The sequence below is a fragment of the Streptomyces sp. HSW2009 genome (assembly GCF_040240285.1).
In the GTDB taxonomy this organism is placed as follows: domain Bacteria; phylum Actinomycetota; class Actinomycetes; order Streptomycetales; family Streptomycetaceae; genus Streptomyces.
The window spans coordinates 1-51,390 of record NZ_JBEHZD010000004.1 but is presented as its reverse complement, the minus strand read 5'-3'; the positions used below and the strand labels follow the sequence as shown (position 1 = coordinate 51,390).

General features: G+C 70.1%; 40 protein-coding genes, 2 tRNA genes and 1 pseudogene. 26 read left to right on the top strand and 17 right to left on the bottom strand.

Annotated elements, in window-relative coordinates:
• Nucleotides 1–48: 48 nt before the first annotated feature.
• The 4 genes from sigM to trxA all read left to right on the top strand — a co-directional run bounded on the left by sigM (nucleotide 49) and on the right by trxA (nucleotide 3,394).
• On the top strand, nucleotides 49–777 hold the full coding sequence (gene sigM / locus AAHZ94_RS00835; protein ID WP_349989855.1) for an RNA polymerase sigma factor SigM: 729 nt from the start codon (nucleotides 49–51) through the stop codon (nucleotides 775–777).
• Nucleotides 774–1,799 carry an RsmA family anti-sigma factor gene (locus tag AAHZ94_RS00830; protein ID WP_349989851.1) on the top strand — a complete coding sequence of 342 codons (1,026 nt, stop codon included), beginning with the start codon at nucleotides 774–776 and terminating at the stop codon, nucleotides 1,797–1,799. The genes sigM and AAHZ94_RS00830 overlap by 4 nt, the downstream gene beginning before the upstream one ends.
• Nucleotides 1,800–2,060: 261 nt before the next feature.
• Nucleotides 2,061–3,020, top strand: coding sequence for a thioredoxin-disulfide reductase (trxB, locus tag AAHZ94_RS00825; protein ID WP_349989850.1), 960 nt, complete (start codon nucleotides 2,061–2,063; stop codon nucleotides 3,018–3,020).
• 44 nt (nucleotides 3,021–3,064) lie between these two features.
• Nucleotides 3,065–3,394, top strand: a complete 330-nt coding sequence (gene trxA, locus AAHZ94_RS00820; protein ID WP_349989849.1) for a thioredoxin — start codon at nucleotides 3,065–3,067, stop codon at nucleotides 3,392–3,394.
• A gap of 82 nt (nucleotides 3,395–3,476) precedes the next feature.
• On the opposite strand, the gene AAHZ94_RS00815 is transcribed toward trxA, so the two are convergent.
• The 9 genes from AAHZ94_RS00815 to rpmH all read right to left on the bottom strand — a co-directional run bounded on the left by AAHZ94_RS00815 (nucleotide 3,477) and on the right by rpmH (nucleotide 10,504).
• The gene (locus AAHZ94_RS00815; protein WP_349989848.1) at nucleotides 3,477–4,094 is read right to left on the bottom strand and encodes a GNAT family N-acetyltransferase; all 618 of its coding nucleotides are present in this window, start codon (nucleotides 4,092–4,094) and stop codon (nucleotides 3,477–3,479) included.
• A gap of 271 nt (nucleotides 4,095–4,365) precedes the next feature.
• A complete protein-coding gene (locus AAHZ94_RS00810) occupies nucleotides 4,366–5,529 on the bottom strand; it encodes a ParB/RepB/Spo0J family partition protein (RefSeq protein ID WP_349989847.1) in 1,164 nt (387 codons plus the stop codon).
• A complete protein-coding gene (locus tag AAHZ94_RS00805; RefSeq protein ID WP_349989846.1) occupies nucleotides 5,526–6,674 on the bottom strand; it encodes a ParA family protein in 1,149 nt (382 codons plus the stop codon). The genes AAHZ94_RS00810 and AAHZ94_RS00805 overlap by 4 nt, the downstream gene beginning before the upstream one ends.
• A gap of 341 nt (nucleotides 6,675–7,015) precedes the next feature.
• Nucleotides 7,016–7,732: a 16S rRNA (guanine(527)-N(7))-methyltransferase RsmG gene (rsmG, locus tag AAHZ94_RS00800; protein ID WP_349989845.1), complete on the bottom strand. Its 717-nt coding sequence runs from the start codon at nucleotides 7,730–7,732 to the stop codon at nucleotides 7,016–7,018.
• Nucleotides 7,733–7,858: 126 nt separating this feature from the next.
• Entirely contained in the window at nucleotides 7,859–8,365 is a 507-nt protein-coding gene (locus AAHZ94_RS00795) for a Jag family protein (protein ID WP_349989844.1), read from the bottom strand.
• Nucleotides 8,366–8,380: 15 nt separating this feature from the next.
• Entirely contained in the window at nucleotides 8,381–9,610 is a 1,230-nt protein-coding gene (yidC, locus tag AAHZ94_RS00790) for a membrane protein insertase YidC (RefSeq protein ID WP_349989843.1), read from the bottom strand.
• Between the two features lie 3 nt (nucleotides 9,611–9,613).
• Nucleotides 9,614–9,931 carry a membrane protein insertion efficiency factor YidD gene (yidD, locus tag AAHZ94_RS00785; RefSeq protein WP_349989842.1) on the bottom strand — a complete coding sequence of 106 codons (318 nt, stop codon included), beginning with the start codon at nucleotides 9,929–9,931 and terminating at the stop codon, nucleotides 9,614–9,616.
• Complete coding sequence (gene rnpA, locus AAHZ94_RS00780; RefSeq protein ID WP_349989841.1) at nucleotides 9,928–10,350, bottom strand: ribonuclease P protein component; 423 nt, start codon at nucleotides 10,348–10,350, stop codon at nucleotides 9,928–9,930. The genes yidD and rnpA overlap by 4 nt, the downstream gene beginning before the upstream one ends.
• A 16-nt stretch (nucleotides 10,351–10,366) precedes the next feature.
• Nucleotides 10,367–10,504 carry a 50S ribosomal protein L34 gene (rpmH, locus tag AAHZ94_RS00775; RefSeq protein WP_003949374.1) on the bottom strand — a complete coding sequence of 46 codons (138 nt, stop codon included), beginning with the start codon at nucleotides 10,502–10,504 and terminating at the stop codon, nucleotides 10,367–10,369.
• 421 nt (nucleotides 10,505–10,925) lie between these two features.
• On the opposite strand from rpmH, the gene dnaA reads away from it, so the two are divergent.
• The 10 genes from dnaA to AAHZ94_RS00725 all read left to right on the top strand — a co-directional run bounded on the left by dnaA (nucleotide 10,926) and on the right by AAHZ94_RS00725 (nucleotide 26,001).
• The gene (dnaA, locus tag AAHZ94_RS00770; RefSeq protein ID WP_349989840.1) at nucleotides 10,926–12,968 is read left to right on the top strand and encodes a chromosomal replication initiator protein DnaA; all 2,043 of its coding nucleotides are present in this window, start codon (nucleotides 10,926–10,928) and stop codon (nucleotides 12,966–12,968) included.
• Between the two features lie 1,387 nt (nucleotides 12,969–14,355).
• Nucleotides 14,356–15,486, top strand: a complete 1,131-nt coding sequence (dnaN, locus tag AAHZ94_RS00765) for a DNA polymerase III subunit beta (RefSeq protein WP_349989854.1) — start codon at nucleotides 14,356–14,358, stop codon at nucleotides 15,484–15,486.
• Nucleotides 15,487–15,713: 227 nt separating this feature from the next.
• Nucleotides 15,714–16,598 (top strand): phosphogluconate dehydrogenase (NAD(+)-dependent, decarboxylating), encoded by an 885-nt coding sequence (gene gnd, locus AAHZ94_RS00760; protein WP_349989839.1) that lies wholly within the window; start codon nucleotides 15,714–15,716, stop codon nucleotides 16,596–16,598.
• 130 nt (nucleotides 16,599–16,728) lie between these two features.
• Entirely contained in the window at nucleotides 16,729–17,874 is a 1,146-nt protein-coding gene (gene recF, locus AAHZ94_RS00755) for a DNA replication/repair protein RecF (protein WP_349989838.1), read from the top strand.
• The gene (locus AAHZ94_RS00750) at nucleotides 17,871–18,488 is read left to right on the top strand and encodes a DciA family protein (RefSeq protein ID WP_349989837.1); all 618 of its coding nucleotides are present in this window, start codon (nucleotides 17,871–17,873) and stop codon (nucleotides 18,486–18,488) included. The genes recF and AAHZ94_RS00750 overlap by 4 nt, the downstream gene beginning before the upstream one ends.
• Nucleotides 18,489–19,589: 1,101 nt before the next feature.
• The gene (gene gyrB, locus AAHZ94_RS00745) at nucleotides 19,590–21,647 is read left to right on the top strand and encodes a DNA topoisomerase (ATP-hydrolyzing) subunit B (protein ID WP_349989853.1); all 2,058 of its coding nucleotides are present in this window, start codon (nucleotides 19,590–19,592) and stop codon (nucleotides 21,645–21,647) included.
• 61 nt (nucleotides 21,648–21,708) lie between these two features.
• Nucleotides 21,709–24,318 carry a DNA gyrase subunit A gene (gene gyrA / locus AAHZ94_RS00740; protein WP_349989836.1) on the top strand — a complete coding sequence of 870 codons (2,610 nt, stop codon included), beginning with the start codon at nucleotides 21,709–21,711 and terminating at the stop codon, nucleotides 24,316–24,318.
• 131 nt (nucleotides 24,319–24,449) lie between these two features.
• The gene (locus tag AAHZ94_RS00735; RefSeq protein WP_349989835.1) at nucleotides 24,450–25,052 is read left to right on the top strand and encodes a DUF3566 domain-containing protein; all 603 of its coding nucleotides are present in this window, start codon (nucleotides 24,450–24,452) and stop codon (nucleotides 25,050–25,052) included.
• Nucleotides 25,053–25,635: 583 nt separating this feature from the next.
• Nucleotides 25,636–25,709 (top strand) — tRNA-Ile (locus AAHZ94_RS00730).
• Between the two features lie 157 nt (nucleotides 25,710–25,866).
• Complete coding sequence (locus tag AAHZ94_RS00725) at nucleotides 25,867–26,001, top strand: DLW-39 family protein (protein ID WP_003958712.1); 135 nt, start codon at nucleotides 25,867–25,869, stop codon at nucleotides 25,999–26,001.
• A 626-nt stretch (nucleotides 26,002–26,627) separates the two neighbouring features.
• On the opposite strand, the gene AAHZ94_RS00720 is transcribed toward AAHZ94_RS00725, so the two are convergent.
• Nucleotides 26,628–26,834, bottom strand: coding sequence for a hypothetical protein (locus AAHZ94_RS00720; RefSeq protein WP_349989834.1), 207 nt, complete (start codon nucleotides 26,832–26,834; stop codon nucleotides 26,628–26,630).
• 81 nt (nucleotides 26,835–26,915) lie between these two features.
• Here AAHZ94_RS00720 and AAHZ94_RS00715 point away from each other — a divergent pair, with 81 nt between their 5' ends.
• The gene (locus tag AAHZ94_RS00715) at nucleotides 26,916–28,244 is read left to right on the top strand and encodes a hypothetical protein (protein WP_349989833.1); all 1,329 of its coding nucleotides are present in this window, start codon (nucleotides 26,916–26,918) and stop codon (nucleotides 28,242–28,244) included.
• A gap of 3,038 nt (nucleotides 28,245–31,282) precedes the next feature.
• Here the strand turns inward: AAHZ94_RS00715 and AAHZ94_RS00710 are convergent.
• Nucleotides 31,283–32,158, bottom strand: a pseudogene (locus tag AAHZ94_RS00710) (serine/threonine-protein kinase); the annotation flags it as partial.
• 272 nt (nucleotides 32,159–32,430) lie between these two features.
• Nucleotides 32,431–32,979, bottom strand: coding sequence for a helix-turn-helix domain-containing protein (locus tag AAHZ94_RS00705; protein ID WP_349989832.1), 549 nt, complete (start codon nucleotides 32,977–32,979; stop codon nucleotides 32,431–32,433).
• Nucleotides 32,980–33,091: 112 nt separating this feature from the next.
• Between AAHZ94_RS00705 and AAHZ94_RS00700 the strand changes: the two genes are divergently transcribed.
• Nucleotides 33,092–33,164 (top strand) — tRNA-Ala (locus tag AAHZ94_RS00700).
• Between the two features lie 205 nt (nucleotides 33,165–33,369).
• Here the strand turns inward: AAHZ94_RS00700 and AAHZ94_RS00695 are convergent.
• Both AAHZ94_RS00695 and AAHZ94_RS00690 read right to left on the bottom strand, forming a co-directional pair.
• Entirely contained in the window at nucleotides 33,370–34,458 is a 1,089-nt protein-coding gene (locus AAHZ94_RS00695; RefSeq protein ID WP_349989831.1) for a sensor histidine kinase, read from the bottom strand.
• Nucleotides 34,451–35,149 (bottom strand): response regulator transcription factor, encoded by a 699-nt coding sequence (locus AAHZ94_RS00690; protein WP_349989830.1) that lies wholly within the window; start codon nucleotides 35,147–35,149, stop codon nucleotides 34,451–34,453. Before AAHZ94_RS00690 ends, AAHZ94_RS00695 begins: the two co-directional genes overlap by 8 nt.
• A 682-nt stretch (nucleotides 35,150–35,831) precedes the next feature.
• Between AAHZ94_RS00690 and AAHZ94_RS00685 the strand changes: the two genes are divergently transcribed.
• On the top strand, nucleotides 35,832–36,992 hold the full coding sequence (locus AAHZ94_RS00685) for a lipid II:glycine glycyltransferase FemX (RefSeq protein ID WP_349989852.1): 1,161 nt from the start codon (nucleotides 35,832–35,834) through the stop codon (nucleotides 36,990–36,992).
• A gap of 208 nt (nucleotides 36,993–37,200) precedes the next feature.
• Here AAHZ94_RS00685 and AAHZ94_RS00680 read toward each other — a convergent pair whose 3' ends face one another.
• Nucleotides 37,201–38,544, bottom strand: a complete 1,344-nt coding sequence (locus AAHZ94_RS00680) for a UDP-N-acetylmuramoyl-tripeptide--D-alanyl-D-alanine ligase (protein WP_349989829.1) — start codon at nucleotides 38,542–38,544, stop codon at nucleotides 37,201–37,203.
• A gap of 175 nt (nucleotides 38,545–38,719) precedes the next feature.
• Here AAHZ94_RS00680 and AAHZ94_RS00675 point away from each other — a divergent pair, with 175 nt between their 5' ends.
• From AAHZ94_RS00675 to vanX, 3 genes are read left to right on the top strand one after another with little or no spacing between them, the layout of a single operon-like run.
• Nucleotides 38,720–39,697: a D-isomer specific 2-hydroxyacid dehydrogenase family protein gene (locus AAHZ94_RS00675; RefSeq protein WP_349989828.1), complete on the top strand. Its 978-nt coding sequence runs from the start codon at nucleotides 38,720–38,722 to the stop codon at nucleotides 39,695–39,697.
• On the top strand, nucleotides 39,690–40,730 hold the full coding sequence (gene vanA / locus AAHZ94_RS00670; RefSeq protein WP_349989827.1) for a D-alanine--(R)-lactate ligase: 1,041 nt from the start codon (nucleotides 39,690–39,692) through the stop codon (nucleotides 40,728–40,730). Before AAHZ94_RS00675 ends, vanA begins: the two co-directional genes overlap by 8 nt.
• On the top strand, nucleotides 40,727–41,335 hold the full coding sequence (gene vanX, locus AAHZ94_RS00665) for a D-Ala-D-Ala dipeptidase VanX (protein WP_349989826.1): 609 nt from the start codon (nucleotides 40,727–40,729) through the stop codon (nucleotides 41,333–41,335). The genes vanA and vanX overlap by 4 nt, the downstream gene beginning before the upstream one ends.
• A gap of 989 nt (nucleotides 41,336–42,324) precedes the next feature.
• Here the strand turns inward: vanX and AAHZ94_RS00660 are convergent.
• A complete protein-coding gene (locus tag AAHZ94_RS00660; RefSeq protein ID WP_349989825.1) occupies nucleotides 42,325–43,047 on the bottom strand; it encodes a DUF5324 family protein in 723 nt (240 codons plus the stop codon).
• A gap of 258 nt (nucleotides 43,048–43,305) precedes the next feature.
• Between AAHZ94_RS00660 and AAHZ94_RS00655 the strand changes: the two genes are divergently transcribed.
• Nucleotides 43,306–43,839: a peptidylprolyl isomerase gene (locus AAHZ94_RS00655; protein ID WP_349989824.1), complete on the top strand. Its 534-nt coding sequence runs from the start codon at nucleotides 43,306–43,308 to the stop codon at nucleotides 43,837–43,839.
• A 195-nt stretch (nucleotides 43,840–44,034) separates the two neighbouring features.
• Nucleotides 44,035–44,934 carry a rhomboid family intramembrane serine protease gene (locus AAHZ94_RS00650; RefSeq protein WP_349989823.1) on the top strand — a complete coding sequence of 300 codons (900 nt, stop codon included), beginning with the start codon at nucleotides 44,035–44,037 and terminating at the stop codon, nucleotides 44,932–44,934.
• Nucleotides 44,935–46,021: 1,087 nt separating this feature from the next.
• Here the strand turns inward: AAHZ94_RS00650 and crgA are convergent.
• On the bottom strand, nucleotides 46,022–46,282 hold the full coding sequence (crgA, locus tag AAHZ94_RS00645) for a cell division protein CrgA (protein WP_349989822.1): 261 nt from the start codon (nucleotides 46,280–46,282) through the stop codon (nucleotides 46,022–46,024).
• Between the two features lie 144 nt (nucleotides 46,283–46,426).
• Between crgA and AAHZ94_RS00640 the strand changes: the two genes are divergently transcribed.
• The 4 genes from AAHZ94_RS00640 (at nucleotide 46,427) to AAHZ94_RS00625 (ending at nucleotide 50,871) form a co-directional block, all read left to right on the top strand.
• Entirely contained in the window at nucleotides 46,427–47,197 is a 771-nt protein-coding gene (locus tag AAHZ94_RS00640; RefSeq protein WP_349989821.1) for a DUF881 domain-containing protein, read from the top strand.
• A gap of 603 nt (nucleotides 47,198–47,800) precedes the next feature.
• Complete coding sequence (locus AAHZ94_RS00635; protein WP_349989820.1) at nucleotides 47,801–48,457, top strand: aminodeoxychorismate/anthranilate synthase component II; 657 nt, start codon at nucleotides 47,801–47,803, stop codon at nucleotides 48,455–48,457.
• Between the two features lie 305 nt (nucleotides 48,458–48,762).
• Nucleotides 48,763–50,046 carry a class E sortase gene (locus tag AAHZ94_RS00630; RefSeq protein WP_502964551.1) on the top strand — a complete coding sequence of 428 codons (1,284 nt, stop codon included), beginning with the start codon at nucleotides 48,763–48,765 and terminating at the stop codon, nucleotides 50,044–50,046.
• Between the two features lie 87 nt (nucleotides 50,047–50,133).
• Nucleotides 50,134–50,871 (top strand): class E sortase, encoded by a 738-nt coding sequence (locus AAHZ94_RS00625; protein ID WP_349989819.1) that lies wholly within the window; start codon nucleotides 50,134–50,136, stop codon nucleotides 50,869–50,871.
• The last annotated feature ends 519 nt before the right edge of the window (nucleotides 50,872–51,390 follow it).

The following is a 51,390-nucleotide window of genomic DNA, read 5'->3' as shown; positions in this document are numbered from 1 at the left end:
ACCCAGTGGACCGGCCGCACCGTCGGCCGCCGCGGCCCGCCCCCCCCCGTGCGCCCCGCCGCCCCGCCGGCGCCCAGCCCCCGGTCGCGCAGGGGACGCCCCCCCCCCGCCCCCCCCGCGGGGCCCCCCCCCCCCCCCCGGGGGGGGGCCGATCCCGACGCCTTCGGCGAGATCGTCCGGCGCCATCGCGACCGGCTGTGGGCGGTGGCGCTGCGCACCCTCGGCGACCGTGAAGAGGCGGCGGACGCCGTCCAGGACGCCCTGGTGTCCGCCTACCGTGCCGCCCACACCTTCCGCGGCCAGTCGGCCGTCACCACCTGGCTGCACCGCATCACCGTCAACGCCTGCCTGGATCGGGCCCGGAAGGCCGTCACCCGCAAGACCTCGCCGACCGACGACACGGAGCGGCTGGAACAACTCCTGGAGCCGCACGAGTCGGCCGCGGTCCCTGCCGAGCGGCACGACCTGCACCGTGAACTCCTCCAGGCACTCCGCACCCTCCCGGCGGAACAGCGGGCGGCGCTCGTCCTCGTCGACATGCAGGGCTACCCGGTGGCGGAGGCGGCCGACGTACTCGGCGTGGCCGTCGGCACCATCAAGAGCCGGTGCGCCCGAGGACGGGCTCGACTCCTGCCCCTCCTGTCACATCTCCACCCGAAGGAACGGGATAGCGAGGAGTCGGGCCGGGGAAGGAACCGGGCGCAGGGGACATCCGTCTCACCGCCAGCAGAACCGAATGACGCAGATCCCGTGAAGGGCGGAGGTGGGCGAGCGTGACATCGACGACCGGCACGGACGAGCACCCTGAGGTCGCGGAAATCTCCGCTCTCACCGAAGGCGTGCTCCCCCCGCATCGAGTCCGCCCCGTCCGCGACCACCTGGCGCTCTGCTCGCTCTGCGCCGATGTCCGCGCCTCGTTGGAGGAGATCCGCGGCCTGCTCGGCACGTTGCCGGGGCCCGCCCGGATGCCGGTTGACGTCGCCGGGCGGATCGACGCGGCCCTGGCCGCCGAAGCCCTGCTGAACTCCACCGTGGCCCACTCCGAGGAAGCCGACGAGGGGACTGCCGCCGCGGTGGTTTCACGTGAAACGGCGACAGGAACAGCGACCGGGCCCGTACGGGTAGCAGTGACGGAGCCAGCAGCAGAGACGACGGATGCGGCAACGGCTGAGCCGGCAGCGAAGTCGACGCGGGAAACGGGCGATGTTTCACGTGAAACGACGGCCGCCGGCTCCGACCGCCCGCCGGGCCGCGCCCGCTCGTCCACTGGCCCCGGCCGGTCGACCACCGGCCCCACCCGCCCCCGACGTCGCCGCCACTGGCAGACCGCCCTGCTCGGCACCGCATGCGCGGCGGCCGTACTCGGCGTGGGCACGTTCCTCGTGCAGCACACCGCCGATGACGACACGCCCTCCCCAGGTCCTGCTACGGCGGAGGGCACCGCGATCACCGCGTCCGACCTGGCCGGGGACGTACGGGCGCTGCTCGACACCACCACGGCCAAGCCGCTCGGCAAGTCCTCCCGCGGCGTCGAGATGGATTCCTCGCCGAACGCTCCGCTGGAAGCCGGTGCCACGACCGTCCCCTCCTGTGTCCGGCAGGGCACCCAACGTCCCGAGCCACCGCTGGCCGCCAAGGAAGACACCTACGGCGGCAAGCCCGCCTATCTCGTCCTGCTGCCGCACCCCGGCGATGACGCAACGGTCGACGCCTTCGTGATCGACGCCGCCTGTACGCGGGAGAGCCCGTCGCCGCCGGGCACGGTGTTGGCCCAGCGCAGCTTCCCGCGGCACGGCTGATCCGCGGCGTGGCAGTTCCACGGCACGACTGGCCCACGGCACCGGCTGGTCCACAGGGGGCTGCTCGACCGCGCGGGTGGGCGTCGTACGGCTGCGTCACGATGCGGACTGCGCCCCGGCAGGCGAACACAGACGGTAGCCGAGGGCTTCCGGGAATGCCCGCCCCGTAGTATCCGTTGGGTGGGATGGCAGCAGTTTTCCGGGAACGATCGCCGGTCGGTTGCCTCCAATCCGTCGTCGGCAGAGACAAGGAAGACATCCGTGAGCGACGTCCGCAACGTCATCATCATCGGTTCCGGGCCCGCGGGCTACACGGCCGCGCTCTACACCGCCCGAGCCTCGCTGAAGCCGCTGGTCTTTGAGGGCGCCGTGACCGCGGGTGGTGCCCTGATGAACACCACCGACGTGGAGAACTTCCCCGGTTTCCGGGACGGCATCATGGGCCCCGACCTCATGGACAACATGCGGGCCCAGGCCGAGCGGTTCGGTGCGGAGCTCATCCCCGACGACGTGGTCGCCGTCGACCTCACCCAGGAGATCAAGACCGTCACCGACTCGGCCGGGACGGTGCACCGCGCGAAGGCCGTGATCGTCACCACCGGCTCCCAGCACCGCAAGCTCGGACTGCCCCGCGAGGACGAGCTGTCCGGCCGCGGCGTCTCCTGGTGCGCCACCTGCGACGGGTTCTTCTTCAAGGACCACAACATCGCCGTGATCGGCGGTGGCGACACCGCGATGGAAGAGGCCACCTTCCTCTCCCGCTTCGCCTCCTCCGTGACGATCGTCCACCGCCGGGACACCCTGCGCGCCTCCAAGGCCATGCAGGACCGCGCGTTCGCCGACCCCAAGATCTCCTTCGTCTGGGACAGCGAGGTCGCGGAGATCCACGGTGACGGCAAGCTCTCGGGCCTGGCTCTGCGGAACCTGAAGACGGGGGAGTCCTCCGAGCTTCCGGTGACCGGCCTGTTCATCGCGATCGGCCACGACCCCCGCACCGAGCTCTTCAAGGGCCAGCTCGACCTGGACGACGAGGGCTATCTGAAGGTCGAGGCACCCAGCACCCGCACCAACCTGCCGGGCGTCTTCGCCGCGGGCGACGTCGTGGACCACACCTACCGCCAGGCCATCACCGCCGCCGGTACGGGGTGCTCCGCCGCGCTGGACGCCGAGCGCTTCCTGGCCGGGCTTGCGGACGACGAGCCGCCGGCCGCTGCCGTCTGACCTTCTCTCCCTTCACCCCCGCATCACCGAAACGAGGAAACGCTGTGGCTGGCACGCTGAAGAACGTAACGGACGCCTCCTTCGACGAGGACGTCCTCAAGAACGACAAGCCCGTTCTGGTCGACTTCTGGGCCGAGTGGTGCGGTCCGTGCCGCATGATCGCCCCGTCGCTTGAGGCCATCGCGGCCGAGCACGGCGACAAGATCGAGATCGTCAAGGTCAACATCGACGAGAACCCGGCCGTGGCCGCCAAGTACGGCGTCATGTCCATCCCCACCATGAACGTCTACAAGGCCGGCGAGGTCGTGCAGACCATCGTGGGTGCGAAGCCGAAGGCCGCCCTTGAGCGCGAGCTGTCCGACTTCCTCGGCTGAGGACGTCCCGGACCTACGACGTGTGGGCCCGCTCCCCCTCGGGGGTGCGGGCCCACACGTCTTCGCCGTCCTTGTCGCGCCCCTACAGCGGGCGGAGCACCGGTTCCTTCTGCACGGCACCCAGCAGCCGGTCCAGGGCGAGTTCCACGTCTTCCTTCCAGGAGATCGTGGCCCGCAGCTCCAGCCGTAGCCGGGGAAAGCGAGGATGGGCCCGTACGGTCTTGAAGCCGACCGCCAGCAGATGGTCGGCCGGCAGCACACACGCCGGCTCTTCCCACCGCGCGTCCGCGAACGCCTCGATGGCCTTCACCCCGCGCCGCATCAAGTCCTTGGCCACGGCCTGCACCATCACCCGGCCGAGCCCCTGCCCCCGGTAGCCGGGCATCAGCCAGGCCGTCATCAACTGCACGGCGTCGGCCCCCACCGGGCTGGTGGGGAAGGCCAGCGACCGCGGCACGTACGCCGGCGGCGCATAGAGCACGAAGCCCACCGGCACCTCGTCCACATAGGCGATCCGGCCGCAGGAGCCCCATTCCAGGAGCACCGCCGAGATCCACGCTTCCTTCTCGACCTCGGGCCGCCCGGCGCGCACCGCTGCTTCACCGCTGACGGGGTCGAGTTCCCAGAAGACACAGGCGCGGCAGCGCTTGGGGAGGTCGGTGAGGTTGTCCAGGGTGAGTGGTACGAGCCGACGCCCCATCTAGCCAGTTCCTCGCTTCCCTCACCGGCCGCCGTCGAGCGGCCGACAGTGCGCTGCGTTCCGCAAGGCCGTCCACGAGGTCTCCAGCGACCCGCGCCCGGGGGTCGGCCGTCGCCCCAACCGGCGCGGCTCACCTTGCCGGGAGCCGCCCTCCGCGCGGACGTGCCACTCGTACGCATCGTATCCACGAGCAGAATCCCCCGGTACCGGCTCCCACACGGCGAGCGGGCCGCACCCCGCCACCGGAGCACGGCCCGCTCGTCAGGACGGCCTATTCGGCGGCCGTGTCGTCCTCGGCCGGCTGCTCGGCCGGCTCTTCCGCGGTGAGCCGGTTCTGCAACACCCGGCCCTCGCCCGGCGCCAAGGTGCCCAGGATTCGGTCCAGGTCGTCCATCGAGGCGAACTCGACGACGATCTTTCCCTTCTTCTGGCCCAGGTCGACCTTCACCCGCGTTTCGAAGCGGTCGGAGAGCCGGGAGGCCAGGTCCGTGAGCGCCGGCGAGACCCGGCCGCCGGCCCGCGGGCCCGTCGCCTTCTGTGTGCTGTTCGGCCGCGACCCCATCAGAGTCACGATCTCCTCCACCGCCCGGACCGAGAGCCCCTCCGCGACGATGCGGTGGGCGAGCCGGTCCTGCTCCTCCGAGTCGTCGACCGCGAGCAGCGCCCGGGCATGCCCGGCCGAGAGCACCCCGGCCGCCACCCGGCGCTGCACGGACGGCGACAGCCGCAGCAGCCGCAGCGTGTTGGAGACCTGCGGGCGGGAGCGCCCGATGCGGTCGGCCAACTCGTCGTGCGTGCAGTTGAAGTCCTTCAGCAACTGGTCGTACGCCGCGGCCTCTTCCAACGGATTGAGCTGGGCGCGGTGCAGGTTCTCCAGCAGCGCGTCCAACAGCATCTTCTCGTCGTCGGTGGCCCGAACGATCGCGGGAATCTGCTCCAGGCCCGCCTCGCGACAGGCCCGCCAACGCCGCTCGCCCATGATGAGCTCATAGCGCTCGGGGCCCAACTGACGGACGACGATCGGCTGGAGGAGCCCGACCTCCTGGATGGAGGTCACCAACTCGGCGAGGGCGTCCTCATCGAAGACACCGCGCGGCTGGCGGGGGTTGGGGGTGATGAAGTCCAGCGGCAGTTCGGCGAAGTGGGCTCCCAGGCCGCCATCGATCGACGCGGCCGACACGACGTCCTCGGGGAACGCGCCCTCTGTTTCACGTGAAACGCTCGCTGGAGGAACCGTCTCATCGCGCGCCGGACCACCGGGAGGCAAGGTCGTGACCTTGGCCGCCGCAACGCCCCGCTCGGGCGAGAGCACGGGAACCGCCGTCGGCGAGGCCGCACCGGCGCCCACCGTCGGCGAAGCGCCGTCGGTGCCCTTCGGGGCAGCGGGAATCAGCGCGCCAAGTCCGCGGCCCAGCCCCCTCCGTCGCTCAGTCACTGCATCCCCTTCGACATATCGTGCTGCTCAAGCTGTGGATTCCCGTTGGACGTCGCGTGCGCATGGTGCCCGTCGTAGTAGACGCCGGCCCCGCGCAACGCGATCTCGCGGGCCGCCTCAAGGTAGGAGAGCGACCCACTGGACCCCGGGTCGTAGGTGAGTACCGTCTGCCCGTAGCTCGGGGCCTCGGAGATCCGTACGGAGCGGGGGATGCTCGTACGCAGCACCTCGCTGCCGAAATGGCTGCGCACCTCGTCCGCCACCTGCGAAGCCAGCCGGGTACGGCCGTCGTACATGGTCAGCAGGATGGTCGAGACGTGGAGCTTGGGGTTCAGATGGCCGCGCACCAGCTCGACGTTCCGCAGCAACTGGCCCAGCCCCTCCAGCGCGTAGTACTCGCACTGGATCGGGATGAGCACCTCTGCTCCGGCGACCAGCGCATTGACCGTCAGCAGGCCGAGCGAAGGCGGGCAGTCGATGAGGATGTAGTCCAGCGGCTGGTCGTACGCCTGAATGGCGCGCTCAAGTCGGCTCTCCCGGGCCACCAGGGAGACCAGCTCAATCTCCGCACCAGCCAGGTCGATGGTGGCCGGCGCACAGAACAGCCCCTCCACGTCGGGCACCGGCTGCACGACGTCGGACAGCGGCTTGCTGTCGACCAGGACGTCGTAGATGGACGGCACCTCGGCGTGGTGGTCGATGCCCAGGGCGGTGGAGGCGTTCCCCTGCGGGTCCAGGTCGATCACCAGTACCCGGGCGCCGTGCAGGGCCAGCGAAGCCGCCAGATTGACGGTCGTCGTGGTCTTGCCCACGCCGCCCTTCTGGTTGGCCACCACCATGACCCGGGTCTGTTGGGGGCGGGGGAGGCCCTCGCCCGAGCGCCCCAGGGCCGCTACGGCAAGCTGCGCCGCTCGGCCGATGGGCGCCGGGGCTTCCCCCTCGTATCCAGGGGAGCCGTCCATCGGAGGCGGCGTTTCACGTGAAACATCCTCCCCCGAGGCTGGGTGCCCCGGGTGTACGCCCGGGGAGGGCTCAGCGGTACGGGGGCCGGGGACCGGTTCGGTCATCGGCCCCGCGATGTTGGCGTCGGACCGCAAGGATTCACTCTCCTCGACATCAGGCTCGCGATGGATAGAGCCTGTCATGCTTTCGGGGTTGTGAACCAGCGAGGCCCGTCCTCCTGTGGATAAATCAGCCCCCAGTCGGGCCCGGAGGTCGCGCGGTGTGGCAGCCGCACGACCGCGGCTGATGATTCCATGCAGCAGAGAGCGACGTTTCACGTGAAACACGATGCACGGGGTCGCCCCGCGCACCGCCCCGACACTCCGATATGCATAGTTTTGGCAGCTTGTATGGAGCACTGCCCGCTCTGCACGGTGTGCTCCGTACGAGCTACCCGGCACGACTCTCCACCGGGGCCGCGAACCGCCGCTCCCCTATGTCACACGCAGCCGTGGCACCCGGCCCGCCGGGGTCCGTACCCGACTCAGCGGCGGCGGCGCGGCCCCTTGCGGGCGGCCTTGGCCCGCTTCGCGGCGAACCGCACTCCGCCGGGGCTCTCGCCCACCTCGACCCGCACCACCGTGGACGGCGGATCGACGATGCCCGCACCCACCTGAAGCACCGAGGTCTCCACCACGCCCAGCTTGCTGAGAGCCGCCCGGGCGCTCTTGAGCTCCTCGGCCGCCGTATCGCCCTTGAGCGCCAGCATCTCGCCGTACGGGCGGAGCAGCGGCACGCCCCACCCCGCCAGTCGGTCCAGCGGCGCCACCGCACGTGCAGTCACCACATGCACCGGCTGGAGCTTGCCCAGCACCTCTTCCGCCCGACCCCGCACCACCGTGACGTGGTCCAGGCCCAGCAGCTCCACCATCTCCTGGAGGAAGTTGGTCCGGCGCAGCAGCGGCTCCAGCAGGGTGATCCGCAGGTCCGGGCGGGCCAGGGCGAGCGGGATGCCCGGCAGCCCGGCCCCCGAGCCCACATCGCAGACCGTGACGCCTTCGGGGACCGCCTCGGAGAGCACGGCGCAGTTCAGCAGGTGCCGCTCCCACAGCCGCGGCACCTCGCGCGGTCCGATCAGCCCACGGGTCACCCCGACGTCGGCCAACAGCTCGGCGTACCGCACGACCTCCGGAAAGCGGTCACCGAACACCTCTCGCGCCGCCTCCGGCGCTGGGGGAAGTTCCTCCGTTGCCTCCGCCACGAGGGACCGTCCTTCCTCTCGATATGCCGTTGCCCTAGCTGACAAACTCCGGCCCCGCCTGTGGACAGACGGGGCCGGACTTACGGTCTCCCTCTCAGGCGTCGGGCCCGGAGGGGGTGGAACAGATCACGCGGGAAGGACGACCACCCGGCGCTCGGGCTCCTCACCCTCAGACTCGCTCCGCAGGCCGGCCGCCGCCACCGCGTCGTGCACGACCTTGCGCTCGAAGGGCGTCATCGGGTTCAGCTTCACCGGCTGACCGCTGTCCTTGGCCTCCTCGGCGGCCTGGGTGCCCAGCTCCGAGAGCTCGGTCCGCTTGCGCGCCCGGAAGCCCGCGATGTCCAGCATCAGCCGGCTGCGGTCGCCGGTCTCGCGGTGCACCGCGAGCCGGGTGAGCTCCTGTAGCGCCTCCAGCACCTCGCCGTCGCGGCCGACCAGCTTCTGTAGATCGCGGCTGGTCGAGTCGCTGATGATCGACACCGCGGCGCGGTCCGCCTCGACATCCATGTCGATGTCGCCATCGAGGTCCGCGATGTCCAGCAGTCCCTCAAGGTAGTCGGCCGCGATCTCGCCTTCCTGCTCCAGGCGGGTCAGGGTGTCGACACCCTCGGCCGGGGTGGTGCCTTCGGTCACGGATGGACTCCTTCGTTACTTCTTGGACGGGTGCTTGGGGCCGCGCTGGCCCTTGCGCTGCCCGGACTTGGCGTTACGGGAGGAACCGGAGGCGGAACTGCCGCTGGACTTGCCGGACTGCGCCCCCTTCTTCCCCTTCTCCAGCGAGGGCTTGCCGGACTGCGCGGGGGAGCCCTTCGCACCGCCGGCCTGCGCCGTGGCCTTGGCCCGGCCCGCGCCCCGGGCGCCCGATGCCTGGCCGGGCTTGGCGTCCTGCGGCTCGTCCTTCGTGCCGTCCTGCTCCGTGCCCGCTGCCTTGGTGCCGCCCTGGGCCGCCCCGGACTGGCGCTGCGACTTGGACTGGCGCTTGGGCTGCGTGCGGTTGGCCCGGGCCGTCTCGACCGCCTGCCGCGCCTCGACGACCTCCGGGTCTTCCTTCAGCTTGCCCTGGGCCCGCAGCCGTTCCTGGCGCTTGGCGTAGGCCAGGCTGCCCGGAGTGGGGTTGCGGCGGATGATGAACATCTGCTGCCCCATGGTCCACACGTTGGTGGTCAGCCAGTAGACGAGGACACCGACGGGGAAGTTGATGCCGAAGACGGCGAACATGATCGGGAAGATGTACATCAGCATCTTCTGCTGCTGCATGAACGGCGTCTTGACCGTGAGGTCGACGTTCTTCGTCATGAGCTGACGCTGAGTGAAGAACTGCGACGCCGACATCAGGATGATCATGGTGATCGTGACGACGCGGACGTCGGTGAGCGAGGCGCCGAGCCCCTCGACCTTGGAGGCGCTGCTCATGAACTTCACGGACAGCGGAGCGCCGAAGATGTGCGCCTCACGGGCGCTGTTCACCAGGCCCTGGTCGATCGAACCGACCGGGTGGTTGTTCGCGATCTTGTTGAGCACCTGGTAGAGCGCGATGAAGAACGGCGACTGCGCCAGGATGGGCAGACAGCTGGAGAGCGGGTTGGTGCCCGTCTCCTTGTAGAGCTTCATCATCTCTTCGGACTGGCGCTGCTTGTCGCTCTTGTAGCGCTCCTGGATCGCCTTCATCCGGGGCTGGAGCGCCTGCATGTTCCGCGTCGCCTTGATCTGCTTCACGAAGAGCGGAATCAGGCAGATGCGGATGAGCACCACCAGCGAGACGATCGACAGACCCCAAGCCCAGCCGCTGTTCTTGTCGAAGACGAGGCTGTACAGCGAGTGGAACTGGACGATGATCCAGGAAACGACTTCATAGAGAGGACCGAGGATCGTGTCCACGAATCAGGCTCCTTGGGCGTTGGGCTGAGTCTCGGGCTGGGCGGCGGCCTTGGCCCTGGTTCGTCCGCCGAGGCGGTCGCGTAGCCACTGGTGCCACACCGGGCGCTTCCGGGCGGGTACGTGGTCGACGCCTCCGTGCGACCACGGGTTGCAGCGCAGGATGCGCCAGGCCGTCAGCGCCGTGCCTTTCACCGCGCCGTGCACGTTGATGGCCGTGTACCCGTAGTGCGAACACGACGGGTAGTACTTGCAGACCGGCCCCAACATCGGGCTGATGGTCCACTGGTAGAGCTTGATCAACCACAGCAGCGGGTACTTCATCGCGGCACCCTCCCCTTGGTCTCTCCCCCGGGCTTCGCCGAGGGGGTCTCAGAGGAGGCCCCGCCCAGCAGCCGCCGTATCGCGGTGTCGAGGTCGTGGGCCAATTGATCGTGACCCGCCTCGCCAGCGCCGGGCAGCGCCCGTACGACTACCAGGCTACCGGGGGGGAAGCGGTCGAGCCGATCGCGCACCAGGTGGCGCAGACGGCGCTGTACCAGGTTGCGGGTGACGGCGTTGCCGATCGCTTTGCTGACGACGAAACCCGCACGCACCGGGGGAACGATTTCCCCAGGTGGGTGCGGGTCCGAGGTGCGGCTTCGAAGGTGCACGACGAGGAGCGGGCGCCCGGCCCTGCGTCCTCGGCGTACCGCGGTCGCAAAGTCCTCGCGCCGCCTCAGCCGATGCTCGGAAGGCAGCACGTCATGACCTGTGCGGTCAGGCGGACAGGCGGGCGCGACCCTTGCCACGGCGGGACGCGAGAATCGCGCGGCCGGCACGGGTGCGCATACGCAGCCGGAAGCCGTGGGTCTTCGCGCGGCGGCGGTTGTTCGGCTGGAAGGTGCGCTTGCTCACTCGGGGGCTCCAGAAATGATTCGTGTGGTGGCGGGACATCGCCTGGCTGTCACCGTGCGCCCACGAGAAGCTCGCATACGCCCGAGTGCACCGCTTCTTCACCACGGTTCGTGGATGTATGCCCATCGGAGGCAGGCGGCAGCAGCCATCGACAACTCGACCTGGTCACGGTACGCGCGGCTACGCCATTCGGTCAAACCAGAGCGGGCGTACCACTCCGCGGCCACCGTATACCGGGTCGCCAGAACACGGGGCGACGGCGCATGGCACATTTGTACACACCCTGTGGACAACGACTTGAACCACCCGCGTCGGCCTGACTACCGTGGCGGAACTTCGAATCCTTCCCGCCCGTCCCAAGAACCACGCATTCGTGGGACCTGTCGGCGTCCCCCTCCGAGTGAGTGAGTGAGCGTGCCCTGTGGCTGACGTACCTGCTGATCTTGCCGCAGTGTGGCCACGCGTATTGGAGCAGCTACGGGGCGAGGGCAGAGGACAGGGCGTCGAGGCGAAGGACGAGCACTGGATCAACCGCTGCCAGCCGCTGGCGCTGGTCGCCGACACGGCGCTGCTGGCGGTGCCCAACGAGTTCGCCAAGGGTGTGCTTGAGGGCCGGCTCGCGCCGCTGATCAGCGATGCGCTCAGCCGCGAGTGCGGGCGCCCGATCCGGATCGCCATCACCGTCGACGACTCGAAGAACGAACCCGTCGCACCCCAGCCTCAGGGCCCCCCGCAGCAGCACACGCCACCGCCGCACCCGTCGGCGCACGCCGGCCAGCAGTCCCGGTACGGGGACGCGCCGCGCGAGAACTATGACGGGCGGGACGCCTACGACGGCCGGGACGCCAGGGAGGCGCGTTCCGCGCGGGACGCGCGCGAGGGGTACGAAAGCGCACGGGACGGCTACGAGCCCTACGACGGGCGGGACGCGTACGACCAGCGGGACGCCTACGACGGCCGCGAGACGTACGAGGCGCGCGAGGCCCCCGGCGGCTACGACGGACGCGACAGCCGGGAGTCGTACGACGGGCGGGAGGGTTACGGCCGCCCGGGTGACGAACTGCCCAGCGCCCGTCCCGCCTACCCCGACTACGCCCAGCAGCGCCCCGAGCCGGGGGCCTGGCCGCGGTCCGGCGGCGGCGCCGGACCCGACGGACGCGGCGACTACAACTGGCAGCAGCCCCGGCTCGGCGGCTTCCCGGACGCCGACCCGTACGCACAGCGCGGTCAGCACCCTCAGCACGCGCCACCGGCCCACGGCGGCGGCCCCTACGACGGCCCGCGCCGCGACCCCGCCGACCCCTCGTCCGTACTGCCCAGACCGGGTCCCGGCGGGCCGGGGCCGGGGGCAGGTGGCGGTCCGGCCGCGCCCACCGGTGCGCCGGGGCCGCTCGCTGCGCAGCCCGCGCCGGCGTCGGGCCCTGGCGAGCCGACCGCGCGACTGAATCCGAAGTACCTCTTCGACACCTTCGTCATCGGTGCCTCCAACCGCTTCGCGCACGCCGCCGCGGTGGCGGTGGCCGAGGCGCCGGCCAAGGCGTACAACCCGCTGTTCATCTACGGCGAGTCCGGGCTCGGCAAGACGCACCTGCTGCACGCCATTGGGCACTACGCGCGCAGCCTCTACCCGGGGACCCGGGTGCGGTACGTGAGCTCGGAGGAGTTCACCAACGAGTTCATCAACTCCATCCGCGACGGCAAGGCCGATGCCTTCCGCAAGCGGTACCGCGACATGGACATCCTGCTCGTGGACGACATCCAGTTCCTGGCGAGCAAGGAGTCGACGCAGGAGGAGTTCTTCCACACCTTCAACACCCTGCACAACGCCAACAAGCAGATCGTGCTCTCCTCGGACCGGCCGCCCAAGCAGTTGGTGACCCTTGAGGACCGGCTGCGCAACCGCTTCGAGTGGGGGCTGATCACCGATGTGCAGCCGCCCGAGTTGGAGACGCGGATCGCGATCCTGCGCAAGAAGGCGGTGCAGGAGCAGCTCAACGCGCCGCCCGAGGTGCTGGAGTTCATCGCCTCCCGCATCTCGCGCAACATCAGGGAGCTGGAGGGTGCGCTGATCCGGGTCACCGCGTTCGCCAGCCTCAATCGGCAGCCGGTGGACCTGGGGCTGACCGAGATCGTGCTGAAGGACCTGATCCCCGGCGGCGAGGACGCGGCGCCGGAGATCACAGCGACCGCGATCATGGCGGCGACCGCCGACTACTTCGGGCACACCGTCGACGACCTGTGCGGCGCATCGCGCAGCCGGGTGCTGGTGACGGCGCGGCAGATCGCGATGTACCTCTGTCGCGAGCTGACGGACCTGTCGCTGCCGAAGATCGGCGCCCAGTTCGGCGGCCGTGACCACACGACGGTGATGCACGCCGACCGCAAGATCCGCGCGCTGATGGCCGAGCGGCGCTCCATCTACAACCAGGTGACCGAGCTCACCAACCGCATCAAGAACGGCTGACGCCGCTCCGCCCGCGAGCGGCCCGCGGCGCCGTCGTCCGGCGATCTGCTGCCCTGGTTCCTGTCCGTTGTGGCCGTCACGCGCGCGTGACGGCCCTCCGTACGCACCCGTACGCGCCCTCGCACGGCTCGTCTTGCCCGTCCCGTACGAGCTGCCGTCCCATACGAGGCCGTACGGACGGACGCGCACCCGCGCGCACCGTGTGGCGCTCATCGTTCCCGCGCCGACGGCCCCACCCGCGACCGCGCCCGGATAGCTGTCCCGTACCCCTCCCGTAGCCGTCCGCGGCTGCGGCTGAGTGCGCGTCAGTGGCTGCTTATGTGTCGGCCGTACGCGCGCGAGCACGCGCGGCCGTACGCAGCCGTGCTCCGTCGGGCCCGGCAACCGCCGGTGTGCCGGAGCCCGTTGGGCCGGCGGGTGGTGCGGGCGGCGGGTCGGGGGGCCGTGCTGCCGGGGTGGTGGGCGCCGGACTGGCCGTCACTTTCCCCACCCTTGTGCACAGGTGTGTACGGCCGTTGCCGCCTTCGCCGGGCGCCCCTGGAGCGATCCTGGGGCGCCTTTCTGCGTTCACCGATCGGTCCGTAACGCGTCGTGGGACGGCTACGGGGTGGCTACGGCGAGGGCACTTCGGCGGTCAGCTTGTTCGATTTCGAGGGGGGACACGGGTGTTCTCCACAGATGTGGCCACTATTTTGCGTCCACAGGTTGGGGACACCTGGACTATCCCAACTGTGTCCACAGGCACCCCGGGTGCGGGAGGATCTTCCGAGGTCAGAGGGGTGTGGATTTGTGGCCAACCGATATCCACAGGCTGTGGATGATTTTTTATCCACAGCCCCTTCCCCACGGTTGTCCACCGGCTACCCACAGCTCAGCGGCGCTTGTGCACAGCTTTTGGCGTCTTCTCCACACCGTTGTCCACTGTTCGGCAACATGACACCCGCCCTCACCGTCACGAGTGAAAGGCATCACATCAACCCCCCGGGTTGGGCTGTGCAGAACCTGGGTAAAACTGGGGACGCGGCTGGGGAGAACTAGCCCTTCCCTGTGTATCGGGTGTGCAGAACTTTCGGTGGTCCACAGCTACCCCTAGTTATCCACCGGCGTCGCCCACAGGGTCAGTGGATAAAAAACGCGCTGTGACCTGCGCAAAGGAAGTTATCCACGGTTTCCACAGGCCCTACTACTACGACTACACAGTTAGAGCGAGAAGTTCGTTTCGAAGTGGGGGCTGTGCACAACTTGGCTGCGGGTCGCTCGAACGCCCTCGTACGGACTTGACCCCGAGGCGCACTCGCTGTCGGTGGCGTACGTCAGACTGGTCTCCGGCAATCAGCCGACGACGAAGGCCAGCAGGGCGAGTCAGCAACAGCAGGAGGCGGTTCCGGTGAAGATCCGGGTGGAGCGCGATGTACTCGCGGAGGCAGTGGCTTGGGCAGCCCGCAGCCTCCCGGCCCGTCCGCCCGTCCCCGTCCTCGCGGGCCTGCTGCTGAAGGCGGAGGAGGGCGCGCTGAGCCTCTCCGGCTTCGACTACGAGGTCTCCGCCCGTGTCTCCGTCGAGGCGGACGTGGAGGAGAACGGCACCGTCCTGGTCTCCGGCCGGCTGCTCGCCGACATCTGCCGGGCGCTGCCCAACCGCCCGGTGGAGATTTCCACAGACGGTGTACGGGCGACGGTCGTCTGTGGGTCATCCCGCTTCACCCTGCACACCCTGCCGGTGGAGGAGTACCCGGCGCTGCCGCAGATGCCCACCGCCACCGGCACCGTGCCCGGTGAGGTGTTCGCCGCCGCTGCCGCCCAGGTGGCCATCGCCGCCGGCCGTGACGACACGCTGCCGGTGCTCACCGGTGTGCGCATCGAGATCGAGGGCGACCACGTCACCCTCGCCTCCACCGACCGCTACCGCTTCGCGGTCCGCGAGTTCCTGTGGAAGCCGGAGGCGGCCGACGTGTCCGCGGTCGCGCTGGTGCCTGCCAAGACGCTCCTGGACACCGCCAAGTCGCTGACCAGCGGTGACACCGTGAGCATCGCGCTGGCTGGGTCGGGCGCTGGCGAGGGGCTCATCGGTTTCGAGGGCGCCGGGCGGCGGACCACCACCCGTCTGCTCGAAGGCGACCTGCCGAAGTACCGCACGCTCTTCCCGACGGAGTTCAACTCCATCGCCGTGATCGAGACCGCGCCGTTTGTCGAGGCCGTCAAGCGCGTGGCCCTGGTGGCGGAGCGGAACACCCCGGTCCGGCTGAGCTTCGAGCAGGGCGTGCTGATCCTGGAGGCCGGCTCCAGCGACGATGCACAGGCTGTGGAGCGGGTCGACGCGCAGCTCGACGGCGACGACATCTCGATCGCCTTCAACCCGACCTTCCTGCTGGACGGGCTCAGCGCCATCGACTCCCCGGTGGCCCAGCTCTCCTTCACCACCTCGACCAAGCCCGCCCTGCTGAGCGGCAAGCCCGCGGTCGACGCGGAGGCGGACGAGGCGTACAAGTACCTGATCATGCCGGTGCGGCTGTCGGGCTGAGGCGCGGAGAGGCCGGGCCGTGGCAGCGTCCACGGCCCACCGCGCGGATCGCGTCAGGGTGGCTCAGAGTGAGCACAGTGGGCGCCTTTTCCACCGGGCAAAGGGCGTGGTTCCGGAGCATTCTGGACATCCCGTATGAGCGGCGGAGCCCACAGTCGTGCACACGGCCGCCGGCGTAGGCTCGGCTGCGTTACCCAACGCACTCACTCCGGCAAGAAGGATTAGTGATGGAGCTCGGTCTCGTCGGTCTTGGCAAGATGGGCGGCAACATGCGCGAGCGCATCCGCCGTGCAGGCCACACCGTCATCGGATACGACCGCAACCCGGATCTCGCCGACGTGGCGAGCTTGGAAGAACTGGTCGGCCAGCTTCAGGGGCCGCGCGTGGTGTGGGTCATGGTCCCCGCCGGGGCCCCCACCCAGTCCACGATCGACGAGCTCGGTGCGCTCCTGTCGCCCGGCGACGTCGTGGTCGACGGCGGCAACTCGCGCTGGACGGACGACGAGAAGCACGCCGCGGAGCTCGCCGAGAAGGGCATCGGCTTCGTGGACTGCGGCGTCTCCGGCGGCGTGTGGGGCCTGGAGAACGGCTACGCGCTGATGTACGGCGGCGCCGAGGATCACGTCGCCAAGGTGCAGCCGATCTTCGACGCGCTGAAGCCGGCGGGCGAATTCGGCTCGGTGCACGCGGGCAAGGTCGGCGCCGGCCACTTCGCCAAGATGGTGCACAACGGCATCGAGTACGCCATGATGCAGGCCTTCGCCGAGGGCTGGGAGCTGCTGGAGGCAGTGGACTCGGTCACCGACGTCCGCGAGGTCTTCCGTAGCTGGCAGGAGGGCACGGTCATCCGGTCCTGGCTGCTTGACCTGGCCGTTCGCGCGCTGGACGACGATGAGCACCTGGAGAAGCTGCGCGGTTTCGCGCAGGACTCCGGCGAGGGCCGGTGGACCGTCGAGGCGGCCATCGACCATGCGGTGCCGCTGCCCGCGATCACCGCCTCGCTGTTCGCCCGCTTCAGCTCGCGGCAGGACGACTCGCCGTCGATGAAGATGATCGCCGCGCTGCGCAACCAGTTCGGTGGCCACGCGGTGACGAGCAGCACGGACAAGTGACCGCGGACCCGTCCGCACCCGCGTCACAGCACGCGTAAGCACGCGTAACAGCACGAGTCATCGCAGGTCGTGCGGTCCCCGGCGGGCCGCACCCAACGCAGGAACGACGGGGGAGGTCGGTACGGGAGCCATGCACGTCTCGCATCTGTCACTCGCCGACTTCCGCTCGTACGCCCGGGTCGAGGTGCCGCTCGATCCGGGCGTCTCCGCCTTCGTGGGGCCCAACGGGCAGGGCAAGACCAATCTGGTCGAGGCCGTCGGCTACCTCGCGACGCTCGCCAGCCACCGGGTCTCCGCGGACGCCCCGCTGGTGCGGATGGGCGCCGAGCGGGCGATCGTCCGGGCCGCCGTGGTGCAGGGTGACCGGCAGCAGCTCATCGAGCTCGAACTGAACCCGGGCAAGGCCAACCGCGCCAGGATCAACCGATCGTCGCAGGTCAGACCGCGTGACGTGATCGGCATCGTACGGACCGTGCTGTTCGCTCCGGAGGACCTGGCGCTGGTCAAGGGCGACCCCGGCGAGCGGCGGCGGCTGCTCGACGAGCTGGTCACGGCCAGGTCGCCGCGGATGGCCGGGGTGCGCTCGGACTACGACCGGGTGCTCAAGCAGCGGAACACGCTGTTGAAGACGGCGGCCATGGCCCGTCGGCACGGCGGCCGGCAGCTCGACCTGTCGACGCTGGACATCTGGGACCAGCACCTGGCCCAGGCCGGTTCGGAGTTGCTGGCCCGCAGGCTCGACCTGGTGGCCGCGCTGCATCCGCTGGCCGACAAGGCGTACGAGCAGCTCGCGCCGGGCGGCGGGCCGGTCGGTCTTGAGTACCGCAGCTCGATCGGTGAGGCGGCAGGAGCGGCGGGGCTGCACGCCGGAATGGACCGCTCCGAGCTGTCCGGGCTGCTGCTCGCGGCGCTCGGCGAGGCCCGCAAGCGGGAGATCGAGCGCGGCGTGACACTGGTCGGCCCGCACCGCGACGACCTGCTGCTCAAGCTGGGTGAGCTGCCCGCGAAGGGGTACGCGAGCCACGGCGAGTCCTGGTCGTACGCGCTGGCGCTGCGGCTCGCCTCCTACGACCTGCTGCGTGCCGAGGGCAACGAACCGGTCCTGGTGCTCGATGACGTCTTCGCCGAACTCGACGCGCGCCGCCGTGAGCGGCTCGCGGAACTGGTCGCTCCGGGGGAGCAGGTGCTGGTGACGGCCGCGGTGGACGATGACGTTCCGGGGGCGCTCGCGGGCGCGCGGTACGCGGTCTCGGAAGGTGTGGTGGAACGCGTATGACCTGGTCGGCGAGTGGTCCCGGGCGGGATGCCGAGGGTGTGCGCGGGGCGGAGGCCGGCCGGGAGGGCGGGCGCCCCGCCGCCGCGGCAGGGCCGGCTGCGGCCGGTGCGCCGGCCGAGCCCACCGGCGTCGACCTGGCCCGGGTGGCGCTGCGCGCGGCCAAGGAACGGGCCCGGGCGCACGGTGCCGCGGTGCAGCAGAAGAAGCCGGCGCGGCGGGGCGGTCTGCGCTCCGGCGCGCGGGCGGACGGCCGTGATCCGCTGCCGCTCGGCGCCGCCATCAACAGGCTGATCACCGAGCGCGGTTGGGAGGCCCCGGCCGCGGTCGGCGGCGTGATGGGGCGCTGGCCGCAACTGGTGGGGCCAGAGGTGGCCCAGCACTGCGAGCCGCAGCGGTACGACGAGGACGCCCGGGTGTTGACCGTGTGCTGCGACTCGACCGCCTGGGCCACCCAACTCCGGCTGCTGGCACCGCAGTTGGTGGCCCGACTCAATGCGGATCTGGGGCCGGGCACGGTCCGGCTGCTGAAGGTCCTCGGACCGGGTGGCCCGAGCCGGCGGTACGGGCCGTTGCGCGCACCGGGCAGCCGTGGCCCGGGCGATACGTACGGCTGAGCCGGCGCGGCTGCGGCAGGCGTACGGGCGGATGGCCGGCGCCGGCGTGCGGTGTGTGGCGTACGCCGGCGTACCGGGCTGGTGTTGGTTTCGGCATCGGTCGATGGGGGACGGCGGCCGTACGGGGCGTCGGTTGCCGGGTCGGCCGGGGTGACTGGTGTCGATGGGCGTGGGCTGCCAACTCCTGTAGCGCGGCGGGGTGTTGAGGATGCGGCAGCGGGTTGCCGTACGCCCCGAGTCTGTTGCGCTGTTCTCCGCCGCGAGCTGCTGCCCTGTGCTCTTCCTGTTCTCCCGTACGCGGTGTTTGTGCGCGGACACCGCGTGCGCGGATGCCCGTACGCAGATGTGCGTACGCGGATGGGGGCGAGGCCCGGTCCCGGAGCCAACTCCCCTCCGTGTCCGCCCTCTTGGCGTTCTCGCCGTACCTCCGGCATCTCCCTGCCCTCCCGGCCCCACGCGCTCCCCTTCTCATCCCGATCCCTCCTATCCCCCGCATTCCGCGGCGTTTCGGGGCGCTCCTCGGCCGGTGCCGGGGGAGGAGCGACGGCGGAATTCAGCCGTGTGGGGCGGGGCGGGTGGGGAGGTTCGGGCGCCCGGCGCCGGAGTGGGAGGGGTGACGGGGTGTCGGGGGCGTGTGCGCCCCCGATGTGTTGTTGGCATATTTCCGCGACCTGCGGTGATGCGTTCGCCGGCGGTGCGCGGCGCGGCGGTGGGCGTACGCGGTGGGCGCGGGGAGTGGCGCGGCGATGCGCCGGCGGGCGCGTACCCCCGTCCCGGGCGGGGCTGTGCGCTCCCCCTCGTACGGCGCTGATGCGGTGCTGGGGCGGGCGAGAGAGGTGAGACGACGGTCACATTGCCGGTCGTTGTTGGGTCGAAGCGCTGAGTGCCTGTGTGAGCCTCTTGGAGGCCCGGACCAGATATGGGGAGTAGGAAGGTGGAGGTTCAGGGCGGCAGTCGCCGACTCAGACGCCCGCAAGCCCCAATTCTGTCAGTGCTTACCGGTAGACTGAAGTACACCGTCGCCGCTTGCGCACACGGTGGTTCACGTGTGTGCGGGGCATTCGAAAGACAAGGCCGGTCCTCCGTACCAGGGGTTCGGCTCTGCTGTGCCAGAAAGGGCGCTTCGTGGCCGATTCCGGCAACCCCAACGAGAAGATCACCGCTTCCCCGAACGCGGAGGACGCCGCCGTACAGGACCCCGTCGGAGCCGAGGCGACGTCCTCGTACGACGCGAGTGCGATCACGGTCCTTGAGGGCCTGGACGCGGTCCGCAAGCGGCCCGGCATGTACATCGGGTCCACCGGTGAGCGCGGTCTGCACCACCTGGTCCAGGAGGTCGTGGACAACGCCGTTGACGAGGCGCTGGCCGGCCACGCGGACACGATCGACGTGACGATCCTGCCCGACGGCGGCGTGCGCGTCATCGACAACGGGCGCGGCATCCCCGTCGACCTGCACCCGGTGGAGAAGAAGCCGGCCGTCGAGGTCGTGCTGACCGTGCTGCACGCGGGCGGCAAGTTCGGCGGCGGTGGCTACGCCGTCTCCGGTGGTCTGCACGGCGTGGGCGTCTCCGTCGTCAACGCGCTCTCGACGAGGGTCGCCGTCGAGGTCAAGCGGGATGGTTTCCGCTGGACGCAGGATTACAAGCTGGGCGTTCCGACCGCCCCGCTGGCCAAGAACGAGGCGGTGCAGGAGACCGGCACCACGGTCACCTTCTGGGCCGACCCGGACGTCTTCGAGACGACGGAGTACTCGTTCGAGACGCTGGCCCGCCGGTTCCAGGAGATGGCGTTCCTCAACAAGGGACTGACCATCGCCCTCACCGACGAGCGCACGGCGCACGTGGACGAGGAGGGCAAGCCGCTCTCGGCGACGTACTACTACGAGGGCGGCATCGTCGACTTCGTGAAGTACCTCAACTCCCGCAAGGGCGAGCTGGTGCACCCCACGGTGATCGACATCGAGGCGGAGGACAAGGAGCGGCTGCTCTCCGTCGAGGTCGCGATGCAGTGGAACACCCAGTACACCGAGGGTGTCTACTCCTTCGCCAACACCATCCACACGCATGAGGGCGGCACCCACGAGGAGGGCTTCCGCGCGGCGCTCACGTACTTGATCAACAAGTACGCGCGGGAGAAGAAGCTGCTGCGCGAGAAGGACGACAACCTCACGGGTGAGGACATTCGCGAGGGCCTGACGGCGATCATCTCGGTGAAGCTGGGTGAGCCGCAGTTCGAGGGTCAGACGAAGACGAAGCTGGGCAACACGGAGGCCAAGACCTTCGTGCAGAAGGTCGTCAACGAGCACCTGAACGACTGGCTTGACCGCAATCCGAACGAGGCCGCGGACATCATCCGCAAGTCGATCCAAGCGGCGACGGCCCGGGTGGCGGCGCGTAAGGCGCGGGACCTGACCCGGCGCAAGGGTCTGCTGGAGACGGCGTCGCTGCCGGGCAAGCTGTCCGACTGCCAGTCGAACGACCCGACCAAGTGCGAGATCTTCATCGTCGAGGGTGACTCCGCCGGCGGCTCGGCCAAGTCCGGGCGTAACCCGCAGTACCAGGCGATCCTGCCCATCCGCGGCAAGATCCTCAACGTCGAGAAGGCGCGGATCGACAAGATCCTCCAGAACACCGAGGTCCAGGCGCTGATCTCGGCGTTCGGCACCGGCGTGCACGAGGACTTCGACATCGCAAAGCTCCGCTACCACAAGATCATCTTGATGGCGGACGCCGACGTCGACGGTCAGCACATCAACACCCTGCTGCTCACCTTCCTCTTCCGCTTCATGCGTCCGCTGGTCGAGGCCGGGCACGTCTTCCTCTCCCGCCCGCCGCTGTACAAGATCAAGTGGGGTCGGGACGACTTCGAGTACGCGTACTCCGACCGGGAGCGCGATGCGCTGATCGCGGCCGGGCGCGAGGCGGGCAAGCGCATCAAGGACGACTCCGTCCAGCGCTTCAAGGGCCTCGGCGAGATGAACGCCGAGGAACTGCGCGTGACGACCATGGACGTGGACCACCGCGTCCTCGGCCAGGTCACCCTCGATGACGCGGCCCAGGCCGATGACCTGTTCTCGGTCCTGATGGGCGAGGACGTCGAAGCACGACGCTCCTTCATCCAGCGCAACGCCAAGGACGTCCGCTTCCTCGACATCTGAGTCGGCCCCTCCCCGGCCGCGCGCCGGGGCTCCCCGCCGCCTGAAAGGATCTTGACCAGCAATGGCCGACGAGAACTCCCCCACCACCGAGAACCCCGAGCTGACCCCGGACGCCGAGGTCACCGGGATGCGCATCGAGCCCGTCGGGCTCGAAACCGAGATGCAGCGCTCGTACCTCGACTACGCGATGAGCGTGATCGTCTCGCGCGCGCTGCCCGATGTGCGCGACGGCCTCAAGCCCGTGCACCGGCGCGTGCTGTACGCGATGTACGACGGCGGGTACCGGCCCGAGAAGGGCTTCTACAAGTGCGCCCGCGTCGTCGGCGACGTCATGGGTACGTACCACCCGCACGGCGACGCCTCCATCTACGACGCGCTGGTGCGACTGGCCCAGTCGTGGTCGATGCGGCTGCCGCTGGTGGACTCCAACGGCAACTTCGGCTCGCCTGGCAACGACCCGGCCGCGGCCATGCGGTACACCGAGTGCAAGATGGCGCCGCTGGCCATGGAGATGCTCCGGGACATCGACGAGGAGACCGTCGACTTCCAGGACAACTACGACGGCCGTAACCAAGAGCCCACGGTGCTGCCGGCGCGGTTCCCGAACCTGCTGGTCAACGGCTCGGCGGGGATCGCGGTCGGCATGGCGACCAACATTCCGCCGCACAACCTGCGCGAGGTCGCCGAGGGCGCCCAGTGGTGCCTGGCCAACCCCGACGCCACCCCCGAGGAGCTGCTCGACGCGCTCATCGACCGCATCAAGGGCCCGGACTTCCCGACCGGCGCCCTGGTGGTGGGCCGCAAGGGCATCGAGGAGGCGTACCGCACCGGGCGCGGCTCGATCACCATGCGCGCGGTGGTCGAGGTCGAGGAGATCCAGAACCGGCAGTGCCTGGTCGTCACCGAGCTGCCGTACCAGGTCAACCCGGACAACCTGGCGCAGAAGATCGCCGACCTGGTGAAGGACAGCAAGATCGGCGGCATCGCCGACGTACGGGACGAGACCTCATCGCGCACTGGCCAGCGGCTGGTCATCGTGCTCAAGCGGGACGCGGTCGCCAAGGTCGTCCTCAACAACCTCTACAAGCACACCGACCTCCAGACCAACTTCGGCGCCAACATGCTGGCCCTGGTCGACGGCGTGCCGCGGACCCTCTCGCTGGACGCGTTCATCCGGCACTGGGTCGCCCACCAGGTCGAGGTCATCGTCCGGCGCACCCGCTACCGGCTGCGCAAGGCCGAGGAGCGGGCCCACATCCTGCGCGGTCTGCTCAAGGCGCTGGACGCGATCGACGAGGTCATCGCGCTGATCCGGCGCAGCGACACGGTCGAGGTGGCGCGCGAGGGCCTGATGGGGCTGCTCACCATCGACGAGATCCAGGCCAACGCGATCCTGGAGATGCAGCTCCGCCGGCTGGCCGCGCTGGAGCGGCAGAAGATCGTCGCCGAGCACGACGAGCTCCAGGCGAAGATCGACGAGTACAACGCGATCCTGGCCTCGCCCGAGCGCCAGCGGCAGATCATCAGCGAGGAACTGACCGCGCTGGTGGAGAAGTTCGGCGACGACCGGCGCAGCAAGCTGGTGCCCTTCGACGGTGACATGTCCATCGAGGACCTGATCGCCGAGGAGGACATCGTCGTCACGATCACCCGCGGCGGCTACGTCAAGCGGACCAAGACCGAGGACTACCGCTCGCAGAAGCGCGGCGGCAAGGGCGTGCGGGGCACCAAGCTCAAGCAGGACGACATCGTCTCGCACTTCTTCGTCTCCACCACCCACCACTGGCTGCTCTTCTTCACCAACAAGGGCCGGGTCTACCGGGCCAAGGCGTACGAGCTGCCGGACGCCGGGCGGGAGGCGCGCGGCCAGCACGTCGCCAACCTGCTGGCCTTCCAGCCGGACGAGCAGATCGCCCGCATCCTGGCCATCCGGGACTACGAGGCGGCGCCGTACCTGGTGCTGGCCACCAAGGCCGGCCTGGTGAAGAAGACCGCGCTCAAGGACTACGACTCCCCGCGCTCGGGCGGCGTGATCGCCATCAACCTGCGGGAGACCGACGAGGGCGGCGAGGACGAGCTGATCGGCGCCGAGCTGGTCTCGGCCGCGGACGACCTGCTGCTGGTCAGCAAGAAGGCGCAGTCGATCCGGTTCACCGCGACGGACGAGGCGCTGCGCCCGATGGGCCGGGCGACATCCGGCGTGAAGGGCATGAGCTTCCGCGAAGGGGACGAGCTCCTCTCGATGAATGTCGTCCGGGCCGGTACGTTCGTGTTCACCGCCACGGACGGCGGGTACGCCAAGCGGACGGATGTGGATGAATACCGGGTGCAGGGGCGTGGTGGCCTCGGCATCAAGGCGGCCAAGATCGTGGAGGATCGGGGTTCGCTCGTCGGCGCGCTGGTGGTCGAGGAGAGCGACGAGATCCTGGCGATCACGCTCAGTGGCGGTGTGATCCGTACGCGGGTCAACGAGGTCAGGGAGACGGGCCGTGACACCATGGGCGTTCAACTGATCAATCTGGGCAAGCGGGATGCCGTGGTGGGCATCGCGCGCAACGCCGAGGCGGGTCGCGAGGCCGAAGAGGTCGACGACCTGGCCGAGGCGGCCGACGAGGCGGGCCCGGAATCAGCCGAGGGCGAGGCGTCCCCGGCCGGGAGCGATGAGGAGTAAGTCGTGACTGGAGCCACGGGCGCCGCGGGTGCCTGGGCCAGCGGCCCACAGCACCCACCACCGTTTCGCACGGCGCCCGTGGCCCGGTTGCTGACTCCCACAGGGGATCGGCTGACTCCCAGAGGGGAACTGTGACGGACACCCGAGGTGCCAAGCAGGGCTACGAGTCGTTTTCGGCGAGCCCACTGCCCAACGAGCGGCCGGCGGGGCAGCAGCAGTCGCAGCCCTACCACCCGCCGCACGCGTACGCGCCCCCCGCGGGCGAGAGCGACTCAGCACCCGCCGGTGGCGGCGGGTCGGGGCAGCCGCCGCAGCAGGCGGTACGCCGCCCGCGCACGCCGTCCGGCGCGCGCACCGTCCCCCGCACCCGCAAGGCGCGGCTGCGGGTGGCGAAGGTCGACCCCTGGTCCGTGATGAAGGTCAGCTTCCTGCTCTCCATCGCGCTGGGGATCTGCACGATCATCGCGGCCTGCGTGCTGTGGATGACGATGGACGCGATGGGCGTCTTCTCCACCGTCGGCGGCACGATCAGCGACGCCACCGAGTCCAACGAGGGTGGCGGCTTCGACCTGGAGTCGTTCCTCTCGCTGCCGCGGGTGCTGATCTTCACCTCGGTCATCGCGGTCATCGATGTGGTGCTCGCGACGGCCCTGGCGACGCTGGGCGCGTTCATCTACAACCTGTCGGCGGGGTTCGTCGGTGGGATTGAGCTGACGCTGGCCGAGGACGAGTAGGACACGGTGCCGGGCGGCTGCCCGGCTGCCCGGCTGACTTCTGGCTGACACCGGCCGGCGCTGCGACTTCCCTGAGGGGGGCGGGGCGCCGGCCGGTGGTGTGTGTGGGTGTGGGTGTGGGTGGTACGGGGTGGGCTTGGCGTTTTGGCGTGCGGGGTGTGGGGCTATGGGTGGGTTTTGGCGGGTACGGGGTGGGTTGGTGTTCTGGCGTACGGGGCGTGCTTGGGGGTGGCGGGGTGGGAGCTTGCGTGGGTGTGGGGTGTGGGGTGTGGGGTGTGGGCGGTGGGCTTGGTGCTGGGGCGGTGGTGACCGGTGGCTGGGTGGTGGTGGGCCGGGTGGTCCCGGGGCCGGCGCGGGGTGGCATCGGGTGTCGGCCCCTCGGTGGCAGCGGGTGTCGGCCTGGGTGGCCGGGGCGTGGGGCGGGGCGTGGAGCGGGGTGGGGGCCGGGTTCGGTGGTGGGGCCGGGCTCTCGGTGGTCGGGGAATTCCGTTGCGGGCGGTGCGTACCGCAGGGGGCGCCTGCCCCGCCCTCGATACCGATTTTGGGCCAGGGCCATCGGTGCGCTAATCTTTCGGTGCAGCGCGGGGCTATAGCTCAGACGGTTAGAGCGCTTCCCTGATAAGGAAGAGGCCACAGGTTCAAGTCCTGTTAGCCCCACCGATGCGATCGGCCCGGATGGAGAATCTCCATTCGGGCCGATTCTTTTGTCCACCCACTGAGTTGGGCCCGGGCCTAGGTCACTGATCGGTATCGGTCGGTGTGTATAGTCGGGCGCCAGAAGGTCTCCTACGTCAAGGAAAGACGAGGTCGCGCGGTGAAGAAGCTTCTCCTGGTCGCACTGGCCGCAATCGGCGGGCTCCTCGTGTACCGCCAGATCCAGGCGGATCGCGCCGAGCAGGATCTGTGGACGGAGGCGACCGACTCCGTACCCGCAGGTTCGGGTGTGTGAGTCGCACTAGTCCTCATACGGGGCTTCGATCGCTAGCGGCGGTCGGAGCCCCGTATTTGTCGTATCCGGAATACGGGTTCCGGCTCCGCGCCGGGAGCGGCCCGGGCTGGTCTGGCCTAGTCCGGCCTGGCCCGGCCCAGCCCGGTTTTCCAGGTGCTCGGACCGGGCTGGCCGTCGGTTACGGACCGCTGGTTGTCGGCTCTCGGCTATCGATCGCTGGTCGCAGAATGCCATGGGCTGATCGCTAACCGTGAGAGGTCTGTCCCGTGGAGTGCGGTGTGCTCCGTGCTGTGGATGGTGCGGTCACCGGGCGGTGCGGTTGGCATCGGCCGGCTGGGGGTCGGGGCGTGGGGCGCGGGCTTGAGCTGGGCGGTTTGGGTGGCTGTGGGCTGGCCCTCGGAGTGAGGAGGGTGCGGCCCGGGTGGCGCCGTGGCCCGGACGTGGTGGTGGAGTGGCCGGCGAGATGACGGTTCGGGCGGTGGGCGAGCCTTCCGGGCGGGTACGGTCGTGCCGGCCGGTTGTCCCGACTGCCCGGCCACCTCGGTCGCATCCCGGCTGCTTCGGCGGCCCGGCTCGTACGTACCGGCGAACCGGCCGTATCGGTCAGCCAGCGATGGCGGTGTTGGTCAGCCGGCGATGGCGGTGTTGGTGGCGGCCCGGTGCTGGTCGGCGTGCGGAACGCGGTGGCCGTCGGTTGGATCGGGCGCCGGTTGGATCGGAGCGCTGGTTGGATCGGGTCGCTGATCGGTTGGGATCAGGTAGTGGTGCAGGTCACGGGCGTCGTGGGGCGGGGGCTCCGGGTGGGTGGCGGCGGCCGGGCGGTGTTCTTTCACCCCATGTGTTCACATCAGCAAAGATTTGGCTTGCACGAGCAAAAAGCGTGCCGGTCACCGCTATGCGAGGAGTGACGTCCGATGAACGACCGCCGCCGCAGGCACCGCATCGGTCTCGTCGCGGCGGCGACGCTGGGTGTGACGGGCCTCGTCAGCGGACTGACCCCCGGGCCGGCCGGGGCCGCGCAGCGCGCCGACCAGGACGCGTACCGCACCTCGGGATCGGCGATCAAGGGCGCCCTGACCAGCGGCGATGCCCCACGCCTCGCCATCGGCCAGCCCCGCGTCGACACCATCGGCGCCGGTGAGACCCGCTACTACGCGGTCGAGCTCGACAGCACGTCAACCCACTACGTATCGGCGATTGCCATCCCGCCGAGCGGCGCGGAACTCGACGCCTACCAGGACGAGATACGCGTGACGCTGACCCGGCTCGACGGGGGGCGCTGCGATACGGCGATCGCGGGGGCCGACGCGGCGGACGCGGCCCATCCGTTCGGCACCGCGGTGTTGCGGCAGCCCGGGCCCGGGGCCTCGTCCCGGTGTGGTGCGGCGGGCCGGCACCTGGTCTCGGTGGCCCGGCCGAAGGGCACCTCATCCGGGTCCAAGCGCTGGGCGATCGAACTGAGCCACCTGCGCGAACCGAAGGTCGTCGACGGCCCGACCGAGCCGCCGGACAAGGGGAGTTGGAGCACGGACGAACCCATTCCGCGCTCCGACCGGCCCCGCCCGCGCAACGGCGGAACCGGGTTCAACGACGCCGCTGAGCTGTCCCCGGGAGCCTGGCAGGACACCATCGCGCCAGGTCAGACACGGTTCTTCAAGGTGCCAGTGAGCTGGGGTCAACAACTGCTGACCAGCGTCGAAGTGCCGGCCCCCGCGGGCTCGTCGGGGCGCTCGACCGGCAGCGAAGGCTTTCTCCGCGACGCGCTCGGCATGTCCGTCTACAACCCCGGCCACGCGCTGCTGGCCACGAACCACTTCGTCCCGTACAAGGGGCATCCGACGTCGTCCCGGATCACCACCGCCCCCATCGCGTACGGCAACCGCAAGGAACGCTCGCGGGCCGCGGTGCGCGCGGCGAGCATCGCCGGCTGGTACTACGTCGCGGTCTCGCTCAACCCCGCCATGGAGCGCTACTTCAAGGACGGGGCCCCGGTAACCGTACGGGTACGGCTGGCGGGCGAGCGCGGGGCGGGGCCGCGGTACGAGGGCAGGCCGGGCCCGGGCGGCTTCGGCATCGAAGGCCGGCCGTCGGACGTCGTGCCCGGGCCCGAGGCGACCGGCACGGGCGGCGACGACGGCGTGGGGCTGCGCCCGGTCGCCTATGGCGGATTCGGGCTCGGCACCGTGCTGTTGGTCTGGCTCGGCACGTGGAAACTGGCTGCTCGCCGCCGTGCGACGACGTGAGCGGCGGGGGGTTGGCCTGCCGCCGGCTGTCGTGGGGTGCCGGGGGCGACGGGGGTGACACGGGGCGTCGCAGGGTTGCGTGAGTGCCGCGGGGTGCCGCCGAGGGTCGGTTCGTACGGTGGAGGTTCGGGTTCCGCGCTGAGCGGAGTTGAGCGGGGTTGGGCTGGGCGACGGGGTGTGGCGTACGGCTGGTGAGGGGGGGGGGGGGGCTGTCGTCAGCCGGTGAGGAACGCCCAGATACCGACGGCGTAGCAGACCGCAGCGGCAACCAGGATGGCGAGCGTCACGGTGCGCGAGGGGCCGGTGTGGCGCAACGGGGCGGGGTTGGCGGGCGTCGGTGTGGCGAACACCGCGGTGGGCGCATCGCCCCCGACAGCGGGCGGCAGCGGCCCGGCCACCACACTCGCCTCGGGCCCAGCGGCCACGGACCCGGGCCCCTCCGCGGCTGTCGTTGCCCCAGCCATCGGATGCGTTGCTGCCGTCTCTGCTGTCCCTGTTTCCGCTGGTGAGGGGGTGGTTGGTGGCTGTGAGGCGTGGAGGTCAGGGGAGTCGGCGGAGGCGAGCGGCGGTACGGGTATGCCGGGTGCGACGCGGGTGGTTGAGGTGCCGTTGGTGGCTGGAGTGGCTGGGGCGGCAGCGAGGGGGTTGGTGGTCGTGGGTGGGGGTGCCTGGGGCGCGGACAGGGGTGCGGCCGGGGGCGGGGTGGGTGTGGGGGGCGGCGTCGGGGTGTGCGGTCCGTACGGCGGGAGCGCTGTCCCCGGGGTGTGGCCCACTGCGGCACCGTGCTGGTTGCCGTACAACTGCGCGGTCGGATACGGCCTGGTGGGCGGTGTCGGAGTGGTGTGCGGGCCGGGCGGGTAGCCGTATGCGCCCTGCTGGTACGGCGGTTGCGGGGGCGTCGCGGAACCCGGTGGTCGGGGCACGGGTGTGGCGCCGCCCGGCGCGGCCGGTGGCGCGACGGGGCTGGCCGTCGGCGTCGCCTCGAACGGCGAGGCACCGGCCGACGTCGGCACCGCGGGCGGGGCGGGTATCGCGGCTGGGGCAGGTGGGGTGGGAGTGGGGGTGTCGGGTGCCCAGGGGGTGGTGAGGCTCGGCGGCGCGGTGGGGGGTGGTGTCGGCGCCTGGTGTGCCGGTGGGGCGAGTGGGGCGGGGGTGGGTGTGGGCGTGGGGTCGAGTGCCCATGGCTGTGGGGTGGCGTTCGGCGGCGTGGCGGCGGGTGTGGGTGGTTGGGGTTGGGGTTGGGGTTGGGGCTGAGAGGGGAGCTGGTGGGCTGGGTGCGAGGGGTGGTCGGTTTGCAGGGTGGGTTGGGGTGGAGTGGGTTGTGACCAGGTGGCGGGGGGCGCTGGGTGGGGTGTGTTGGGCTGTGGCGTGGCAGGGTGGGGTGGGGTGGGGTGAGGGGGCGTCGGGTGGTGAGGGGTGGGGTGGGGTGCGGGTGAGGGTGCAGCAGTCTGGGATGGAGTGATGGGGTCCAGGATGGTTTGGGGCGGGGCGAGGGGGAAACTGCCCGTCTGTGACATGGCCGGCTCAACACCGGTCGCTGTCGGTGGACCCGGCAACGATCCGGTGTCCACCTCGGGCCCGGCCGGCCCGTACCCGGCCGCAGCGGCCGGCCCGGCCAGCGACCAACCATCGACCGTCCCCGGAGCCGGAGCCGGAGCCGGAGCCGGAGCCGGAGTCGGAGCCGCGCCAACGCCGGACGCCGCCCCAGCACTGGAGATCGCCCCGGCGTCGGACACCGCCCCAGCCTCCTGAGCAACACCCGGCCCCTGCGCACCAGCACCAGCACCGGCCGCCGACGCAGCCCCGCCCGTACCTGCTTCCGCACCCGTCCCCAGCCCGGCCACGGGCCCCGTCCCGGCGTACGACCCGGACGATCCGCCCTCCGGCGCCCCGGCAACACCGCCAACGCCACCGGTGTCGGGCTCGGGCCGCGCGGCGTGTGGCGTAGGTGTGACGGGCGGCTGACCGCCGGTGCTGGTGCTGGTGTTCGCGCTGGTGCCGGTCGGCGGTCCCGCGGGTGACTGGTGCGGCCCCGGTGGCTGCTGTGGGTGAACCGGTGGCGCGCCGGAGGGGCCCGCGCCCACCGGTTGCTGCACATCGGTCGGTGGTACGTCCGCTGGCTGTGCGTCGGGCTGCTGCCGTACGCCCCCCGGCGGGGTTCCGGGCGCCGCGCCGGCCGGGGTGGCAGGGCCCTGCCAGGAGCCCTGCGGGAGCCCGTACCAAGAATCGGTCCTCGTCTGCGTACCGGTCGGGTCCGCCCCCGTGAGCCGCGCGTCATCGGCACCGGAGCCGCTGGCATAGGGGGCTTGCGTGTATGAGCCCGGGGCGTACGGATCGATCTCGTACGCGCCGGGCGCCTGCGTACCGGGCGCCTGCGTATTGGGCACCTGTGGGTCGCGCGGGTGCGCGCCCGAGGGGTGCTCGGCGCGGCCCGGCACATGCTCGACCGGGGTGGCTGGGAACGGGGACGGTTGCCCCGTGTGGTCGGGCGCCGTCGCCCACTCGCCGGACACGGGCCCCGCCGGCGGGGCATGACCGGCCCCGGGCGCCGAGCCCCGGCCCGGCCTCGGCAGCGACCCGGCGGCCGACTCCGCGCCACCCTGCACGGGCGCTCCGGGACGGGAACCCGGCCCACTGCCAGCAGCGGGCCCCGGGTCGCCCCCCGCACTTCCCTCTCCGCCCGGGCCAGTCGCTGCGCCCCCGCCCGCCGGGCCGTCCTCCCGCGCCGTGCTGCCGGTCCCGGCCGCCCCCGGCCCGCCGGCCGGCTCGGTCGCGCTCGGCGGCTCGTCGCCCGGTCGGGGCGTCTGCGAGGCCTGCGGCGCCACACCACCAGGACGGCCGCTGCCGTGCCGGGCGCCGCCCGGATAGGTGCCGGCCGGGTAGGGCCCCGTGGCGTACGGGCCGGTCGCGTACGTCTCGGTCGCGTCCGGCGGTGCCGGCCGGTCGTAGGCCCCGTACGCGTCGTACGCCTCCGCCAGCGCGAGCGGGTCCGTGCGCTGGGCCAGCCGGGCCGCGCGGGGCTGCGGGGTGGGAGCGGTCGGCCCGGTCGGCCCGAAACCCGGCGGCAGCGGGCCGAGGTGGTCGAAGACCTCGACCACCTCGTCGTCGATGCCCGGCTCCGGCAGCAGTTCGGCCGCGGAAAGGAGAGCCTTTCGTGCTCCGTTGGCGCTACGGAAACGGGCCTCGGGATCAGGGTGGAGAAGGTTGGCTATCACCTGCCAGAGCGGTTCCGGAATGCCGTCGGGCGCATTCGGAACACCATGTGCCGTAAAGCGTTCGATGAGCGCTTCCGCATCCGGCTTGTGGCCGCTGAGGAGATAGAGCGCCACCAGCCCCACCGTGAACAGGTCGGCGGGAAAATCAGGTTCGGCACCGAGGATTTGCTCCGGGGCGAAATAACCGGGCGTCCCCACCACGAAGTTGGTGTCCGTCAGCCGTGGTTCGCCCTTGGTCATGGCGATGCCGAAATCCGAAAGACGTACGTGCGGCCGACCCGTACCCGTCGCTTCCAACAGCACGTTCGCGGGCTTGATGTCGCGGTGTACCACTCCCTCCGCGTGCACGGCTGCGACACCGGAGAGCAACTGGTCGAGCAGGACGCAGACGTATGACGCCGGCAGCGGCCCGTAGTCACCGATGAGGTGCGCGAGCGAACCGCCGCCCACCAGATCCATGGTGAACAGCACCTTGTCGTCGTCCGCCGCCCAACTCGCCGGAGCCAGCACATGCGGGTGGTCGATCCGCAGGGCCTGCTCGCGGACGAATCTCAACAGGGTGTGGGCATCGCTCTGTTGGAGCACCTTGGCCGCGACGTATCGCGACCTCCGGTGGTCCCAGGCGCGCCAGACCGCGCCGACCCCGCCGCGGCCGATCGGATCGACCAACTCGTACCGACCAGCGAAGATCTCACCCATCGTGCCCCGACCGTCCACTCGCCCGTCGACTCGACTACCTCGAACCGACTTCTCGAACCGCCACTTCGCCCCGACACCTGCCCCGCCACACCCGGGCCCCACTCACTGCCGACTCGCTGCCGACCCGATCACGACCGTCCCGAGCCAACCGCCGTCACCCACCGAGCCCGTCTGGTCCCGCCCACCGGCGCGGCCCGGAGGCGGGGGCGCAGCACGGCTCGGCGTGAGCGGCCGTCCGACCGCTGTGGCGCGGTCTCAGCCTTGGTGCGGTCTCAGCCCTGGTGCGACTCGTAGTGCGCGACGGCGTCGGCGGTGCGGCCCGCGCCGTACACGCGGAGAAACTCTGCCAGTTCGGGGTGGGTCGAGGTGAGCGAGTCCGCCGCATCGATGATGTCACCGGCCGCCGCCACCGATCGCAACAGCGACTGGATCTCCCGCACCACACGCCGCACGGTGGGGGCGCCACTGCTGGTCGTGGTCTGCGCCGTGTTGTTCAACACCGAACCTCCGGCCGACTTCTTGATCTCCTCCATCCGCTCAGCAGCCTCGCCCGCGCTGACCCGCCCGTCCGCGACCTGACTGGAGAGCTCCTGCAAGGCCTGCACCCGCTGCACCACGGCCGGATTACCGATCTTGGCCCGTTGCCCGCTCATGAGCTGCGACAACATCGGAGCCGAGAGCCCGAGGACGGAGGCGAGACGAGCCTGGTTCAACCCAAGATCGTCGATCAGCCGACGGAAGAGTGCGCCCAGCGGTTCCCCATACCAACTCCGTTGCAGCTCTCGTGCGCGGGCGGTGGCGTCCTGCTGTGCTGCGTCCATCTCGCTCTCCCCTTCGCTGCCGCGAATCTTGCGTGGCATCCTACGGAGACCGGTACGTACGAGCGATACCCGGTCGGGAAAGCTATCGGGTAACAGGTATCCTGATCTCGAAGGGGCCTTAGCTCAGTTGGTAGAGCGCCGTCTTTGCATGGCGGATGTCAGGAGTTCGACTCTCCTAGGCTCCACTTCGAGAAAGCCCTCTGAACTGCGGAAACGTGGATCAGGGGGCTCTTTGTGCGGCTGGGTGCAGCGCCGCGTGGACCCCGGCCCGGGCGGGTGCTCCCATCGACCGTTGGCCCCGGATCGGCGACGGGAGCGGACGGCCGTCCGGGACGCCCTTCGCGTACGGACTGCGGTCCCCGTACTGACCCTGTGCCGATGGCCGTACCGTCACCGAGCGGCGTGCCGGGATATCGCGGGTATCTCCACCGAGACACGGAGCCCACCCGTGGGGCGCGGGGTGAGGACGAGTTTTCCGTCGTGCGCCCGGGCGATGGTCTTGACGATGGCCAGGCCCAGACCGACGCCCGCCTGGTCACTGTGGATGCGCTCGGTGCCGCGCCGGAAGGGCTCGGTGAGGGTCGACACCAGTTGTGGGCTGAGTTGCTCGCCGGTGTTTTCGACCGTGAGCACCACGCTCTTGCTCCGCAGACCGGTGTGGACCCGTACGTAGCCGCGCTCCGGGAGGTTGTGGACGATCGCGTTCTGTATGAGGTTCGTGGTCAGTTGCAGCAGGAGGGGCGGCGATCCGGCCGTATGGGCGATGTCTCCGCTGGTGATCAGGCTGACGCCGTGCTTTTCGGCGAGGGGCAGCAGGGTTTCGGTGGCTTCCTCCGTGAGGAGGGACAGGTCGACGCGTTCGCGGGTGAAGGATCGACGGTCGGCGCGGCTGAGGAGGAGCAGCGCTTCGGTGAGGTCGATGGCCCGGGTGTTCACCGTGTGGAGGCGTTCGACGAGCGCGGTGACGTCGAGATGCGGGTCGGTGCGGGCCACGTCGAGCAGCGCCTTGGAGATCGCCAGCGGGGTGCGCAACTCATGCGAGGCGTTGGCCGCGAATCTCCGCTGCTCGGCGACGTGTGCTTCGAGCCGGGTGAGCATTCCGTCGAAGGCGTCGGCGAGTTCGCGGAACTCGTCCTCGCGGCCCGGGAGCCTGATCCGGTGGTCGAGCGAGCCGTTCGTGGCCATGCGCGTGGCATGGGTGATGCGGGTCAGCGGGGCGAGCATGCGCCCGGCGAGGAGCCATCCCCCCACCAGGCCGAACACCAGTAGGAAGGCCAGGACCGCAGCCGCGGCTGATGCGAAGTCGCGCAGCAGGAAGGAGCGGATCAGCACCCCTCCGTCAACGCTCGTATAGGCGGGCAGGTGACGGAGGACGAAGACCCACATCACCGCGAGCAGGAGGAAGCCCGCGACCATGAGGAACCCGGTATAGCTGAGGGTGAGTTTGAGGCGGACGCTCAGCCCGGGCTTCCTAGACACGGCTTCTCTCTCCGCTGTTGCCTGGGTCGGGCGCGGTGTCGATGCGGTATCCGACGCCCGGGACGGTGGCGATGACCCAGGGTTCGCCGAGGCGTTTGCGCAGCGCGGAGACCGTGATGCGCACCGCGTTGGTGAACTGGTTGGCGTTCTCATCCCAGGCACGTTCCAGGAGTTCTTCGGCACTGACGACACCTCCTTCGGCGGCGATGAGGACTTCGAGCACGGCGAACTGCTTGCGGGTGAGCGCGACGTAGAGACCGCCCCGGTACACCTCGCGGCGGAATGGATCGAGTCGCAGGCCAGCGATTTCCCGGACGGGGGGCCTGACATGGGCGCGCCGACGGTCCAGGGCCCTGAGCCGGAGCACCAGTTCCTGCATTTCGAACGGTTTGGTGAGGTAGTCGTCCGCACCGAGCCCGAACCCGGATGCCTTGTCGTCGAGACGGTCCGCTGCGGTCAGCATCAGGATGGGCATGCCGCTGCCCGAGGCGACGACGCGCTTGGCGATCTCGTCACCGGAGGGGCCGGGGATGTCTCGGTCCAGTACCGCTATGTCGTAGCTGTTGATGCTGAGGAGCTCCAGAGCGGTGTTACCGTCTCCGGCGGTGTCCGCAGCGATTGCTTCCAGACGCAGACCATCGCGGATGGCCTCGGCCATGTAGGGCTCGTCCTCGACGACTAAAACACGCATGGTGATAAGGCTAGGAGGCGGCGCATATCGTTGGCGTATCGAAATCCTCATACGTGGCGGGAACGTTGCCTCGCGTTGACTTGTGGCATGATGCGCTCCCCTCCTCAGCCCGCCCGGTGCCTCAGGGCCTTCGGCCGCCGCGATCCGCGGTCGTACGGGGTCGGTGGCCCGGCCTCAAGGACGCGACGGAGGCTGCCGCCCGCACTCTCGATCCGTACGGTGACCGGCGCCTGACCCCGGGTTCAGCCGGCCAGCGAAGATCCCGGTAGCCCGGTAGCCCGGTAGCCCGGTGGTACGGGTTTCGGCTGGTCCTCGGTCTTTGGGTGGCCAGAGCCTTCTGCCCTGTAACTACCGACGTTGATGAGTCGACCGAGCTTGTCATCGCTGCCGGCCTGCTGCTGGCGAGAGGGGCAGGAGTGGCTGGCAGGGGCGTGCTGCGGAGCGGGACCGCGGCCAGCTCTGGCGATCGAGGTCGGTCCGAAGGCATCAGAGGAGCCGTCAGAGGCGACTACGTCGCCCGGTGCCGCGTGTGGTGAGCAGTCCGTAAGCCCCAGGGCCGAACATATCGTGGACGTATCGAAAAGCAGATACGTGCCGGCAACACCGCGCCGTATTGACTGAAGTCATGTCCCACAGCGAACGAGCACGCGAATCCGTCCCGCTGCCGTCGGCACCGCCGTCGATGCCGCTGCCCCCTGCGGTCGGCAGGGGGGTGGGGGCGCGGCTGACCGTCCAGCCGATCAGTGCTGCCGAGCACCTGGCGTTCGTGCGGGCCCAGCGGTCGGTCAGCTTCCTCCAAACGCCGGCGTGGGCCCGTGTGAAGGTGGAGTGGCGCAGCGAGTCCCTCGGCTGGTTCGCCGGAGGACAACTGGTGGGGGCCGGGCTCGTTCTGCACCGCCCGGTGCCGCGGCTCGACCGCTTCACGCTGGCCTATCTGCCCGATGGTCCGGTCATCGACTGGACCGGAGAGCTCGGCGCGTGGCTCAACCCGCTGGCCGCCTATCTGAAGGCCCACGGCGCCTTCGCCATCAGGCTCGGCCCGCCGGTGTCCACGGACACCTGGACCGCCACTCAGGTCAAGGAGGGCATAGCCGATCCGGGAGTTCGGCGCCTGACGGGGATGCGGAGCGAGTGGTCCGACCCGGTGGGCGCCCGGGTGACCAGTTGGCTCAGGGGCACGGGCTGGCGGCCCCAGAGTCCCCAGGACGGCTTCGGCGTCGGCCACCCGCAGTTCAGGTACGAGGTACCGCTGGCCGACCGCACCGAAGACGACGTGCTCAAGGCCATGAACCAGCAGTGGCGCCGCAACATCAAGAAGGCGACCAAAGAGGGCGTCGAAGTCACGGTCGGCGACGACCTGCGAGCCTTCCACGACCTCTACGTCCACACCGCCGAGCGCGACCACTTCACACCGCGACCGCTGCCCTACTTCGAGACCATGTTCGCCGCGCTGAGCGCGGAGGACCCCGAGCGGATCAAGCTCTATCTGGCCCACCATCAAGGGGACTTGGTCGCCGCCACCATCCTGGTTCGGGTGGGCGCCCACGCCTGGTATTCCTACGGCGCCTCCTCCACCGAGAAGCGTGAGGTGCGCGGCTCCAACGCCTGCCAGTGGGCGATGATCAGCGACTCGCTGGCGGCCGGCTGCGATGTCTACGACCTGCGCGGCATCACCCCCACCCTCGATGCCGATGACGCGCATGTGGGACTGATCCAGTTCAAGGTTGGCACGGGCGGCCAGGCGGTGCGGTATGTGGGCGAGTGGGACCTACCGCTGCGACCGATGGTCTACCGGGCCTTCGACCTCTATATGCAGCGACGTGCCCGGTCGGCCGCTTCCTGAGCCGGCGCCCCGGCCTGCCGCTCGACGAAGAGGCATCGGCGGCGGGTTCAGATCGCCTGCCGAGTGGGTGAGCCGCAGTTGCGCGGGTGCGGCCCACCACCAGGCGCCGGGTTGAGGCCGCGCGGCGCGATCCATGGCTACGGCTACGGCTCGGGCCATGGCAACGGGCCGGTATCCGGTCGATGCCCACGGCTCATAGCCCGGCGACTCATCCGAGGGCTGCGGCGACGGTGTCCAGGCTGGCTCCGCGGGATGCCTTGACGAGTACGACGTCACCGGCGGTGAGGTGGCCGCGAAGCCAGCCGACGGTCGCGTCGTTGTCGGGCAGGACCACCGCCCGTGTGCCCGCACCCTCGGCTATCGCCCGGGCGGTCTCGCCGACGGCGGCCACCACGTCGGCCCGCGCAGCGGCGTACGCACCGATGGCCCGGTGCTCGGCTTCGCTGTCGTCACCGAGCTCAAGCATCTCGCCCAGGACGGCGATTCGGCGTCCGCCAGCGATCGCCGCCAGTGTGTCCAGGGCGGCGCGGGTCGAGTCGGGGTTGGCGTTGTAGGAGTCGTTGACCAAGGTCGCGCCACCGGCCAGGCCGCGCAGCTCCAGCCGCCACTTCGACAGCGAAGCCGTCGGCAACGCAGCAGCGGCCCGGTCCAGGGGAACGCCGGCCACCAACCCGGCCGCGGTGGCGGCCGATGCGTTCAGTGCCTGGTGGGCACCCACGACCGGAAGGGCGAGCTGGGCCGAGCCGGCGGTTGTGTGCAGTGTGAACGACGGCCGGCCGAGCGGGTCAAGCGACAGGTCGGCCGCCCGCACATCGGCGTGGGCCGCCCGGCCGAAGGTCAGCACGGGACCCTCGGTGAGGGAACGCATTGCGGCTACCCGCGGGTCGTCCGCGTTGAGCACGGCGATGCCGCCAGGAGCCAGCCCCTGCACCAGCTCGCCCTTGGTCCTGGCGATGGCCGCGCGCGATCCGAACTCGCCGATGTGGGCCTGGCCGACGTTGGTCACGACGGCGATGTCGGGCGCGACCAGGCCGGTGAGTTCGGCTATGTCGCCGACGTTGCGGGCCCCCATCTCCACGACGAGGAACCGGGTGGTGGCGCCGGCACGCAACAGGGTGAGTGGCACCCCTAGCCCGTTGTTGAGTGTGCCGATTGTCGCGACTGTCCGCCCGGTGCTCGCCAACACCGCGGCCAACAGGTCCTTGGTGCCGGTCTTGCCCTGTGACCCGGTCACCGCCACCACGGTCAGCCCGTCCCGCAGATGACCAACGACGTGCACGGCGAGCGCCTGTAGTGCGGCCCGGGCATCAGCGACTACGACGGTGGGCAGGACGGTTGGCCGCGAGCCGAGCACGGCGACCGCGCCGGACCGACCGGCCTGCGCCGCGAAGTCGTGGCCGTCGACGTGCTCGCCGGCGAAGGCGACGAAGAGGCCGCCCGGCTCGGCCTGCCGGCCGTCGAGCACGGCCGGCGCGGTCACCATCACGGAGCCGTCGCCCACGACCTTGCCCCCGACGATCTCGGAAATCTCACCGAGGCTGAGCGGGATCATGACAGCGCGGCGCGGGAACCGCAGCGCGGGAGCGGGCCGACGGGGCAGCGGCGGACGGCGAAGGCGGAGGATTCTCTGCTGAAGGTCATGGCTCCAGTGAAGACGGCCCGGTATATCGCCGGCGTATCGAAAACACCATACGCTCCGGCAACATCGCACTGCCTTCAATGGAGGCATGACCCACAGCAAACCGGCCCGCATCACCATCTACGGGTGCGGCCCTGATGAGGCCGCTTTGTTCCGAGCGATGGCAGCTCGTTTCGACATCACGCCGATCATCACCGAAGTACCGGTATCCGAAGCCACGATAGAGCTGGCAGCCGAAAGCCGCTGCATCAGCGTCGGTCACAAGACCCGCATCAGCAACGAAACCCTATTGGCGCTGGGCCAGGTCGGTGTGCAGTACGTCTCCACGCGGAGCATCGGCTGCAACCACATCGATGTGGAGTACGCAAAGGAAGTCGGCATCACCGTGGGCAATATCGCCTACTCGCCGGACAGCGTGGCTGACTACACGCTGATGCTGATGTTGATGGCCGTGCGTCAGGCGAAGGCAATCATCCGGCGGACGGACGAGCACGATTACCGACTGGGCGATGTGCGAGGGAAAGAGCTGCGTGACTTGACCGTCGGCGTGGTCGGGGTGGGTCGCATCGGCATAGCGGTCATGGACAGGTTGCGGGGGTTCGGCTGTCGCATCCTGGCCCACGACAACCGCCCCAAGACCGCGGCTCACTACGTCCCTCTCGACGAACTCCTCCAACAGAGCGACATTGTCACGCTTCATACGCCGCTCCACGCCGAAACACACCATCTGCTGAATCGGCAGCGCCTGGAACAGATGAAGGACGGCGCGCTGATCGTCAACACCGGGCGTGGTGCGTTGATCGACACCGAAGCCCTGGTGCAGGCACTGGAAGACGGCAGGTTGGGCGGCGCGGCCCTGGACGTCCTCGAAGGGGAAGAAGGCATTTTCTACGCCGACTTCCGGGGCCGGCCCATGGGAAACAAGTCGCTTGCGCGACTGCAAGAGTTCCCCCATGTGCTGATCAGCCCCCACACCGCCTACTACACGGATCACGCCCTGCGCGACACCGTGGAGAACTCCCTCATCAACTGCGTAAATTTCGAAAGCGGGAATCAGCATGGGTAAGGTGAAGATCGGAATCGTCTTCGGGGGTCGTTCCGAAGAGCACTTCGTCTCGGTGAAGTCGGCCCGTGAGGTCGCGCGGAACCTCGACACCGAGAAATACGAACCCTTTTATCTCGGGATCACGAAGAGCGGCGCCTGGCAGCTCTGCGACGGACCCGAAGGGGACTGGGAGAGCGGCAACTGCCGCCCGGCCGTGCTGGCGCCGGACAGCAGTGTGCACGGGCTGCTCGTCCAGGAACAGGGACGATACGAAACGGTCCGGCTGGATGTCGTGCTGCCCGTCCTTCACGGCACGCTCGGGGAAGACGGCGCGATGCAGGGCCTGCTGGAGCTCTCCGGGATTCCCTATGTGGGCTGCGACGTCCAGAGTTCCGTCCTGTGCATGGACAAATCTCTCTCTTACATCGTCGCCAGAAGTGCGGGCATTGCAACGCCGAACTTCTGGATTTTCCTAGCGGGTGAGGAAATCGACCCCGACGAGCTCACCTACCCGGTCTTCGTGAAGCCGGCGCGTTCGGGATCGGCCTTCGGCGTCACCAAGGTCTCCCGAAAGGAAGAACTGCTGGATGCGGTGGAATCGGCCCGGCAGTACGACACGAAGATTCTGGTCGAAGAGGCCGTCGTGGGCAGCGAGATCGGATGCGCCATCCTCGGTGAAGGGCCGAATCTGATCGCGGGCGAACTGGATCGGATTGCGCTCTCGCACGGCTTCTTCAGGATTCACCAGGAGGACCAGCCGGAGACCGGTTCCGAAAATTCGATGGCCATCGTCCCAGCCGACATATCGGACGCGTCGCGACGGCTCGTCGAGGAAGCCGCGAAGACTGTCTATCGCGCTCTGGGATGTAAGGGCCTTTCGCGGGTGGACATGTTTCTCAAGGAAGACGGCGAAGTGGTACTCAACGAGGTCAACACGCTGCCCGGTCTCACCTCGTACAGCCGGTACCCGAGGATGATGGCCGCCGCCGGCCGGTCCATGACCGAAGTGATTGACCGGGCAGTGGCACTGGCTTTGTCGGGAGAAGGCCGATGAGGGACGACTTCGTGTACGTGGACGACCTCGTACACGGCATACGCTGGGATGCCAAGTACGCCACCTGGGACAACTTCACCGGGAAACCGGTGGACGGCTATCTGGTGAACCGTGTGGTCGGCACGAAGACCCTGTGCTCCGCCCTGCAAAGCGCACGGGCGAAGGCCGAATCCCTTGGCTTCGGGCTCCTGCTGTGGGACGGATATCGCCCCCAGCGTGCGGTTGACTGTTTTCTGCGCTGGTCGCAGCAGCCCGAGGACGGCCGGACGAAGTCACGGAACTATCCGAACATCGACCGGGCAGAGATGTTCGAAAAGGGTTACGTGGCTGCGAAGTCGGGCCATAGTCGGGGCAGCACCGTTGACCTCACCCTTTACAACCTCGCCACGGGTGAACTCGTGCCCATGGGTGGTGGCCATGACCTCATGGACGTCATATCCCATCACGGCGCGCCGGGGATCACCCAAGCCGAGGCGCAGAATCGCCAGCATCTTCGTTCCGTCATGGAGGATTCCGGCTTCGGTGCGTACGAATGCGAGTGGTGGCATTACACGCTCCAGGACGAACCGTACCCGGATACCTATTTCGACTTTCCCCTCACCTAGCCGAGGTACCCGGGCCGGTGAACCTCAGCCGGTGGTGTCGCCTCCGGGCGCCGCGGGTGGTGCGGGCGGAGTCGGGGCCGGGGCGGGGGCCGGGGGCGGCGGCATACTCGGGGCGGCGCCCGGTGTGATGACGGCCAGGGTGCTGCGGGCCTCACGGCGCAGGGATTCGGTTCGAGCGAAGGTGGCGGTGAGGGCCAAGAGGGAGACGGTCCCTCCGTACGAAGCGACGCCTATGGCCGACAGGAGCCCGACCAGCATCGGGCACGCACCTTTCTCCCCCGGTGAGACGGTGCCCGACGGTGCTCCATGTCGGGGTGCGTACCCAAAACGGTAACCGAGAGCCCAACGAATGGGCCAGCAAGCGGGGTTGGAGGGATGAGAAGAGTGCGACGGACGGCACGCAGCCCGGGCAGCAGGCGGCTGGTGGGGGTCGTGCGGAGGGCAGCGCGCGGTACGGGGTTGGGCAGCAACGCCGCCCCGTACGCCACCGCCTGCCCGGCGCGCCACACGGACACCCGGCGCGCCCTGCTCCGCCTGCCTGCGCGGCGCACACCCTGTCCGTGCGGTTCGCAGCAGGGCGCGGCGGCGGCCAGCGGTCCTCCGCTGGGTGGCTGGCCCGCCGGCGTGGAGCCGGCCACCCCACAGAGGTGAGCGCGGCTGCCGGCTCCGGAAACGGCGTCCGACGGCTCGGAAGCCCCGCCACCGACTGCCCGGTAGACAGCGCTGGCCGGTCCGCTGCCCTTCCCGATGCGAACCCCTCCGGCCCACATTCCTCCGGCTCGAAGTCCCGCGCCCCGAGGCCGTTCGGTGGCGGCCCCGACACGGGTGCCGGGCAGGGGCCGCACCACGGGCGGCGCCGCCCCGCGCGCGCAGGGCCTTCGGAAGAAGGCGGCCACTCGCCGTGGGGAGCTCCGGGGCGGCGGGGGCACGCGGGCGCAGACAAGGGCTCGTGGTGCGTGCAGGGCACGCGGGGCGGATGGAGGCTTGGGCTATGCCTTGCCGTCCTTCTTGCCGTTGGGCTCCGCCTGCTTCGTCTTGACGCCAGGTGCGAGGTCGTCCTGGGCGTCGCCGTCCACGGCCGTCAGCGGCGGGCGGTCGTCGGCGTCGGCTGCGGCCGGGGGTTCGACCAGCCAGTCCGGGTTGGCCTGCTTGTCCCACCACTTCCAGGCCGCATACGCACCACCGGTCAGCAGACCCAGTACGACGATGCGCTTGGCGACCTTGCCGCGCCGGGCACGGCGGCGCTGGGTGCGGTGCAGATGCTCGACGTCGGCCGCGGTGATCTGGCCGCGCAGCGCTGCCAGTGCAGCGCCGCCACGGGCTGTGGCCTCGTCCCGTACGGGGCCGGCGGCGGCGCGGGCGTCGGCCAGTGCGCTCTCCACGCGTGGGGACGCGTAGTCCGCGGCGTGCCGTGCGGCCCGGCGGGTGCGCTCGGCGGCCCGGTGGGCGGCCTGGTCCACGGCGGGCGGGACGGCGCCGCGCGCGTGTTCGATGCGGGGGGCGAGGTGGCTGCGGTACTGGTCACCGGCGGTCGTACGGGCCTGGTGGGCCGCGTACGACACCTTCGGGGCGATCTTGGTCCGGGCCTCCTGCGCATAGTGCACGGCGGTGTCCCTGGCCTGACTGGCGTGCGGGCCCACCACCTCCACCGCGTGTCGGACGCCCTCCTTGGCCGGGCCGATCGTGCCGCGCACGCTGTCCTTGCGGGTCACGGAATTCCTCCTCCTCGGTGGTGCTTCCGGGGGGCAGAGGCTCCCCCTCGACGCGTAGTGTCGCCTTTCCGCCTATTTGCAGATCATGCCTGTCCGTTGATCGTCAGGCACCTGTGGCCGGGCATCCGGGTCATCGCCCGCCCGGTCGGAGCGCGTACTACCGGGTGGCGTGGCGCGCGCCGAAAGCGGCGGCTACTCGTCTTGCGCGCGTCCATGCGAGGATCGGGAGCCGTCAGTGAAAACTAGGGAAGGTAGATCGTGGCTGAGCAGCTCTACGCCACCCTGAAGACCAACCACGGGGACATCGAGGTCCGGTTGCTGCCGAACCACGCGCCCAAGACGGTCAAGAACTTCGTCGAGCTCGCCGAGGGCACTCGGCAGTGGACGGACCCCAAGACCGGCCAGCCGTCCCAGGCAAGGCTGTACGACGGTACGATCTTCCACCGGGTGATCAGCGGCTTCATGATCCAGGGCGGTGACCCGCTGGGCAACGGCACCGGCGGCCCGGGGTACAAGTTCGGGGACGAGTTCCACCCCGACCTCTCGTTCAACAAGCCGTACCTGCTGGCCATGGCCAACGCGGGCCCGGGCACCAACGGCTCGCAGTTCTTCATCACGGTCTCGCCCACCACGTGGCTCACCGGCAAGCACACCATCTTCGGTGAGGTGGCCAACGACGCCGGCAAGAAGGTCGTGGACGCCATCATCGGCGTGCCGACCAACCCGCGCACCGACCGTCCGGTCAACGACGTGGTCATCGAGTCCGTGGTGATCGAGACCCGCGAGGGCTGATCCACCGGAACTTCCGCCGCGCCGCCCTGGCCCCGCGGGGGGGGCGCCGTGCGGAGGTCGGTACCCGCGCCGACTGGCCACGGACCGGTCCAGCGCGCCAGGAACCAACCCGCCCCACCCATCCGTACAAGGAGGGTGGGGCGGTGGCCGTACACTGCCCGACGCACGGGCCAGGGGGAGAGGTTAGGGGAGACCATGGAAGACCAGGCGGTCTGCTGCTACCGGCACCCGGAGCGCGAGACGGGCATCAGTTGCACCCGCTGTGACCGGCCGATCTGCCCCGAGTGCATGGTCAGTGCCTCGGTCGGCTTCCAGTGCCCGGAGTGCGTGGGCGGCGCTCACGCCAGCGGTGGCGGTGGCGCGTCGAGCAACGGGGTGCGCCGACCCGCCGGGGCCGGCCAGCCCCGTACGATCGCGGGCGGTCAGCTCGCGGCCGATCCCCGGTTGATCACCAAGATCCTGCTGGCGATCAACGTGCTGGTGTGGATCATGGTGCTCTCCGTCGGCGACGAGATGATCGACGACTGGGCGATGGTCGGCCAGTGGCCGCCGGCCGACTCCGGCTTCACGCCGATGCAGGGCGTGGCCGAGGGCGAGTGGTACCGCCTGCTGACCGCAACGTTCCTGCACGAACAGCCGTTGCACATCGCGTTCAACATGCTTTCGCTCTGGTGGCTCGGCGCGCCCCTGGAAGCGGCGCTCGGTCGGGTGCGCTTCCTCGCGCTCTACCTGCTCTCCGCGCTCGGCGGCAGCGCGCTCAGCTATCTGCTCGCCGACCCGGACCAGGCATCCCTCGGCGCGTCCGGCGCGATCTTCGGCCTGCTGGGTGCCACGGCCGTGCTGATGCGCCGGCTCAACTACGACATGCGCCCGGTCATCGCCCTGCTCGCGCTGAACCTGGTCTTCACCTTCGCCTGGAGCGACATCGCCTGGCAGGCGCACATCGGCGGACTGATCGTGGGTACCGCGGTGGCGTACGGGATAGTGCACGCCCCGCGCGAGCGGCGGGATCTGGTGCAGGCGGGTACGTGCGTGGCGATGTTCCTGGTGATCCTGGGCACGGTGCTGGTGCGTACGGCGCAACTGACGGGCTGAGCGGGCTGAGACGCACGGGCCGCGCCACCTGGCACCGTCCGGCCGGTGCGAGGCGCTGGTGGATCGGCATGGCCAGCGGCTGGTTCGGCCGGCTTGGCCGGGGTCGGTTCGGCAGCCTGCCGTAGATGTGGATCGGTGACCGGATGGTCCCGGTCATGCGACCGTCCGTCCGGCCGGCCCTCGCGGAGCCGGGTGGGCGAGGGGCCCGGCGGGCGCGCTGCCCGGGCGATTTCGTACGGAGCCCCCACCCGCACACACGCACAGCCTCGCGGTGGACAGCCGACGCCGGCGCTGGTGCCCCGGGCCGGAGCCCGGTGGACGGTGCTGGGCGCCATGCACAGGGTCAGCACGCGCGGCCGTCCGGCGGGGCCGGGAGGGTCGAAGAGTGACCTGAACGTAATAGTTGTCCACAGCAGTATGCGGGCCCTGTGGGAACATCGGCCCTCGGTCATGTGGTAGGGCGTTTCCGCAGGCAGGAGCGGTTTCAGTGGGTGATGGCAGGGCGCGAAACCAGTAACACCGGCGTCAACCTGGCGGAGGTTATCCACAGATCTTCGTAAGTTTTCCCCACTGTGGATCGCTCTGTGGATAACTCAGGTCAGAGCTTGCCGAACCTCGGCCGAGACGCTACCGCCAGCACCGTCGGCGCCCCGCTCCACCGGCTGCCGCCAGACCGTACGGCCAGGTCAACGCCGTTTCACGGCCGCTTGGGCGCCGCCCGGATGCCGCACCAACGCCGCCTGCCGGACACCTCGCCGCGGCGCGTCCGCTCGGACCCGAACCGGGATTCTGCCGCATCGCCCTACTGTTGCCGCCGACCCCGACCCCATCCGGGAGCCGCACAGCCCACGGCCGTACGAACGCTATGCCGACCACTGCGGGCAACGCGTCCGTACGAACCGTGCCCGTCCGGGCGCAGTAACCCCCGACACGGCACCGCCCCGATCCGGCGCGAGGGCGGCAGGTCACGAGGGCACCACACACGGCACGAGGGCACCACAAAGTCGCGCCGGTCGGCCGACGGCCGCGGCGGCAGGTGTGGCCGCGGGGCGGCGCGGCCCGGGTCAGGGCCGGCTCGCGCGTGCGGCTACTTCCACTGAGTGGAAACGACGAACCCCGCAGCGATGAAGCCGAAGCCGACGACGATGTTCCAGTTGTCGATCGATTCGATGGGCATGTCGCCGGAGGTCACGTAGAAGAGCACGATCCAGGCCAGACCGATGAGGAACATCGCCAGCATCAGCGGTGCGATCCAACTACGCCCGCTGTTCAACTTTATGGCCGTGGTCTGCTGCTTCGCCGACTGCGGCGTGTAATCGTCCTTCTTGCGGATACGTGACTTCGGCACGAGGAACTCTCCTGTCGATGCGCTGCGTGACCGCGCGGAAACCAATGTGACGGGCTCCCGGGAGCACTGAGCAGGGAGCACTTCCTTTCTCCCGGGCGTCCGTTAGCGTAGTGCTTCCGCGGCGTCGAGAGAGATAAGGGTACGTTGAGTAATTCAGCCGACTCCTCCGGGCCGACCCCTCGGCGCATCGCCTTTCGCCCGATTCGGTTGCTGACGATCGCCATCTTCGCGCTCGCCGGGCTCATCTTCTGGATCAGCTTCAACACCGCCAAGGGCACCAACATCCGCAGCGACGAATCCATGTTGCGGCTCTCCGACCTCATCCAGGCGCGCAGTGACAAGAACGCCGGGTTGGACGAGAAGACCGCGGACATGCGCTCGGAGGTGGACGCGCTGCTGCACCGGGACGACGACCGCAGCGCGGCCGACCAACGGCGGCTGCGCACCCTGGAGCGTTCGGCCGGCACCCAGAAACTGACCGGCAGCGGGGTCACCGTCACCCTCACCGACGCCCCGCCCAACGCCACCCCGCTGGTCTCCGGCGTCCCCGACCCGCAACCCAACGATCTGGTCATCCACCAACAGGACCTCCAGGCCGTGGTCAACGCCCTGTGGCAGGGCGGGGCCCGTGGCATCAAGGTGATGGACCAGCGGCTGATCTCCACCAGCGCCGTGCGCTGCGTCGGCAACACGCTCATCCTCCAGGGCCGCGTCTACTCCCCGCCGTACAAGGTGACCGCGGTCGGCGACACCGACGCGCTGCGCGACGCGCTCAAGGAGTCCCCGGCGATCCAGAACTACCAGGAGTACGTGAAGGCGTACGGCCTCGGTTGGAAGGTCGACGAGCACGGCTCGACCACGCTGCCCGGCTACTCCGGCACGATCGACCTGCACCACGCCCGACCCGTCGACTGACGCTTCGGCTGACGACCGGCGACCGGCAGCGCACGACCGGCGACCGGCTGGCAACCGCCAGCGACCGGAGCCCCACCGGGCGCGCCTCCCGCTTGCATGCGAGGCACTGCCCACTTGCATACAAGCCGCTGGGCGTTGCATACGACAGACGGCCCGCCCGTATACAACGCTCCGTTGTGCATACAACCCGCCCTCGCCTTGTATGCAACCCGGGCCAGGATGCATACGACCCGACCGGGGGCGCATACAAGTCGCATACAGGTCGTGGCGGCGGGGCCGTGGTCCGGTGGGGCGGCATGTCGTCCTGTGGTGTGACTCGCCCCGGTCGCCGGGCTCGGCCCCGTACCCTGGTTCCGCAAACGGACTCGTCCATCGGCTCATCGGCAAGTAGGGACAGCATGTACGGCTGGATCTGGCGGCATCTGCCGGGCAATGCGTGGGTGCGGGCACTGATCTCGCTGCTGCTCGTGCTCGGCGTCGTCTACCTGCTCTTTCAGTACATCTTTCCGTGGGCGGAGCCACTGCTGCCGTTCAACGACGTGACGGTCAACGAGTGACCGCGGTGACGGCAGGCATCGATACGGCAGGAACGGCAGGCAACCGATGACCGCGCGCATTCTCGTCGTGGACAACTACGACAGCTTCGTGTTCAACATCGTTCAGTACCTCTACCAACTCGACGCCACCTGCGAGGTGCTGCGCAACGACGAGGTGGCCCCGGCCCACGCCGACGACGGCTTCGACGGGGTTCTGCTCTCGCCCGGGCCCGGCACGCCGGAGCAGGCCGGTGTCTGCGTGGACATGGTGCGGCACTGCGCGAACGCGGGCATCCCGGTGTTCGGCGTGTGTCTGGGCATGCAGTCGATGGCCGTCGCGTACGGCGGGGTCGTCGGGCGCGCCCCCGAACTGCTGCACGGCAAGACGTCGCCGGTCCACCACCGCGGCGTCGGGGTCTTCAACGAACTGCCCTCGCCGTTCACCGCGACCCGCTACCACTCGCTCTCCGTCGCGAACGACACGGTCCCCGCCGAGCTTGAGGTCACCGCGTGGACCGAGGCCCCGGAGGCGCCGCCGGGGCGCATCGTGATGGGGCTGCGGCACCGGGAACTGCCCGTCGAAGGGGTGCAGTTCCACCCCGAGTCGGTGCTCACGGAGTGGGGGCACCTGATGCTGGCGAACTGGCTGACCCGGTGCGGCGACGCCGGCGCGGTGGCCCGAGCGACGGGCCTGGCACCGGTGGTCGGCAAGGCCGGGGCGTGACCCCACCGCGCCCCGAGCGCGCGGGCGCCACCCCGGGCGCCACCCCCGGCATCGGGGAGCAGCCGGCAGCCCAGCCGCCCAACGACGAGACGGTGGGGCTCCGCATCGCCGACCTGGAGCGCCGCGGCGCCCCTGGCCCCGGGCCGATGCCGCCGCTGGCCGACGTGGAGACGATGGCCCTGCCTCAGGTGGTGGAGCCGCTCCCGCGGCCGGGAGAACCGGGACGGACCGGCCGGCGTCCTGACCGGCGTCCTGACCGGCGTCCTGACCGGCGTACGGGCGATCAGACGGCCGGCCGATCGGGCCTGCACACGGGCGCGGGCACGCCGCCGGACGGCCCGGCCCAGACGCCCCGGCCAGCGCCTTCGCCCCAGCGAGGGCAGACGCCCCAGCCGGCCCCTTCCACCCAGCCGAGCCCTTCGTCCCAGCCGGGCCAGCCGACTCGACCAGGCCCATCGCCCCGGCCGCTTCGGCCAGACGCCCCGGCCCGGGATGTTCCCCTCGACTTATCGCTGCCGCCCGAGCAGCAGGCTCCGCCCGCGGCCGGTCAGGCCCCGGGGGCCCGTACGACAGGCGGCGACAGCCCGTACGCAACCGGCGGCGACCGCCCGCGCACGCCCGCCAGCAGCGGCCCGCACCAGCCCCACAGCACCCACTCACCCACAACCGACGCCGACGCCCTGTCCGCCCGGGCCGACGGCAGCAGGGCACCGCACGCGGCCGGTGCGGCGCCCGCGCGCGGTGGGCGGGCGGAGCGTCGTAGGGCCGCGCGCAAGGGGGCCGGTCGTGGCGGCCGACGGGGCACGCCGAGTCAGCGCGCCGCGTCCGCGCGGCCCGCGGCGGGCGTCGCCGCCGACCGGTCAGGTGCCCCGCTCAGCAGGGTGGCGGCCCGACAGGCCGAGCGGGCGCGCCGGCCCAGCGTCGGGACCCGGGTCAGCCGGGGGCTGGGGGAGTTGTTCATCACCATCGGGGTGCTGATGCTGCTGTTCGTGGCCTATCAACTCTGGTGGACCAACATCATCGCGCACCAACTGGCCAACGAGGAGCGCGAGAAATTACAGAAGCAGTGGGCCCAGGGCGACTCCCGGGCGCCCGGCGACTTCGAGCCGGGCAAGGGGTTCGCGATCATGTACATCCCCAAGTTGGACGTGGTGGTGCCGGTGGCCGAGGGCATCGACAAGCACCGGGTACTGGACCGCGGCATGGTCGGCCACTACGGCACCGGCTCCCTCAAGACCGCCATGCCGGCGGACAAGAAGGGCAACTTCGCGGTCGCCGGCCACCGCAACACCCACGGCGAGCCGTTCCGCTACATCAACCAACTGCGCCCGGGCGACCCGATCGTGATCGAGACGCAGGACGCGTACTACACGTACGAAATGACCGGCATCCTCCCGCAGACCTCGCCGTCGAACACGGGGGTCATCGGCCCGGTGCCGGCCGGCTCCGGATTCGCCGGGCCGGGGCGTTATCTGACGATGACGACCTGCACGCCGGAATTCACCAGTAAGTATCGAATGATCGTGTGGGGCAAGATGGTTGAAGAACGCCCCCGCTCCCAGGGCAAACCGGACCCGCTGGTGCAATGACAGGTCACGGGCCCGCCGTGCGGCGCGGGCCGGGCCGAGGTGTGCGGACACCAGGCGGCTAAACCACAGGGAACGAGGTACGACGCGGTGGTACGGACCGACGATGACGAGCGGAGCGAACCCGGCGCCACGGCCGCCGCGCCGCCGCGGGTGAACCGTACCCGGAGCCGGATCGCGACCGCCGTCGGCGTCTTCGGCGAACTGCTGATCACGGTGGGCGTGCTGATGGCGCTGTTCGTCGTCTACTCGCTGTGGTGGACCAACATCATCGCCGACCGGGAGGCGAAGAAGCAGAGCAACAAGGTGCGCGAGAACTGGGCCACCGGCCCCGGCCGGCTCGACACCAAGGACGGCATCGGCTTCCTGCACGCCCCGGCCCTCAAGGAGGGCGAAATACTGGTCAAGGAGGGCACCGCGACCAAGACCCTCAATGACGGGGTCGCCGGCTACTACACCAAGCCCGTGAAGTCCGCGATGCCGTGGGACAAGCGGGGCAACTTCTCACTCGCGGCGCACCGCGACGGGCACGGTGCGAAGTTCCACAACATCGACAAGTTGGACGAGGGCGATCCGGTCGTCTTCGAGACCCGTGACGTCTGGTACGTCTACCGGGTCTACGCCAAACTTCCGGAGACCTCCAAGTTCAACGTGGACGTGCTCGACCCGATCCCCAAGGAGTCGGGCAAGAAGCGGCCCGGGCGCTACATCACCCTCTCGACCTGCACCCCCGTCTACACCTCCCGCCACCGCTACATCGTCTGGGCGGAACTGGAGCGCACCGAGAAGGTCGACGCGGACCGCACCAAGCCCAAGGAACTGCGCTGAGCGCCCACGCTCCGGGGCCGCCCGCTCCATAACCCCGCGGTGCGCCGCTGAACGCGCCGTCGGCGCCCTCTGACGCCCGGTGGACTCCCGCACCCGCCCAAGGGGGCCGGAAGGCTCTCCGCAGTCCATCTGCGCCGCCGCAGGACCCGTAGAACGGCCCACCCGACTGTCCCCGGCTGCCCCGCCCCGCCTGCTCCGTCCGCCGGCCCATCCACTCACCCGCACGCGGCCTGCTTGGCGCCCCGCGCAGCGACATGTACGGCTTGCATACAACTCGCACACCTCCAGGCGCGCCGCGCGCGGACCGCATGCCCGTTGTGTACGCACCGTATGCGCCTTGTATACAACCCGCAGGCGAGCCGTGCGCCCCGGCCCGTACGTACGCCACAGCCCGCCGGGGCGGCAGCCCCAAGGAACGCCCGGCCCCCCACCACGGCAAACGGCCCCGGGGTACGGGGGGGGGGGGCGGGCGCCCGGGCGGGCCGGGGGCGGGGTGGGCCGGGCGGGGGGGCGCGGGGG

What these genes read in the sequence shown, in the direction of transcription:
- AAHZ94_RS00815 (WP_349989848.1), bottom strand. Translation starts at nt 4,094, where the DNA reads ATGGGGCGTCGGCTCGTACCACTCACCCTGGACAACCTCACCGACCTC.
- AAHZ94_RS00805 (WP_349989846.1), bottom strand. Translation starts at nt 6,674, where the DNA reads ATGACAGGCTCTATCCATCGCGAGCCTGATGTCGAGGAGAGTGAATCC.
- vanA (WP_349989827.1), top strand. Translation starts at nt 39,690, where the DNA reads ATGGGTAAGGTGAAGATCGGAATCGTCTTCGGGGGTCGTTCCGAAGAG.
- yidD (WP_349989842.1), bottom strand. Translation starts at nt 9,931, where the DNA reads ATGAAGTACCCGCTGCTGTGGTTGATCAAGCTCTACCAGTGGACCATC.
- gnd (WP_349989839.1), top strand. Translation starts at nt 15,714, where the DNA reads ATGGAGCTCGGTCTCGTCGGTCTTGGCAAGATGGGCGGCAACATGCGC.
- AAHZ94_RS00675 (WP_349989828.1), top strand. Translation starts at nt 38,720, where the DNA reads ATGACCCACAGCAAACCGGCCCGCATCACCATCTACGGGTGCGGCCCT.
- recF (WP_349989838.1), top strand. Translation starts at nt 16,729, where the DNA reads ATGCACGTCTCGCATCTGTCACTCGCCGACTTCCGCTCGTACGCCCGG.
- AAHZ94_RS00635 (WP_349989820.1), top strand. Translation starts at nt 47,801, where the DNA reads ATGACCGCGCGCATTCTCGTCGTGGACAACTACGACAGCTTCGTGTTC.
- AAHZ94_RS00680 (WP_349989829.1), bottom strand. Translation starts at nt 38,544, where the DNA reads ATGATCCCGCTCAGCCTCGGTGAGATTTCCGAGATCGTCGGGGGCAAG.
- vanX (WP_349989826.1), top strand. Translation starts at nt 40,727, where the DNA reads ATGAGGGACGACTTCGTGTACGTGGACGACCTCGTACACGGCATACGC.
- gyrA (WP_349989836.1), top strand. Translation starts at nt 21,709, where the DNA reads ATGGCCGACGAGAACTCCCCCACCACCGAGAACCCCGAGCTGACCCCG.
- AAHZ94_RS00705 (WP_349989832.1), bottom strand. Translation starts at nt 32,979, where the DNA reads ATGGACGCAGCACAGCAGGACGCCACCGCCCGCGCACGAGAGCTGCAA.
- AAHZ94_RS00750 (WP_349989837.1), top strand. Translation starts at nt 17,871, where the DNA reads ATGACCTGGTCGGCGAGTGGTCCCGGGCGGGATGCCGAGGGTGTGCGC.
- AAHZ94_RS00715 (WP_349989833.1), top strand. Translation starts at nt 26,916, where the DNA reads ATGAACGACCGCCGCCGCAGGCACCGCATCGGTCTCGTCGCGGCGGCG.
- AAHZ94_RS00685 (WP_349989852.1), top strand. Translation starts at nt 35,832, where the DNA reads ATGCCGCTGCCCCCTGCGGTCGGCAGGGGGGTGGGGGCGCGGCTGACC.
- AAHZ94_RS00650 (WP_349989823.1), top strand. Translation starts at nt 44,035, where the DNA reads ATGGAAGACCAGGCGGTCTGCTGCTACCGGCACCCGGAGCGCGAGACG.
- AAHZ94_RS00690 (WP_349989830.1), bottom strand. Translation starts at nt 35,149, where the DNA reads ATGCGTGTTTTAGTCGTCGAGGACGAGCCCTACATGGCCGAGGCCATC.